General features: G+C 73.5%; 56 protein-coding genes (2 of these 56 only partly in view). 37 read left to right on the top strand and 19 right to left on the bottom strand.

All coding sequences use genetic code 11. From position 1 onward, the window contains the following. The 6 genes from K329_RS0106195 to K329_RS0106170 all read left to right on the top strand — a co-directional run. Positions 1–24, top strand: the final stretch of a protein-coding gene (locus K329_RS0106195; protein ID WP_043642063.1) for an LLM class F420-dependent oxidoreductase. Its footprint begins 1,020 nt before the window's first position; 24 of the gene's 1,044 nt are visible here — the last part of the coding sequence; its start codon lies off the left edge, out of view; it ends in the stop codon at positions 22–24. 61 nt (positions 25–85) lie between these two features. Further along, positions 86–1,330, top strand: a complete 1,245-nt coding sequence (locus K329_RS25015) for a CaiB/BaiF CoA transferase family protein (protein ID WP_157571586.1) — start codon at positions 86–88, stop codon at positions 1,328–1,330. Next, positions 1,327–2,481: an acyl-CoA dehydrogenase family protein gene (locus K329_RS0106185; RefSeq protein WP_052336417.1), complete on the top strand. Its 1,155-nt coding sequence runs from the start codon at positions 1,327–1,329 to the stop codon at positions 2,479–2,481. The genes K329_RS25015 and K329_RS0106185 overlap by 4 nt, the downstream gene beginning before the upstream one ends. Before the next feature lie 133 nt (positions 2,482–2,614). After that, positions 2,615–3,262 carry a TetR/AcrR family transcriptional regulator gene (locus K329_RS0106180; protein ID WP_028472361.1) on the top strand — a complete coding sequence of 216 codons (648 nt, stop codon included), beginning with the start codon at positions 2,615–2,617 and terminating at the stop codon, positions 3,260–3,262. A 446-nt stretch (positions 3,263–3,708) separates the two neighbouring features. Then, complete coding sequence (locus K329_RS0106175) at positions 3,709–4,524, top strand: enoyl-CoA hydratase/isomerase family protein (protein WP_052336416.1); 816 nt, start codon at positions 3,709–3,711, stop codon at positions 4,522–4,524. A gap of 17 nt (positions 4,525–4,541) precedes the next feature. Continuing rightward, positions 4,542–5,750: a thiolase family protein gene (locus K329_RS0106170; RefSeq protein WP_028472359.1), complete on the top strand. Its 1,209-nt coding sequence runs from the start codon at positions 4,542–4,544 to the stop codon at positions 5,748–5,750. Positions 5,751–6,054: 304 nt separating this feature from the next. Here the strand turns inward: K329_RS0106170 and K329_RS0106165 are convergent, their stop codons facing one another. Genes K329_RS0106165 through K329_RS0106155 form a run of 3 tightly spaced genes read right to left on the bottom strand, consistent with a single transcriptional unit; the run spans position 6,055 to position 8,256 of the window. Beyond that, complete coding sequence (locus K329_RS0106165) at positions 6,055–6,468, bottom strand: nuclear transport factor 2 family protein (protein ID WP_028472358.1); 414 nt, start codon at positions 6,466–6,468, stop codon at positions 6,055–6,057. Beyond that, positions 6,465–7,364, bottom strand: coding sequence for an acyl-CoA thioesterase (locus K329_RS25010; protein WP_052336415.1), 900 nt, complete (start codon positions 7,362–7,364; stop codon positions 6,465–6,467). Before K329_RS25010 ends, K329_RS0106165 begins: the two co-directional genes overlap by 4 nt. Positions 7,365–7,374: 10 nt before the next feature. After that, complete coding sequence (locus K329_RS0106155; protein ID WP_211225729.1) at positions 7,375–8,256, bottom strand: 3-hydroxyacyl-CoA dehydrogenase family protein; 882 nt, start codon at positions 8,254–8,256, stop codon at positions 7,375–7,377. Positions 8,257–8,382: 126 nt separating this feature from the next. Between K329_RS0106155 and K329_RS25005 the strand changes: the two genes are divergently transcribed. From K329_RS25005 to K329_RS29385, 3 genes are read left to right on the top strand one after another with little or no spacing between them, the layout of a single operon-like run. Then, positions 8,383–9,933, top strand: coding sequence for a class I adenylate-forming enzyme family protein (locus K329_RS25005; RefSeq protein ID WP_052336413.1), 1,551 nt, complete (start codon positions 8,383–8,385; stop codon positions 9,931–9,933). Beyond that, entirely contained in the window at positions 9,930–10,748 is an 819-nt protein-coding gene (locus tag K329_RS0106145) for an enoyl-CoA hydratase/isomerase family protein (protein ID WP_028472356.1), read from the top strand. The genes K329_RS25005 and K329_RS0106145 overlap by 4 nt, the downstream gene beginning before the upstream one ends. Further along, entirely contained in the window at positions 10,748–11,191 is a 444-nt protein-coding gene (locus K329_RS29385) for a PaaI family thioesterase (protein WP_052336412.1), read from the top strand. Before K329_RS0106145 ends, K329_RS29385 begins: the two co-directional genes overlap by 1 nt. Before the next feature lie 19 nt (positions 11,192–11,210). Here K329_RS29385 and K329_RS0106135 read toward each other — a convergent pair whose 3' ends face one another. Together K329_RS0106135 and K329_RS0106130 are read right to left on the bottom strand one after the other, a co-directional pair. After that, complete coding sequence (locus K329_RS0106135; protein WP_052336411.1) at positions 11,211–12,827, bottom strand: class I adenylate-forming enzyme family protein; 1,617 nt, start codon at positions 12,825–12,827, stop codon at positions 11,211–11,213. Further along, positions 12,824–13,843 (bottom strand): LLM class F420-dependent oxidoreductase, encoded by a 1,020-nt coding sequence (locus K329_RS0106130; RefSeq protein WP_028472354.1) that lies wholly within the window; start codon positions 13,841–13,843, stop codon positions 12,824–12,826. Before K329_RS0106130 ends, K329_RS0106135 begins: the two co-directional genes overlap by 4 nt. 152 nt (positions 13,844–13,995) lie before the next feature. On the opposite strand from K329_RS0106130, the gene K329_RS24995 reads away from it, so the two are divergent. Further along, a complete protein-coding gene (locus K329_RS24995; protein WP_052336410.1) occupies positions 13,996–15,888 on the top strand; it encodes an AMP-binding protein in 1,893 nt (630 codons plus the stop codon). After that, the gene (locus tag K329_RS0106120; RefSeq protein ID WP_245596446.1) at positions 15,885–16,574 is read left to right on the top strand and encodes a nitroreductase; all 690 of its coding nucleotides are present in this window, start codon (positions 15,885–15,887) and stop codon (positions 16,572–16,574) included. The genes K329_RS24995 and K329_RS0106120 overlap by 4 nt, the downstream gene beginning before the upstream one ends. A 379-nt stretch (positions 16,575–16,953) precedes the next feature. Here K329_RS0106120 and K329_RS0106115 read toward each other — a convergent pair whose 3' ends face one another. After that, positions 16,954–17,400: a MarR family winged helix-turn-helix transcriptional regulator gene (locus K329_RS0106115; RefSeq protein ID WP_028472352.1), complete on the bottom strand. Its 447-nt coding sequence runs from the start codon at positions 17,398–17,400 to the stop codon at positions 16,954–16,956. A 56-nt stretch (positions 17,401–17,456) separates the two neighbouring features. On the opposite strand from K329_RS0106115, the gene K329_RS0106110 reads away from it, so the two are divergent. Next, on the top strand, positions 17,457–17,819 hold the full coding sequence (locus K329_RS0106110; RefSeq protein WP_028472351.1) for a VOC family protein: 363 nt from the start codon (positions 17,457–17,459) through the stop codon (positions 17,817–17,819). An 88-nt stretch (positions 17,820–17,907) separates the two neighbouring features. On the opposite strand, the gene K329_RS0106105 is transcribed toward K329_RS0106110, so the two are convergent. The 5 genes from K329_RS0106105 to K329_RS24985 all read right to left on the bottom strand — a co-directional run bounded on the left by K329_RS0106105 (position 17,908) and on the right by K329_RS24985 (position 22,949). Beyond that, positions 17,908–18,642, bottom strand: a complete 735-nt coding sequence (locus K329_RS0106105) for an ABC transporter ATP-binding protein (protein WP_028472350.1) — start codon at positions 18,640–18,642, stop codon at positions 17,908–17,910. A gap of 70 nt (positions 18,643–18,712) precedes the next feature. Further along, entirely contained in the window at positions 18,713–19,933 is a 1,221-nt protein-coding gene (locus tag K329_RS0106100; RefSeq protein WP_028472349.1) for an ABC transporter substrate-binding protein, read from the bottom strand. A gap of 68 nt (positions 19,934–20,001) precedes the next feature. After that, a complete protein-coding gene (locus K329_RS24990; RefSeq protein ID WP_052336409.1) occupies positions 20,002–21,150 on the bottom strand; it encodes a branched-chain amino acid ABC transporter permease in 1,149 nt (382 codons plus the stop codon). Further along, positions 21,143–22,042, bottom strand: coding sequence for a branched-chain amino acid ABC transporter permease (locus K329_RS0106090; RefSeq protein WP_028472348.1), 900 nt, complete (start codon positions 22,040–22,042; stop codon positions 21,143–21,145). The genes K329_RS24990 and K329_RS0106090 overlap by 8 nt, the downstream gene beginning before the upstream one ends. Before the next feature lies 1 nt (position 22,043). Continuing rightward, complete coding sequence (locus tag K329_RS24985) at positions 22,044–22,949, bottom strand: ABC transporter ATP-binding protein (RefSeq protein WP_084541008.1); 906 nt, start codon at positions 22,947–22,949, stop codon at positions 22,044–22,046. Between the two features lie 248 nt (positions 22,950–23,197). Here K329_RS24985 and K329_RS0106080 point away from each other — a divergent pair, with 248 nt between their 5' ends. Beyond that, positions 23,198–23,950, top strand: coding sequence for a hypothetical protein (locus K329_RS0106080; protein ID WP_028472347.1), 753 nt, complete (start codon positions 23,198–23,200; stop codon positions 23,948–23,950). Positions 23,951–24,015: 65 nt separating this feature from the next. On the opposite strand, the gene K329_RS24980 is transcribed toward K329_RS0106080, so the two are convergent. From K329_RS24980 to K329_RS0106065, 3 genes are read right to left on the bottom strand one after another with little or no spacing between them, the layout of a single operon-like run. Next, positions 24,016–24,531, bottom strand: a complete 516-nt coding sequence (locus K329_RS24980; protein ID WP_052336408.1) for a carboxymuconolactone decarboxylase family protein — start codon at positions 24,529–24,531, stop codon at positions 24,016–24,018. Next, positions 24,528–24,962, bottom strand: a complete 435-nt coding sequence (locus K329_RS0106070; protein WP_028472346.1) for a carboxymuconolactone decarboxylase family protein — start codon at positions 24,960–24,962, stop codon at positions 24,528–24,530. The genes K329_RS24980 and K329_RS0106070 overlap by 4 nt, the downstream gene beginning before the upstream one ends. Before the next feature lie 60 nt (positions 24,963–25,022). Then, positions 25,023–25,787, bottom strand: coding sequence for an SDR family NAD(P)-dependent oxidoreductase (locus K329_RS0106065; RefSeq protein WP_028472345.1), 765 nt, complete (start codon positions 25,785–25,787; stop codon positions 25,023–25,025). 139 nt (positions 25,788–25,926) lie between these two features. Between K329_RS0106065 and K329_RS0106060 the strand changes: the two genes are divergently transcribed. The 14 genes from K329_RS0106060 to K329_RS0105995 all read left to right on the top strand — a co-directional run bounded on the left by K329_RS0106060 (position 25,927) and on the right by K329_RS0105995 (position 41,175). Next, a complete protein-coding gene (locus K329_RS0106060; RefSeq protein ID WP_052336407.1) occupies positions 25,927–27,093 on the top strand; it encodes an acyl-CoA dehydrogenase family protein in 1,167 nt (388 codons plus the stop codon). Continuing rightward, positions 27,090–28,250 (top strand): acyl-CoA dehydrogenase family protein, encoded by a 1,161-nt coding sequence (locus tag K329_RS0106055; protein ID WP_084541007.1) that lies wholly within the window; start codon positions 27,090–27,092, stop codon positions 28,248–28,250. Before K329_RS0106060 ends, K329_RS0106055 begins: the two co-directional genes overlap by 4 nt. A gap of 37 nt (positions 28,251–28,287) precedes the next feature. Beyond that, positions 28,288–29,076 (top strand): amidohydrolase family protein, encoded by a 789-nt coding sequence (locus tag K329_RS0106050; RefSeq protein ID WP_028472342.1) that lies wholly within the window; start codon positions 28,288–28,290, stop codon positions 29,074–29,076. Beyond that, the gene (locus tag K329_RS0106045) at positions 29,073–30,452 is read left to right on the top strand and encodes an acyclic terpene utilization AtuA family protein (RefSeq protein ID WP_028472341.1); all 1,380 of its coding nucleotides are present in this window, start codon (positions 29,073–29,075) and stop codon (positions 30,450–30,452) included. The genes K329_RS0106050 and K329_RS0106045 overlap by 4 nt, the downstream gene beginning before the upstream one ends. Before the next feature lie 3 nt (positions 30,453–30,455). After that, entirely contained in the window at positions 30,456–30,854 is a 399-nt protein-coding gene (locus tag K329_RS24975) for an AtuA-related protein (protein ID WP_052336406.1), read from the top strand. Next, the gene (locus tag K329_RS0106035) at positions 30,851–31,675 is read left to right on the top strand and encodes an enoyl-CoA hydratase-related protein (protein ID WP_052336405.1); all 825 of its coding nucleotides are present in this window, start codon (positions 30,851–30,853) and stop codon (positions 31,673–31,675) included. Before K329_RS24975 ends, K329_RS0106035 begins: the two co-directional genes overlap by 4 nt. An 8-nt stretch (positions 31,676–31,683) precedes the next feature. Further along, on the top strand, positions 31,684–32,835 hold the full coding sequence (locus K329_RS0106030) for an acetyl-CoA C-acyltransferase (protein ID WP_028472339.1): 1,152 nt from the start codon (positions 31,684–31,686) through the stop codon (positions 32,833–32,835). Further along, complete coding sequence (locus K329_RS24970) at positions 32,832–34,268, top strand: MFS transporter (RefSeq protein ID WP_169721569.1); 1,437 nt, start codon at positions 32,832–32,834, stop codon at positions 34,266–34,268. Before K329_RS0106030 ends, K329_RS24970 begins: the two co-directional genes overlap by 4 nt. A 312-nt stretch (positions 34,269–34,580) precedes the next feature. Beyond that, positions 34,581–35,894 carry a cytochrome P450 gene (locus K329_RS24965; protein WP_052336404.1) on the top strand — a complete coding sequence of 438 codons (1,314 nt, stop codon included), beginning with the start codon at positions 34,581–34,583 and terminating at the stop codon, positions 35,892–35,894. After that, positions 35,891–37,435, top strand: coding sequence for a class I adenylate-forming enzyme family protein (locus K329_RS24960; RefSeq protein ID WP_052336403.1), 1,545 nt, complete (start codon positions 35,891–35,893; stop codon positions 37,433–37,435). The genes K329_RS24965 and K329_RS24960 overlap by 4 nt, the downstream gene beginning before the upstream one ends. Positions 37,436–37,511: 76 nt before the next feature. Further along, positions 37,512–39,053: an acyclic terpene utilization AtuA family protein gene (locus K329_RS0106010; RefSeq protein WP_028472338.1), complete on the top strand. Its 1,542-nt coding sequence runs from the start codon at positions 37,512–37,514 to the stop codon at positions 39,051–39,053. After that, positions 39,040–39,348, top strand: a complete 309-nt coding sequence (locus K329_RS0106005) for a DUF4387 family protein (RefSeq protein ID WP_028472337.1) — start codon at positions 39,040–39,042, stop codon at positions 39,346–39,348. Before K329_RS0106010 ends, K329_RS0106005 begins: the two co-directional genes overlap by 14 nt. A gap of 10 nt (positions 39,349–39,358) precedes the next feature. After that, positions 39,359–40,363 (top strand): LLM class flavin-dependent oxidoreductase, encoded by a 1,005-nt coding sequence (locus tag K329_RS0106000; protein ID WP_028472336.1) that lies wholly within the window; start codon positions 39,359–39,361, stop codon positions 40,361–40,363. Continuing rightward, positions 40,360–41,175, top strand: a complete 816-nt coding sequence (locus K329_RS0105995; RefSeq protein WP_028472335.1) for an SDR family NAD(P)-dependent oxidoreductase — start codon at positions 40,360–40,362, stop codon at positions 41,173–41,175. Before K329_RS0106000 ends, K329_RS0105995 begins: the two co-directional genes overlap by 4 nt. Before the next feature lie 72 nt (positions 41,176–41,247). Here the strand turns inward: K329_RS0105995 and K329_RS0105990 are convergent, their stop codons facing one another. The 3 genes from K329_RS0105990 to typA form a co-directional block, all read right to left on the bottom strand. Continuing rightward, positions 41,248–42,012, bottom strand: a complete 765-nt coding sequence (locus tag K329_RS0105990; RefSeq protein ID WP_028472334.1) for an SDR family NAD(P)-dependent oxidoreductase — start codon at positions 42,010–42,012, stop codon at positions 41,248–41,250. A gap of 84 nt (positions 42,013–42,096) precedes the next feature. Continuing rightward, positions 42,097–44,088, bottom strand: coding sequence for an oxidoreductase (locus K329_RS0105985; RefSeq protein ID WP_028472333.1), 1,992 nt, complete (start codon positions 44,086–44,088; stop codon positions 42,097–42,099). 185 nt (positions 44,089–44,273) lie between these two features. After that, positions 44,274–46,163 (bottom strand): translational GTPase TypA, encoded by a 1,890-nt coding sequence (typA, locus tag K329_RS0105980; RefSeq protein ID WP_028472332.1) that lies wholly within the window; start codon positions 46,161–46,163, stop codon positions 44,274–44,276. A 133-nt stretch (positions 46,164–46,296) separates the two neighbouring features. Here typA and K329_RS0105975 point away from each other — a divergent pair, with 133 nt between their 5' ends. Together K329_RS0105975 and K329_RS24955 are read left to right on the top strand one after the other, a co-directional pair. Continuing rightward, positions 46,297–46,767, top strand: a complete 471-nt coding sequence (locus K329_RS0105975; RefSeq protein ID WP_028472331.1) for a PPOX class F420-dependent oxidoreductase — start codon at positions 46,297–46,299, stop codon at positions 46,765–46,767. Beyond that, positions 46,764–47,648, top strand: coding sequence for a thioesterase family protein (locus K329_RS24955; RefSeq protein WP_043642060.1), 885 nt, complete (start codon positions 46,764–46,766; stop codon positions 47,646–47,648). The genes K329_RS0105975 and K329_RS24955 overlap by 4 nt, the downstream gene beginning before the upstream one ends. Here K329_RS24955 and K329_RS0105965 read toward each other — a convergent pair. Next, positions 47,645–48,760, bottom strand: a complete 1,116-nt coding sequence (locus K329_RS0105965; protein WP_028472330.1) for a hypothetical protein — start codon at positions 48,758–48,760, stop codon at positions 47,645–47,647. The two genes, K329_RS24955 and K329_RS0105965, sit on opposite strands and share 4 nt — an antisense overlap. Positions 48,761–48,813: 53 nt before the next feature. Between K329_RS0105965 and K329_RS0105960 the strand changes: the two genes are divergently transcribed. The 6 genes from K329_RS0105960 (at position 48,814) to K329_RS0105935 (ending at position 54,365) form a co-directional block, all read left to right on the top strand. Continuing rightward, positions 48,814–49,206 carry an NUDIX domain-containing protein gene (locus tag K329_RS0105960; RefSeq protein ID WP_028472329.1) on the top strand — a complete coding sequence of 131 codons (393 nt, stop codon included), beginning with the start codon at positions 48,814–48,816 and terminating at the stop codon, positions 49,204–49,206. A 418-nt stretch (positions 49,207–49,624) separates the two neighbouring features. After that, positions 49,625–50,500 (top strand): hypothetical protein, encoded by an 876-nt coding sequence (locus tag K329_RS0105955; protein ID WP_052336402.1) that lies wholly within the window; start codon positions 49,625–49,627, stop codon positions 50,498–50,500. Positions 50,501–50,738: 238 nt separating this feature from the next. Further along, positions 50,739–51,029, top strand: a complete 291-nt coding sequence (locus K329_RS24950; protein ID WP_157571584.1) for a hypothetical protein — start codon at positions 50,739–50,741, stop codon at positions 51,027–51,029. 101 nt (positions 51,030–51,130) lie between these two features. Further along, on the top strand, positions 51,131–52,042 hold the full coding sequence (gene mshB / locus K329_RS0105945) for an N-acetyl-1-D-myo-inositol-2-amino-2-deoxy-alpha-D-glucopyranoside deacetylase (RefSeq protein WP_028472327.1): 912 nt from the start codon (positions 51,131–51,133) through the stop codon (positions 52,040–52,042). Continuing rightward, the gene (locus tag K329_RS29380) at positions 52,039–52,476 is read left to right on the top strand and encodes a DUF6113 family protein (protein ID WP_052336401.1); all 438 of its coding nucleotides are present in this window, start codon (positions 52,039–52,041) and stop codon (positions 52,474–52,476) included. Before mshB ends, K329_RS29380 begins: the two co-directional genes overlap by 4 nt. 59 nt (positions 52,477–52,535) lie before the next feature. Further along, a complete protein-coding gene (locus K329_RS0105935; RefSeq protein WP_052336400.1) occupies positions 52,536–54,365 on the top strand; it encodes a VanW family protein in 1,830 nt (609 codons plus the stop codon). 39 nt (positions 54,366–54,404) lie between these two features. Here K329_RS0105935 and K329_RS0105930 read toward each other — a convergent pair whose 3' ends face one another. Next, a complete protein-coding gene (locus K329_RS0105930; RefSeq protein ID WP_157571583.1) occupies positions 54,405–55,367 on the bottom strand; it encodes a GNAT family N-acetyltransferase in 963 nt (320 codons plus the stop codon). A 166-nt stretch (positions 55,368–55,533) separates the two neighbouring features. Here K329_RS0105930 and fdxA point away from each other — a divergent pair, with 166 nt between their 5' ends. Both fdxA and dapC read left to right on the top strand, forming a co-directional pair. Continuing rightward, complete coding sequence (gene fdxA / locus K329_RS31215) at positions 55,534–55,857, top strand: ferredoxin (RefSeq protein WP_028472324.1); 324 nt, start codon at positions 55,534–55,536, stop codon at positions 55,855–55,857. Continuing rightward, positions 55,854–56,231 carry the start of a succinyldiaminopimelate transaminase gene (gene dapC, locus K329_RS0105915; RefSeq protein ID WP_028472323.1) on the top strand. Its footprint extends 750 nt past the window's final position, so 378 of the gene's 1,128 nt are visible here — the first part of the coding sequence; its start codon is at positions 55,854–55,856; the stop codon falls past the right edge of the window. The genes fdxA and dapC overlap by 4 nt, the downstream gene beginning before the upstream one ends.

Raw genomic sequence — 56,231 nt, 5'->3', positions numbered from 1 at the left:
GTCGCGGAGGTGGTGCCGAGCTGAGGCCCCCGCTGCCGTTCCTCCCTCGACGATCCGTCCCGTCCCGAAAGGCAGGTGCGTGTCCGTGCCGGACACCCAGCCCGACCGCCAGCCCGACCGCCCGTCCGACCCGACCGCGCCGCTGGCCGGCGTCCGGGTGCTCGACCTCAGCCGGATGCTGCCCGTGGGGGCGATGTCGCAGCTGCTCGCCGACCTCGGCGCCGACGTCGTGAAGGTCGAGCGCCCCGGGGCGGGGGAGGAGTCGCGCTCGTTCGGGGCGGCGGTCGCCGGCACGACCTCGGGCCACGCGTTCCTCGACCGCGGCAAGCGGTCGGTCGCGCTCGACCTCAAGGACCCGCAGGGGGTGCGGGCCGTGCTCGCGCTCGCGCGGGACGCCGACGTGGTGCTCGAGTCGTTCCGGCCGGGCGTCGCGGACCGCCTCGGGGTCGGGTACGACGACCTGCGCGCGGTCAATCCGCGGCTCGTCTACTGCTCCGTCAACGGCTACGGCACCGGGGGTCCGCGCGACGCCGAGCCGGGGCACGACCTCAACTACCTCGCCTACTCCGGCGCTGCGGGCTTCGGCGGCAGCCGCACCCACGGACCCGCGCTCGCGGGCATCCAGGTCGCCGACCTCGTCGGCGGCCTCACCGGCGGGCTCGGCCTGCTCGCCGCGCTCGTCGCGGTCCGCTCCGGCGGCCCGGGCCGGCACGTCGAGGTCGGCCTGGCGGACGCCGCGCTCTGGTCGCTCGGCATCCACGTCTCGGGCTGGCTCGCCGGCGGCGGCGACCAGGGCCCCGAGTCGACGCCCGTGACGGGGGCGACCCCGTCGTACCGGGTCTACGCGTGCGCCGACGGCCGCCACCTCGCCGTCGGTGCCGTCGAGCCGCAGTTCTGGGCCGAGCTCGTCGACGTGCTCGGCCGGCCCGACCTGCTCGCGCGCCAGCACGACGCCACGGCGATCGACGAGGTCGCCGCCGTCGTGGCGACCCGGCCGCTCGCCGCGTGGCTCGAGCTGCTGGAGGGTCGCTCGACCTGCGCGACCGCCGTCCAGACGTTCGACGAGGTCGCCCGCGACCCGCAGTTCGCCGCCCGTCGGATGATCGTGCCCGTGCCCGACGCGCCCGACGTGCGCCAGGTCGGCACGCCGCTGCGCTTCGACGGCCGCGCGCCGACGCTCGACCGGGCCGCCGCCCCCGTGGTCGGCCAGCACAACGAGGAGGTGCTGTCGGCCCGCGGGCTCGACGACGCCACGCTCGCCGCCGTCCGCACCTGGGGACCGCCCCCCACCACCGTCCCCGCCCCGACCTCGCAGGAGGAGTACGCATGACCGCCACGATCGACACCCCCGACACCAGCGCCCTGATCGGCGACGAGGAGCGCACGGCCCTGGCCGAGCTCGCGTTCGGCATCGGCCGCCGCTACGAGGACAAGCGGTTCTCCGACCTCGACGCCGCACGCGCCCACTGGAAGGAGGTCTGCGACGCGGGCCTCCCCGCGATCTCGCTGTCGCCCGAGCACGGCGGGGCCGGCACGATGACCGACCTGCTCCTCGTCGCGGAGCGGCTGGCGGCCGGTGGCTACCCCGCCGGCAAGCTGACGATCTCGACCGCCATCGGCGGCGCCGTCCTGCTGCGGCACGGCAGCCCGGAGCAGCGCGACCGCTGGCTGCCCGCCATCGGCGACGGCTCGCTGCGCTTCTGCTTCGCGCTCACCGAGCCGGGCGCCGGCTCGAACGCCGCCCGCATGACGACGAAGGCGACGCGCACCCCGACGGGCTGGCGGATCACGGGGCAGAAGACCTACATCTCGGCCGCCGACGACTCCGACGTGATGCTCGTGGTGGCCAAGGACTCCGAGTCCGGCGGCTTCTCCCTCTTCTCCGTGCCCCTGCCCTGCGAGCAGCTGCAGATGCAGCCGGTCGACGTGATGGTCGGCGTGCCCGAGAGCCAGTTCACCGTCTTCTTCGACGACGTCGACCTGCCGCCGGAGGCCCTGGTCGGCGAGGCCGGCGCCGGTGCGCGGGCCCTCTTCGACGGGCTCAACCCCGAGCGCCTCATCGTGGCCGCGCAGGCCGTCGGCATCGGCCGCTGGTGCCTCGAGAAGGCCGCCGAGTACGCCGGGCAGCGCGTCGTGTTCGACGTGCCGATCGGGGCGCACCAGGCGGTGCAGCACCCCATGGCCGAGGCGCTCATCGACCTCGAGGCGGCGTGGGCGCTGATCGAGCGCGGGGCCGCGGCGTACGAGGCCGGGGGCAACGCCGGGCTCGCCTGCAACATGGCGAAGGTGAAGGCCTGCGACGCCGGCCTGAAGGCGGCGGACGCGGCGCTGCAGGCGTTCGGCGGCTCGGGCTTCACCTCCGAGACGCTGATGTTCGACCGGTTCGGCTACATGCGGCTGCTGCGCTCGACGCCCGTCTCGCGGGAGATGGCGCTCAACCAGATCGCCGTCGCCGGGCTCGGTCTGCCGCGCTCCTACTGAGTCCCCGCGGCGGCGCCGCCCGCCCCCGCGAGGCGGCGCACCCAGGCGCGGAGCAGGATGGGCGGGCAGGAGCGTGGCAGCGTTGCTGCGAGAATGACCGTCGGAACCAGCACGGGAGCGAGGACTGCGCACGGTGAAGAAGCGTCAAGCCGACAACGGCGACCAGGCGGCACCCGCCGCGGTCAAGCGACCCCAGCGCAGGTTCGACCGCACCGAGCTCATCATCGACGCGGCCGCGGAGATCTTCCGACGCAAGGGCTACGACGCCACCAGCCTCCAGGAGATCGCCGACGAGGTCGGCATCCTCAAGGGCTCGATGTACCACTACATCGAGACCAAGGAGGACCTGCTCTTCGCGATCATCCAGCGCAACCACGAGCGGATCATCACGGAGAACCAGGCGTGGCGCGAGGTCGAGAACGACCCGGTGGGGGCCATCCGGGCGTTCATCGTCGGCCACATGCGCAACTCGCTCGAGCACCGCACCGACTCGGTCGTCTTCGTGCGCGACTTCCGGGCGCTCAGCGAGGAGCGGGCGGCCGAGATCGTGCACACGCAGCACGACTACGACCAGGACTTCCGGCGCCTCGTCCAGGAGGCCGTCGACGCCGGCGCCCTGCGCGAGGGCGTGACGCCCACCTTCGCCGCCCGGTCGGTCTTCGGCATGGCCAACTGGATCCACTACTGGTACGACCCCGAGGGCGCCATGCCCGCCGAGGAGATCGTCCGCGAGCTCTCCGGCTACGCCCTCGCGAGCCTGCTCGCGCCGCTGCCCGACTGAGGCCTCCCCGAGCTGTCGCGTCTGCACGGTCAGGCCTCCCCGAGCTGTCGCGTCTGCACGGTCAGGTCGCCCCGAGCTGTCGCGTCTGCACGCTCAAATCGCGCCGAGTTGTCGCGTCTGCACGGTCAGGTCGCCCCGAGCTGTCGCGTCTGCACGGTCAGGTCGCGCCGAGCTGTCGCGTCTGCACGCTCAGATCGCGCCGAGCTGTCGCGTCTGCAACGCCTCACAGCGCTGGCCCGCGTCGTACGACGGTGCAGACGTGACAAGTCGGCGTCGTACGACGTGGGAGACGTGCCGGTTCGGCATGCCTCCACATCACAATCAAACGGTTGGTTGACAAGCGGGCGCGACGGTCGTTGAATGAAGTCCCCGGGGGTGTCCCTCCCGCGACCCCGGCACCACGCCGCCGGCCGCCCTCCCGGGAACCGTGACCCGTGAAGGAAGCCATGAGTGCAGAAGTCCTGGCCCCGGCCGTCGCCGAGGTCCACTCCCAGCACGGCCCGGTGTCGCTCGACGTCGTCGACGGCGTCGCGACCGTGGTCGTCGACAGCCCGCCCGTGAACGCGATGGGCCGCGCCGTCCTCCAGGGCCTCGAGGAGGTGGCCCACGCCGTCGCCGGTGACGAGGGCGTCCGCGTCGTCGTCCTGACGGGCGGCGGCACGAAGGCGTTCATGGCCGGCGCCGACATCGCCGAGTTCGACGAGCTGCGCGCCGCTCCGGGCGGCATGGACGCCCACAGCGCCTGGGCCGGCGGCGTGCTCGCCGCCTGGGCCGCCCTGCCCCAGCCCATCATCGCCGCCGTGCAGGCGAGCGCCGTCGGTGGCGGCCTCGAGATCGCGCTCACCACCGACCTCATCCTCACCGAGCCCACGGCCAAGTTCGGTCTCCCCGAGGTCAAGCTCGGCCTCATCCCCGGCGGCGGCGGCACGCAGCGCCTCCCGCGCCGCACCGGTACGGCGGCCGCCCTCAAGCTGATGCTCCTGGGGTCCGTCGTCAAGGCGGACCGGGCGCTCGAGCTCGGCATCGTCGACGAGGTCGTCGAGCCCGGTCAGGTGCTGGCCGAGGCCCAGGCGCTGGCCGTCCGCATCGCCGCCATGCCCCGTGTCGCCGTGCAGGCCCTCAAGCGCTGCGTCGACCCCGCCCTCGGTGCCGCGCTCGACGAGGAGCGCCGCATCTTTCTGCAGGTCGCCGCGGCCGACGACTTCCGCGAGGGCGTCGCCGCCTTCACCGAGAAGCGCGCCCCGCGCTTCACCCACAGCTGACGAGCCCGGAGGTTCCCATGACCGACCATCCCGATGACGTCCTGCTGGTGGGCGGTGTCCGTACGCCGTTCAGCCGCTTCGGCGGCGCGCTCCGCGAGGTGCCGAGCGTCGACATCGCCGCGAGCACCATGCGGGCCGCGCTCGACGCGACGGGCGTGCGCCCCGAGGACGTCGACGAGGTCTACAGCGGGGTCACGATCCCGTCCGAGGAGTCCCTCGAGGGCTCGATCCCGGCCCGCGTCGCGATGCTGCGCGCCGGTATCCCGGAGGACCGTCTCTCCCTCACCATCGACCGGGCCTGCTGCTCGTCGATGACCGCCGTCCACCTCGGCACCCGGGCGATCCGCGCAGGCGAGGCCGACGTCGTGCTCGTGGGCGGCGCCGACAACATGGGCCGCGCGGCGTTCCTGATGAACCCGACGATCCGCTGGGGCATCAAGCGCGGCGGCCCGAAGCTGAAGGACCCGATGGCCGAGCCCGGGGCCGACATCGGCGGCAAGCCCGTCGCGGTGGACGCCGGCGAGGTCGCCGTCGAGCACGGCATCACCCGGGAGGAGTCCGACGAGTTCGCGCTCCGCAGCCACCAGGCGTACTTCGAGGCCAAGGCGCGCGGGTTCTTCGACGGCGAGGTCGTGCCGTTCTCGCACGCCCTCGGTGAGCTCACCGACGACGAGGGCCCGCGTGCCGACTCGTCGCTGGAGCGGCTCGCGCGGCTCCGTACGATCTTCGACGGTCCGATCGTGACGCCGGGCAACGCGCCCGGCCAGGACACGGGCGGCTGCTACGTCGTGCTCGCCCGTCGCCGCTGGGTGGAGGAGCGCGGCCTGCAGCCCCTGGCCCGCATCACCGGTCTGGGCAGCGCGGCCCGCGCGCCCCGCGAGATCCCCGTGGCCCCGGCGGACGCGATCAACCGCGCCCTGGCGAAGGCCGAGTGGGACCTCGAGGCGATCGACCGCTTCGAGATCAACGAGGCTTTCGCCTGCGTGCCGCTCGTGAGCGCCCGCGTGCTCGCCGACGGTCGCACCGACCGCGAGAAGCGCATCCTCGACCGCACCAACCTCAACGGCGGCGCCGTCGCGCTCGGCCACCCGCCGGGCGCCTCGGGGGCCCGGATCCTGCTGACGCTCGCCCGGGGGCTGCAGCAGGAGGGTGGCGGTCGCGGCGTGGCGTCCATCTGCGGCGGTCTCGGCCAAGGCGACGCCGCGGGGATCGAGGCCTACGCCTGACGGTCCGCACGTCGTACGACGCACCAGCGCCGCTCGCTCCTCACGGGGCGGGCGGCGTTGCTGCGTGCAGACGCGACAGCTCGGCGCGTTCGGGGCATGCAGACGCGACAGCTCGGCGCCGTACGAGCATGCAGACGCGACAGCTCGACGCCGTACGAGCATGCAGACGCGACAGCTCGACGCGCTCGGGGCGTGCAGACGCGACAGCTCGGCTCGCGACACAGCTCCGCCCCCAACCGCTGAGCCGGTCGGGGGCGGAGTGTCGCGGCGGAGCAGTGCCGCAGATCGGGGAGGACGGCGCCGGTCAGGCCGGCTGCTCGCCCTTGACGAGCGGCAGCACGGCGGCGGTGTCGTACCAGGACGCCACCTTCGTGATGTGGGTGCCGTCGGTGTCGATGACGTCGGCGGCCTCGAAGGTCACCTCGACGCCGTCGGGGCGCGTGCCCACGAACGTGATCTCCACGGCCGCCACGTTCCCATCGACGATGAAGCGGGTCGGACGGTCCTCGTGCTCGGCGAACTGGGCGACGACGGCGGTCAGCAGCCGGATCGCCTTGTCGCGGCCGGTGGTCGAGATGCTCATGCCGTGCTGCACGACCACGTCGGGGTGGAACACCTGGGCGAGCCGCTCCCAGTCGTGGGTGTTGACGGCGGTCAGGTAGCTCTCGACCAGCGACCGGGTCGTGGCGGCGGTCGACGAGGGGGTGCTCTCGGTCATCGGGTCTCCTCCGGGGTGGGCGTGGGGCGGCTGCTGCGGGGCGGGCGGATGCTGCCCAGCTGGGTGACGGTGGCGAGCAGCTCGCCGCCGCGGGAGTACAGGTCGGCCGTCCCGAGGGCGCGGCCGTCGCGCATGCCGGGGGAGCGCTGGTCCATCAGGATCCAGTCGTCGACCCGGGCGGGCGCGTGGAACCACATGCTGTGGTCGAGCGAGAACCCCGACGCGGAGCCCTCACCGAACCACAGCCCGTGGGGCTGCAGGCTCGAGTCCAGCATGCAGTGGTCGCTGGCGTAGGCGAGCAGCGCGCCGGCGAGGGCCCGGTCCTCCGGGGGCGGTGCCGTGGCGCCGAGCCAGGCGGTCGTGCGGGCCTCGCCCGAGGTGTGCAGGCGCGGGGGCGGCGTGACGTAGCGCAGGTCGAAGGGCGAGCGCTCGTCCCACGGCCGGAAGGTGTCGTCGTACGACGCCAGCGTCGCGCCGACGTTCTCGAGGGTCTCCGGGTCGGGTACGACGGGGGCCGCCGCCTGGTGGGAGGGCCCCTCGGCGTCGGTCGCGAAGAGGGCGTCCATGCGCAGCAGCAGCCGCTCGTGCTGGATGACCTCGATCGAGCGCCAGGCGCTGGAGCGGCCGTCGTGCACGCGGTGGACGTCGATGTCGACGGGCTCGCTGCCGACGCCGACCTGCACCATGTAGGCGTGCAGGCTGCGGATCCACTGGCCCTCGCGTACCGAGGTCGACGCCGCGGCGAGGGCCTGGGCGACGAGGAGCCCGCCGTACGGGACCCCCCACTGCACCCGGGGCGCCTCGCCGCGGAACGAGCCCGCGCCCTGGCGCCGGGGGCGCAGCAGGGACACGAGCTCGTCGAGGGCGTCGGCCGCCGGGTGCGGCGTGCCCGGCACGAGGGTGGGACTACTGAGCCGTGCCGTAGTCACTGAAACCGCGTCCGGTCTTGTAGCCGTAGTGGCCGGCGTTGACGAGCGCACGCACCTGCTGCGTCGGCTTGAACCGGTCGCCGTAGTGGTGCGCCATGGCCTCGGACGCCTTGATGTAGGTGTCGAGGCCGCCGAGGTCGACGGTCTGCAGGGGACCCATGGCGTGGTTGAACGCGAGCTGGCAGGCGCGGTTGACGTCCTCGGGGGAGGCGATGCCCTCCTCGACGATCCGCATCGACTCGGCGATGAGGGCCATGATCAGCCGGGACGTCAGGAAGCCCTGGGTGTCCTTCTGGCAGACGATGGTCTCCTTGCCGTAGCGCTGCGCCAGCGCCTGCATCTTCTCCACCGTGTCGTCGCTGGTCTCGACGCCGCGCACGATCTCGATGAGGCGCATGACCGGCGGCGGGTTGAACCAGTGGGTGCCGACGACCCGGTCGGGCCGGCCCGTCGCGGCGGCGATCGCGGAGATCGCGAACTGCGACGTGTTCGACGCCAGGATCACGTCGGGGCGGGCCACGGCGTCGAGGCGGCGGAACACGTCGCGCTTGACGTCGACGTCCTCCACGATCGACTCGATCGCGTGGTCGGTGTCGCGGGCGGTGCCCTCGAGGTCGGTGCTCGTGGTGATGCGCTCGCGCGCCTCCTTGGCCTCCGTGTCGCTCAGCTGCTCCTTGCGGACCAGCCGCTCCAGGCTGCGCTCGATGCGGCCGATGCCGCGGTCGAGGTCGCCCTGGTCGAGGTCCACCAGCGTGACCTCCAGGCCGGCGACCGCCGCCACCTGGGCGATGCCGTTGCCCATCTGGCCGCCGCCGCCGACCACCATCACCTTGTCAATGCTCGTCGCGGAATCACTCATCGAGAAGTGCCTCTCTGGCTGTGGTTGTCGACCCTGCGAGGGGCGGCGGTGAGCGCCGCGGGTGGAGCGACGCGGGGCCGTCGCGTCGTTGACGAACGTACCAACCGATTGGTAGTTTACGCAACCATGACCGGGATCAGCGCATGGGCACGTCACTGGGCACGCTTCGGGGCCGACCGCCCCGCTCTCCTCGCCGACGGGGGTGGACGCACCTGGGGCGAGCTCGAGCGCGGGTGTGCCGAGATCGCTGCCGGCCTGGTGGCGGAGGGCGTCGTCAAGGGCGACCGCGTGGGCGGGCTGATGCGCAACGCGCCCGAGCACTTCGAGGTCGTGCTGGCGTGCGCCCGCATCGGCGCGATCTTCGTGCCGCTCAACCCGCTGCTGACCGGCCCCGAGCTGCGTGACGTCGCGGACGACGCCGAGCTCGCCGCCGTCGTCACCGACCCCGACTTCGTGCCCGTGCTGCCGGTGCTGGAGGAGCTCGTGGGGGGCGCGCGCATCTTCTTCGTCGGCGAGCCGCCCGAGGGCGGGCGCGGGCTCGACGAGCTGCGCCGGCACGGGCTGCTCACCGAGGACCTCGACGTGCACCCCGAGGACCCGCTGATGATCTGCTACACGAGCGGCACGACCGGCAAGGCGAAGGGTGCCGTGCTCACGCACGCCAACATGGAGGGCGTCGCGGCCAGCGCGATCACCGTCGACGCGCTCGGCTTCCACGACCGCGCGATCGTCACGGTGCCCCTGGCCTTCACCGGCGCCGGCGTCTCCTTCGCCATCCCGTTCCTGCGCTGCGGCGGCTCGATCGTCATCCGCAACGAGTTCGACCCCGCGCGACTGCTCGACGACATCGAGACCCTCGGCGTCAGCTTCATCGGCGTCGTGCCCGTGATCCTCGAGCGGCTGGCCGCCGAGCCCCGCTTCGCGGAGGCGGACCTGACGGGCCTGCGCGTCGCGAAGGTGGGCGGCGCCGCCGTGCCCGAGCACCTGCTGCGGCTCTACCACTCGCGCGGCGTCGGCCTCGTCAACGCGTACGGCCTCACCGAGGGCTCCGGCCTCAACCTCGAGCTGCAGGCCCACGAGGCCCTGCGCCGTCCCGGCTCGGTCGGCCTCCCGCTCTGGGGCCAGGAGGCCAAGGTCGTCGACGGGCTCGGCCGGCCGTGCGCCCCCGGCGAGGCCGGCGAGCTGCTGCTCGGGGGCACCTGCGTGCTCAAGGAGTACTGGCGCAACCCCTCGGCGACCGCGGCCACCATCCGCGACGGGTGGCTGCACACCGGCGACCTCGCGACCGTCGACGAGGACGGCTACTTCCGGATCGTCGACCGCTCGAAGGACCTCATCATCTCCGGCGGCCTCAACGTCTACCCGGCCGAGATCGAGTCGGTGCTCGCCCAGCACCCCGACGTGCTCGAGGTCGCGGTGGTCGGCGTGCCCGACGAGCGCTGGGGCGAGACCCCCGTCGCCTGCGTCGTCAGCAGCAACCCGGGCCTCGACATCGAGGCGCTGACGGCGTACGCCGCGGGCTCGCTCGCGACGTACAAGCGGCCGCGTCGGCTCGAGCTGCGCGACCAGCCCCTGCCGCGCGGCATGAGCGGCAAGATCCTCAAGCGCGAGCTGCGGGCCGACCTGCTGGCGGCCGACGCCGTCACCGCCGCGGCGACCACCGGGGCGGGAGCGTGAAGCCCGCCGACCCGACGTCGATCGACGTCGAGCGCCTCGGTCCGGTCACCGTCCTGACGCTCGACCGGCCCGAGCGCCTCAACGCCCTCTCGCACGGTCTGCTGCGCCGGTTCGACGAGCTGCTCGACGAGCTCATGTACGACTACGACCAGCGCGTCGTGGTGCTGGCCGGTCGGGGCCGGGCCTTCTGCGCCGGCATGGACCTCAAGGGCCAGCTCGCCGGTGACCGCTGGGTCGACGGCACGGGCCAGGTGCAGGCGACGTACGCGATCCAGGAGGTGGTGGCGCGCGTCATCACGAAGCTGCGCGACATCCCGCAGCCCGTCGTCGCCGCGGTGCACGGCGTCGCCGCCGGCGGCGGGCTCTCGCTCGCCTGCGCGTCCGACGTGCGGGTGGCCGAGGAGGACGTGCGGTTCAGCGCGGCCTTCGTGCGGCTCGGCGTCTCCGGCGGCGACATGGGCTCGTCGTGGTTCCTGCCACGCATCATCGGCTTCGAGCGGGCCTCGGAGATGCTGCTCACGGGCCGCGACCTCGGGGGCGAGGAGGCGCTCGCCGCCGGGCTCGTCTCGCGCCTGGTCGGGGCGGGCGAGGCCAGGGGCACGGCGATCGCGGTCGCCGAGGAGATGTGCCGGGTCGCCCCGTTCACCACCCGCATGACCAAGTCGCTGCTCAACCTCTCGCGCGACGGTCTCGCCCTGCGCCAGCACCTGGAGGTCGAGAACCGCACCCAGGTGATGATGACCGCCACCGACGACTTCGCCGAGGGCGGTCGGGCGTTCGCCGAGCGCCGCCCCGCCGTCTTCCGGGACCACTGATGGACGTCGTGCGACAGGACGCCCCGCGCCCCGACGTCGCCGACCTCGAGGGCTTCCGCACCTGGTTCAACGAGCTCGCCACGATCCGCTGGATCGGGGTCGAGTGCGTCGACCTCGAGCCCGGCCGGGTGCGGAGCGTGCTCGCGGTGCGCGACGAGCAGCGCAACCCGGGCGGCGCCGTCAACGGAGGCGTGCTGCTGGCTGCCGCCGACGTCACCGCCGGTGTGGCCGTCACGTCGACGAGCGCCCCCGGCGCGGCGGTGGCCACCACCGACCTGACGATGCACTTCATGGCCCCGGCGGTCGAGAGCCCGCTCGAGCTGCGGGTCGAGGTCCTGCGCCGGGGTGGGCGGGCCGTCGTGCCGCACGTGCGCATCACCGACGCGACCGGGCGCCTCTGCGCCGTCGCCACCGGCACGTGGGCCGTGCGCGACCCCGCCTGACGGCCCCGCCCGCTGCCCCTCAGGCCAGCGAGCCCTCGGCGTACGCCGTCCGCAGGCGTGCCTTGACGATCTTGCCCGTCGGGTTCACCGGCAGCGGGGTGGTCACGACGAGCACCTCCTTGGGCCGCTTGTAGTCGGCGAGGTGGCGGGCGCAGAGCGCGCCGACGGTCGCGGCGGTGACCGCGTCGGGTGCGGCGTCGGGCCGGGCGCGGACGACGGCGACGACGCGCTCGCCCCACCGCTCGTCGGGCACCCCGATGACGGCGGCCTCGGCGACCCCCGGCAGCTGGTAGACGACGTTCTCGACCTCGGCGGGATAGACGTTGTAGCCGCCCGTGATCACCATGTCCTTGAGCCGGCCGGTGACGTAGAGGTAGCCCTCGGCGTCGGCGTGCCCCAGGTCGCCGGTGCGCAGCCAGCCGTCGACGATCGGCCGCTCGTCGGGACGCTCCCAGTAGCCCGCCATGATCGACGGGCCCGAGACGCACAGCTCCCCGATCTCGCCGGGCTCGGCCTCGCGGTCGCCGACGAGCACCCGCACGTCGCTGTACATCAGGGGTCGGCCGATGGAGCCGACCTTGCGCAGGGCGTCCTCGGGCATGAGGCACGTGGAGAAGCCGCACGACTCCGTGAGGCCGTAGCCCTGCACGAAGACCTCGAGGCCGCGCTCGCGGAACCGCTCGATGAGGCTCACCGGCATCGACGCCGCCGCCGACAGCACCCGCTGGAAGCAGCTGAGGTCGAGGTCGTCGAACGAGGGGTGGTCGAGCAGCGCCTTGAAGACGGTCGGCACGCTTGCCATGTACGACGGCCGGTAGTCGCGGATCGCCGCGGCGATGAGCTCGGGCGTCGCCACCTCGAGCAGCCGGATGCTGCAGCCCAGGTGGAGGAACGGCAGCACTCCGGCGAGCATCGCGCCCGACACGCTGATCGGCAGCGAGACCAGGGGACGGTCGTCGCGGTCGAACCCCAGGTCGACCGCGAGCGACGTCGCCACCGAGGCGATGTTGCGGTGGGTGATGATCGCGCCCTTCGGCAGGCCCGTGGTGCCGGAGGTGTAGAAGAGCCCGGCGGGGGAGTCCTCGTCGAAGGCGCCCACGTCGAACGGGTCGGCGGGTGCGTCGACGCCGGGCCAGTCCGGGCCGTCGGTGGTGCGGACGACGAGGTCCGCCCGGCCGTCGGCCAGTGCGGTCGCCCGCGGGAGCCTCGCCTCCTGCGTGACGAGGACCGACGGGCGGCTGTCGGCGACGAGCGCGGCGATCTCGTCGTCGGCGAGGCGGGCGTTGAGCGGCACGTAGATGGCGCCCAGCCGGAGGATCGCCAGCGTGACCGGCAGGAACTCGGCGTGGTTGTCGTGCAGCAGGCCGACCCGGTCGCCGACCCGGACGCCGAGGGCGCGCAGGGTGCGCGCCACCTGCCAGGTGCGGGTCTCGAGGTCGCGGTAGGTGAGGGTGACCCCGTCGAGCACGAGCGCCGGCTTCGTCGGCAACCGGTCGGCGTGCCGGGTGATCCAGGTGGCGACCCCGGGGCGGTACGCCAGGTCGCGAGCGGTCGGACGGTCCCGCACGGCACCGGCCGCGGTGCCCGTGCCGGCGTCGGTGCCCGTGGGGTCGGTGCCCGTGCGGTCGGGGCTCACAGCCCGACCTCCGCCGCCAGGGCCCGCAGCGCGTCCTCGTCGCGCAGCTCCATGAGGATCACCGAGCTGACGGGGGAGTCGCGCCACAGCTGGAGACGCTCCCGGATCCGGCCGGGCGGACCGATCAGCGAGGTGCCGTCGACGAGCTCGTCGGGGATGGCGTCGACGGCCTCCTCGCGGCGGCCGGCGAGGAAGAGGTCCTGCACGTCCTGGGCCACGTCGCCGTACCCGGCCCGCGTGATCGCGTCGAAGTGGAAGTTGGCGCCCTTGGCGCCCATGCCGCCGACGTACCAGGCCAGCGGCCTCTTCGCCCGGCGGAAGGCGGCCGGGAGGTCGTCGTCGACGAAGGTGTTGACGGTGGCGGTGATGTCGAAGCCCGGACGCGCACGGGCGGCCACGTCGCCGTACATCTTCTCGAAGCTGTCGATGTGCACGAAGGCCGGCAGCCAGCCGTCGCCCACCTCGAGGGCGAGGTCGACGTTCTTCGGGCCCTGGGCGCCGAGGTAGATCGGGATGTCGGGACGCAGCGGCTCCGTGATGAGGCGCAGGGGCTTGCCGAGGCCGGTGCCGCCGGGGTGGGGCAGCGGGTAGAACTCGCCCTCGTGGCGCAGCGGCTCCTCGCGGGCCCAGACGGCGCGCAGCACCTCGACGTACTCGCGGGTGCGGGCCAGCGGCTTGGGGAAGGGGCGGCCGTACCAGCCCTCGACGATCTGCGGACCCGAGACGCCGAGCCCCAGGCGCAGGCGGCCGCCGCTGAGCGCGTCGAGGGTCATGGCGGTCATCGCGGCGTTGGCCGGCGTGCGGGCGTCGATCTGGATGATCGACGTGCCGAGGCCGATGCGGGAGGTGCGCGCGGCGTACCAGGTCAGCGGGGTGAACGCGTCGGACCCGTAGGCCTCGCCGATCCAGACCGCGTCGTACCCCAGCGCCTCGGCGGTCTGCACGGTCGCGGTGTCGTCGGCGGGCGAGGCCTGCCAGTAGCCGAGGCCGATTCCGAGCCTGAGGTCGCTGCTCACGGGGTGCACCACTCTCTGTCGACGCGGGGTTCCGGCTCATTATGATCAGGGATTCTCGACATAGGCAACCATCCGTTTGGTTGTGTACAGTCGACGCGTCAGGACGGCAGCGACGTGAGACGGCGGTGGGCGGGATGGACATCCTCAGGGCAGTGACGCACTGGGCGCGGGTCGGGCCGGAGCGGCCCGCGGTGCGCGACGACCACGGCGACCTGACGTGGGCGCAGCTGCTGGAGGCGACCGAGCTGGAGGCCGCCCGCCTCGTCGGCCTCGGTGTCGCACCCGGCGACCGGGTCGGCGTCGTGATGGCCAACTCTCGGCAGTTCTGCGTGGCCGTGCTGGCGGCGTTCGGCGCCGGCGGCGTCGTGGTGCCCCTCAACCACCGCCTCCACCCGCTCGAGATGGCCGACCAGCTGGCCGACGCCGGGGCGCGCGTGCTGCTGCACGACGACGCGTACGCCGACGCGGCCGCCGTCGTGGCCGAGCGCCTGCCCGTCGTGCTGCGCCACCCGGTCCCGGCCGACTGGTCGGGGGAGGGGCCGCGGCTGCGCGTCACCCGCGAGCTCGACGACGTGGCGGCGATCCTCTACTCCTCGGGCACGACGGGGCGCCCCCGCGGCGCGGCCATCAGCCACCGCAGCATCTTCGCCATGGCGCACGACCGGGTCGTCAACGACGGCTGGTCGCGCGGCACCGTCACCTACGTGCCCTACCCGCTGGCGTTCTCCGCGGGACTGCTCGCCTCGTGGCTGGCGACGACCGTCGCCGGCGGCCTCACCGTCACCGACGCCGCCTTCGACCCGGGCCGCGCGCTGCGCCGCTTCGCGGAGGACCGGATCACCGTGTTCATGGCGGTGCCGGCGGTGTGGCAGGCGATCGCCCTGCACCCCGACATCGAGCGCACCGACGTCTCGTCGCTCGACACGGTCTCCGCGGGCGGGGCGATGGTGACGCCCGAGCTGATGGCGGTGCTGCGCTCGCGCGGCATCCGGCTCTCGCAGGGCTACGGGCTCACCGAGTCCTCCGGCGTCGCGACGGCCCTGCGACCGGAGGACATCGAGCGCAAGCCCGGGTCGGTCGGGCGGCCGATGATGATGACCGAGGCGCGCGTGGTCGCGCCGGACGGCACCGAGTGCCCGACCGGCGAGCCGGGCGAGCTGTGGCTGCGCGGGCCGGCGGTGATGTCGGGCTACTGGCGCGACGGCGCGCCCGACCCCGCGTCGCTGACGGACGGGTGGCTGCGCACGGGGGACGTGGCCACCATGGACGACGAGGGCTACCTCGCGATCGTCGACCGGCTCAAGGACATGATCATCACGGGCGGCATCAACGTCGTGCCGGCCGAGATCGAGCGGGCGCTCGAGATGGTGAGCGGCGTGGTCGAGTGCGCCGTCGTCGGCGCCCCCCACGAGCGGTGGGGCGAGACGCCGTACGCGTTCGTCGTCACCGACGACCCCGGGCTGACGCCCGAGGCGGTCGCGACCGCGCTGCGGCTGCGCCTCGCCGGCTACAAGATCCCGTCGGTCATCGAGGTGCGCACGCAGGCGCTGCCGCGCAGCGCGAACGGCAAGGTCCTGCGCCGCAGCCTGCGCACGGAGGTCGCGTCGGCGTCCGTCACCGTGACCGACGAGGGCGGGGCCGACGGGGCCGCCGCTGTCGTACGACGCTACTTCGCCGCCGTGAACGCCCGGGACTGGGACGCCTTCCGCGCGGTGCTGCACCCCGAGGTCTCGATCCGGCAGGGCGAGCTGCTCGAGGCCCACGGGGTCGAGCGCGTCACCCGGCTCTACCAGGCGATCGTCGCCCAGTGGGCCGAGCACGAGGACGCCCCGACCCGCATCCTCGTGGACGGCGACGAGGCGGCCGTCGAGATCACCTTCACCGGCCGCCGCCACGACGGGACGCCCGTCACCTTCCCCGCCATGGACGTCATCGGGCTGCGCGACGGCCTCGTCCACCGGGTCTCGACCTGGTACGACACCGAGGTCGTCCTGCCGCTCATCGCCGGCCCGCTCGCAGGCCGGGCCGAGGAGCTCGTGCGATGAGCGCCGCCATGACCACCGACGTCACCGCGGGCCTCGCCCGGCTGCTCGACGAGCGGTACAGCTGCCGCGCCTTCCTGCCCGGCGAGGTGCCGGAGGTGACGCTGCGCCACGTGCTGGCCCTCGCCCAGCGGACCGCGTCCTGGTGCAACACCCAGCCGTGGGGCGTCCACCTGCTCAGCGGGGAGGCGACCACCGCGCTCGCGGACCGGCTCACCGCCCACGTGCCGACCCGTCCTCCCGTCGCGGACCTGCCGCTCCCGGCCGGCTACAGCGGTGTGTACGACGCCCGCCGCAAGGAGAGCGGGTTCGCGCTCTACGCGAGCCTCGGCATCGAGCGCGGCGACCGGGAGGCCCGTGGTGCCCAGGCGATGCTGAACTACCGCTTCTTCGGCGCCCCGCACGTCGCGATCGTGACCACCGACCGCGAGCAGGGCACGTACGGCGCGATCGACTGCGGCGGGTACGTCGCGACGCTGCTGCTCGCCGCCCAGGCCGCCGGCGTGGCCGCGGTGCCGCAGGCGGCGATCGCCATGGCCTCCGACGCCGTGCGGGAGCACCTGGCGCTGCCGGAGGACCGCCTCGTGGTCTGCGCGGTCGCGCTCGGCCTCGCCGACCCCGACCACCCCGCGAACGCGTTCCGCACGACCCGCGCCGACGTCGACGAGGTCGTCACGTTCGTGCGCTGAGGGTCGGGCCGGCAGCTCTGCGACGTGCGGGGGTGCCGAGTCGGCAGTCCTGCGACGTGGGGGAGGGCCCAGTCGGCAGCTCCGGCGCGTGTGGGAGTGGAGCGCGTCGCGCGCCGAGGAACGCGGACCGCCCGCGCCGTACGAGCAGGAACGCGGATCGACAGCGGTCCAGTGGGCAGGCGTGTCGCGACCGGGGGCCGCACCCTCCCGGCGAGGTGAGGACGTCATCGCACGGGCTCAACCCGTGCGACGGGTCGCGGTGTCAGCGCCCCGTCCGCCCTGTCGCTGAGACCGCAACCGCGTACGGCGTCCAGGTTGCGGTCTCAGCGCCCCGTCCGCCCTGTCGCTGAGACCGCAACCGCGTACGGCGCGCGGGCCGTCACTCCTGACGCAGCGCGACCACGCACCGTTCCAGCAATCCGGTGAGCCGTCGGCGGTCGGCGGCGTCCATGTCGGCGAGCATCCGGTCCTCCACGCCGCGTACGGCGGCGCTGGCGCCCGCGAGCTGACGTCGCCCGGCGGCGGTCAGCTCGGTGGGGAGCGCCCGGCCGCTGGCGGGCTGCTCCGGTCGGGTCACGAGGCCGTCGCGCTGCAGGGACTGGAGCAGCACGTTCATCGACTGCCGCGTGACGAACGTGCCACGCGCGAGCTCCGAGTTGGAGAGCCCCGGCCGCTGGGCCAGCAGCTCGAGGCAGGAGTAGTGCGTGATGGTCATGCCCAGGGGGCGCAGGACCTCCTCCATCGCAGTCCTCAGTGCGGTCGACGCCACCTTGAGGAGGTAGCCCGGGGACGTGGCCAGCTCGATCGTCGGACGCTCTTGACTCATGTCAGCATCCTGACATACCGTCAATGTCAGATAACTGACATCAACAGGAGGACGACATGACTGTCTCCGGACCCGGCTTCATCTCCCTGCAGGTGCGCGACCTGGACCGTTCGGCGGAGTTCTACGAGACCCACCTCGGGCTCCGTCGGCAGGCGGGCCCGCCGCACGCCGTCGTCTTCGACACCGCTCCCGCCGCGTTCGCCGTGCGTTCGGCGATGCCGGGCGTCGACCTCGACGCGGGGCCGCTCGGTCGCGGGGTCGGGATCTGGATGCACGCTCCCGAGGCGGAGTCGGTCCACGACGCCCTGGTCGCCGCCGGCGTCACGATCGCGGTCGACCCCGTCGAGGGACCGTTCGGCTGGACCTTCACGTTCGTCGACCCCGACGGCTACCTCGTCACCCTCCACGACCGCGCGTGACGTCGCAGACACACCGGTTCGGCACTGCTGGGCATTGCAGACGCGCCGGCTCGGCGCTGCCGGGCGGTGCAGTGCTGCCGGCCGGCGCTCACCCCGTGGCGATGCCCCCGCCGAGGTAGGCCGCGGACAGCGTGTCGTCGTCGAGCAGGTCGGCGGCCGGGCAGCTCATCACGACGTTGCCGTTCGCGATGACGACCGCCTGCTCGCTGATGCTCAGCGCCAACCGGGCGTTCTGCTCGACGAGCAGCACGGTGACGCCCCGGGCGGCGATGTCGGCGACGGCCACGGCGATCCGCTCCATCATGAGCGGCGAGAGCCCGAGGCTGGGCTCGTCCAGCAGCAGCAGGCGGGGCAGCTTCAGCGTGGCCCGGCCGATGGCGAGCATCTGCTGCTCCCCGCCGGAGAGGTAGCCGGCGCTGGTCGACGCCTTCTCCCGCAGGACGGGGAACTGCTCGTACGTCCGCTCGACCGCCTCGGCGAGCTCGGTGCGGGGCATGCCCTGCCCGCCGACGACGAGGTTGTCGTGGACGGTGAGGTCGGTGAAGATGTGCCGGCCCTCGAGTACCTGGGCGAGCCCGCGCCGTACGAGCCTCCACGGCGGCAACGAGGTGATCGCCTCGCCGTCGAGGGTGATGGAGCCGGAGCGCACCGAGGCGCGGTACGCCGGGAGCAGGCCCCCGACGGCACGGAGCAGGCTGGTCTTGCCCGCCCCGTTGCCGCCGAGGACCGTGGTGATCCTGCCCTCCGGCACCGAGAGGCTGACCCCGTGCAACGCCTCGGCGCCACCGGGGTAGGTGACCGTGAGGTCGGTGATCTCGAGCATGGCGTTCCTCTCGGGCCGAGGGGTCGAACCGGGTGGCGGACGGCGGGGTGGGTGGCGGTGCGGCGGTCGGCTACTGGAGCTCGACCGCGCCCGCCGCCTCGCTCTCGAACCAGTCGACGAGCTGCGTGACGCCGTCGTCCTCGTCGCGGTTCACGCTGCAGAGCTGGCTCTCGCGGAACGGGGTGCGCTCGTTGATGCCCTCGCCGTAGGTGATGTCGGGCGTGAGGCCGTCGGTGCTGACGGTGGTGTGCTGTGCGGCCGCGACGATGCCGGCCGGGGTGACGTCGCCGTCCTCGATGGCCTGGCGGATGACGCCCTCGAGGATCATGCCCGCCATCCAGCCCAGCACGATCGTGCCCTGCGGCTCGACGTCGTCGCCGAGCGCCTCGTGGAAGGTGGTGTTGCCCTCGCTCTCCGCGTCCCACAGCGGGTAGGAGCAGCTGACGATCATGTTCTCCTCCATGGCCGGGCCGACCGGGAGGTCGAGGAGGGCCCGGTTGTAGGCCGTGCCCGGCGAGAGCAGCTGCGCGTCGTACCCCAGCGACGACGCCGCGCCCACGGCCGCGATGGTCCCGCCCGGCCCGATGCCGAGGAGCACGGTGTCGGCGCCGGCCCGACGCATGGCGGTGACCTGCGCGGTGAGGTCGCCGGCGGTCGCGTCGGCGCTGGCCTCGGCGACGACCTCCATGCCCGTCACCTCGCTGACCGCCTCGACGCCGCGGAGGATCGCGTCGCCCATCGCGTCGGCCTGGTAGATGACGCCGACCTTGGCCTCCGGGTCCTCCTCGAGCACGTGGGTGAGCAGGTTCGCGGTGTCGACCTCGAACGCGGTGCCCTGCGAGAAGGTGTTGTCCTCCTGGTAGGGGCCCTTGAAGCCCAGCGACAGCACCTGGTCGTCGGCGGTGAAGGGCCGGATCGCGTCGGTGGTCGGCGTGCCGTAGGTGACGAGGGCGGCGATGTCGTTCTTCGCCGCGCGGTACTGCTGCACCGCCATCTGCGGGTTGTACTGGTGGTCGGAGGTGATGAGCTCGATCTCGCGCCCGTCGATGCCGCCGTTGCTGTTGAGGTACTCGACGTACGCCTCCAGCCCGGCCTGCGCGGGCTTGCCGCCCGAGGCGGCCGGACCCGAGAGGTCGGTCAGGGACAGCACCGTGATGGTGTCGTCGGTGACTCCGTTGCCGGTCGCGAGACCGCCGTCGGAGCCGTCACCGGGAGCGGCGGCGCAGGCCGCCGACGTGGCGAGGCCGAGGGCGATGAGCCCGGCGATGAGGGGGCGGCGTGTGTGTCGCATACCCGTGTTCCCTTCGGTGTGCGTTGCTGAGCGGCTGGTGCGGACGGACGTGCGGGAGGAGCGGGGGCTCACGACGGGGTCGTGGCGGGGGGTGTGCGGCGGGTGCGGAGCCGCCGCCCGATCTGGCGGAAGCCGCCGGCGATGCCGCGCGGCGCGGTGACCATCACGACGACGATGACGAGCCCGTAGGCGATGAGCGCGAGCGTGCCGGTGTTGAAGTTGCTGCTCGTGCCGCTGGCCTCCTCGACGAGGCCCAGGGCCGTGCTCACCTCGCCCAGGAGCGTCGGCAGTGCGGTGATGAGGAGGGCGCCGATCACGGCGCCGCTCACCGAGCCGAGGCCGCCGATGATGATCATCGCGAGGTACTGGATCGACTGCTCGAGCCCGAACGACTCGGGGTTGAGGAAGCGCAGGTAGCCGGCCAGCAGGGCGCCGGAGAGGCCGCCGAGCGCGGCCGAGAGGGAGAAGGCGGCGACGCGGGCGCGGGTGACGGCGATGCCCGCGGCGGCGGCGGAGGTCTCGTTGTCGCGGATCGCGCCGAGCGCCCGGCCCCACCGGAGCCGCTGCAGCGACGCCACCATCACGCCGACGAGCGTCGTGACGAGCAGGAGCAGCACGAACCACTTCATGTCGCTCGTGACGAGCCGGCCGGCCACCGCCGAGGACTGCGACATGTCGACGCCCAGCACGGTGGGCGACTCCACGATCCGACCGGCGCCGCCCCCGGTGAGGCTGCGCAGGTTCACGAAGAGGTGCTCCCCGACGTACGCGATGCCGATGGTGCCGACGGCGAGGTAGAGGCCCGACAGCCGCAGGGCGAGCGGCCCGATCGTCAGGCTGGCCAGCGACGCGACGACCATCGCCGCCAGGGCGCCGAGGAAGAACGGCACGCCGTGGTCGGCCAGCACCGCGGCGGTGAAGGCGCCGAAGCCGACGAAGACGGCGTGGCCGAGCGACATGATGCCGGCCGACCCCATCGCCAGGTTGAGGCCGATGGCGGCGACCGCGGCGATGAGGCCGAAGTTCGCGATCGAGAGGATCCGGTCGTTCGCCGAGGCGAGCGCGCCGACGGCGACGACCACCACGACGAGGGCGGCGAGCCGCGTCTCGCGGGTGCCGAGCAGGCGGACGTCGCGCCGGGTCTCGCGGGGGTCGAGCAGCGGGGGCCGCTCGTCGCCGGCGGCCGGGGGGCGGGGGAGCGTGGCGGTCTCAGGCACGGATCACTCTCTTCGTTCCGAACAGCCCCTGGGGGCGCACGAGCAGGACGGCGACCAGGACGAGCCAGGGCACGATCACGTGAAAGTTGTGGCCGACGACCCCGGCCCAGGGCGCCTCGTAGCCGGCGACGAGGGTCTGGACGACGCCGATCGTCACGGCGCCGACGACGGCGCCGTTGACGGAGTCGAAGCCGCCGAGCACGGCGCCGGGGAAGGCGGCGAGCGCGATCAGGCCCATGTGGGGGTCGATCGAGCGGGGGTAGCCGGCGAGGAAGACGCCCGCCACCACGGCGAGGGCCCCGGCGAGGGCCCAGACCAGCATGGTCATCCGGCGGGTGTTCACGCCGAGCGCGGAGGCCGCGACCGGGTCCTGCGACATCGCGGTCACCGAGATGCCGGCCCGGCTGCTGCGGAACCAGACGGTGAGCGAGCCGATGATGATGCCGGTGACGGCGATCGCCCAGATGCTCGACGTCGGGATCGCGACGCCCGCGACGGTGGTCGTCGAGTTGCCCCACGGGTCGCCGATGCCGAGCTTGTCGGTGCCGAACGCCGCCGTCAGCGCCGCGCGGATGAGGATGCCGAGGCCCAGGGTGCCGATGAGCACCGCCTCGTGGGAGTGCACGGCCAGGCGACGCACGAGCGCGAACTCGACGAGCACCATGAAGAGGCAGGTGCCGACGAGGGCGAGGAGGACCGCGACCACGAACGTGAGCCCGAACCGGCCGGGGCCGAACCAGTAGACGAGGAAGGCCCCCATCGCCATCACGTCGCCCTGGGCGAAGTTGAGCTGCCCGGTGGCCTTGTAGATGAGCACGAACCCGACCGCGATCAGGGCGTACGTCGACCCGAGGGCGACCCCGCTGACGGTCAGCTGGATGACGTCCTGCACGTCAGGCCTCCTCGGTACGGCGGGCCGCGGCGTCGGCCGTGGGTGCGGGTCCGGTGTCGGGCGGGGTGTCGGTCTCGTCCCGCGCCAGCGAGTTGCCGAGGTAGGCCTCGCGCACGCGCTCGTCGTTGCGGATGACCGAGGGCGTGCCCTGGGCGATGACCTGCCCGAAGTCGAGCACCGTGATCTGGTCGGCCACCTCCATCACCATCGCCATGTCGTGCTCGACGACGAGCACCGCGAGGTCGCGCTGGTCGCGGACGGTCCGGATGATCTCGGTGAGCTCGGCGGTCTCGCTCGGGTTCATGCCGGCGACGGGCTCGTCGAGCAGGAGCAGCGTCGGCTCCAGCGCGAGGGCGCGGGCGAGCTCGACGCGCTTGCGGGTGCCGTACGGCAGGCCGCCCACCTCGGTGTCGCGCAGGTCGAGGAGCCCGAGCAGGTCGAGGACCTCCGCGACCGCCTCGCGGTGCGCCACGTCCTCGCGCCGGGAGCGGCGCCACAGCCCGAGGTTGGCGGGCAGGCTCGCCCGCATGCGGGAGTGGCGGCCGACCAGCACGTTCTCCATCACCGTGGAGCCCGGGAAGAGGGAGAGGTTCTGGAAGGTGCGGCCGATGCCGGCCCGCGCCACCGCGTGCTTCGTGGCCCGCGTGAGGTCGAGGTCGCCGAACGTCAGCGTGCCGGCGCCGGGGCGCGAGAACGCGCTGACGCAGTTGAACAGCGACGTCTTGCCGGCGCCGTTGGGCCCGACGAGCGCGACCACCTCCCCGGCGCGCACGGTGAAGCTCACGTCGTCGAGGGCCGTCACGCTGCCGTAGCGCAGCGTCACGCCGACCGCGGCCAGCACGATCTCGGCGGGTCGGCCGTCGGCGGGCGCACCGGTGCTGGGCGCGGCGACGGTGGAGGTCGGCATGGGTCGTTCCTTCGCGGTCGCGGGGCGTGCTTGGGCCGGTGCGGTGACGGGTGCTCGGGCGGTGGTGGAGTCGGTGCTCGGGGGCGGGCCCGGTGGGGCCGGCCGTGCGGGCTGCGGATGGCGGCGGGTGGCGCTCGCCGTCCAGCTAGAGGCGAATGATGAGCATCAATTCGTGTGTATCAGATCACACGCACCGAGCCGCGACAAGACCCTATCCAAACAAATGTTTGGCAGATTACGGTGCCGACATGAGCGCCCCCGACACGACCACCACGAAGCGGATCCTCGAGTTCCAGGCGAGCGCGCTGCGACCGCGCGAGGAGTGCGAGCGGCACTACCTGGAGGTCCACAGCCCCTGGGCGGTCCGCGCGCTCGCGGAGGCCCCGGCCCTCGTCGGCTACCACACGAACCTCCTCGTGGGGCAGTGGGACATCGCCGGGGGCTTCCGTCGTGCGCCCGACCTCTGGCGCTACGCGTCGATGCGGTTCCGGGCCCCGGGCGCCGAGTTCCCGCCTGCCGTCGCGCGCATGCTGGCGCACGACCACCAGAACTTCCTGCGGGACCTGCGCCGCTTCGACGTCGAGGAGACCGTCCTGCACGACGGCACGACCGGGCAGCTCTCGAGCGACAAGTACGTCCTGGTGGTCGACCGGCCGGCCCGGCTGAGCGTCGACGAGGGGTGGGCCGCGCTCGACGAGCTGCTGGCGCTCCTCGGACGGGTGGTGCCCACGCAGTACGGCGCGCGCCGGCTCGTGCTCAACCGCGTGCTCGTCGAGCGGGAGAACGCTCCGCTGCGCGAGCCGGGGCAGCGGCCGACCGGCGGGGTCGTCGAGGACTCGACCCGGCTGGCGTACGTCGAGGTCTACCTCGACCACGAGGTGTGGGGCGACGAGCTGTTCGCCCGGCCCGAGCTGGTGGCGCTGCTCTCGGACTCACCCTTCGCGCCGGACTCGCTCACGGCGTACCACGTCGTCGAGCGAGCGGGCCACGACCGCAGCTGACGGTCGGGCGTCTCGGGACCGCCGGGTCGGCGTCGGACGACCTCGCGGAACCGCCGGGGCGGCGCTCAGGCCAGCGCGGCGCCCACCCTCGCGCGTCCCTGGTCGTCGAAGCGCAGCTCGCTGAGGCCGTCGCGCGGAGCCGGCTCGATGCGTAGGGCGACCGACGCCTTCTGCTGGCTCCACTTCACGACGTCGAGCAGCAGCTCGGCGATCTCGGCCTCGGAGAACAGGCGCCGGGCGTCGGCGCGCAGACGGGCGTCGGCCGTCGACGGGTCGAGGATCATCGCGTCGGTGAGGCGCAGGGCCACCTTGGCCCGCTCGTCGAGGTCGCTCGTCTCGTAGCGGTCGATCTTCGCGGCGGTGGCCTCGTCGACGTCGGTCGCCTCCACGTTGCGCACCGAGCGGCACAGGCGGCAGTCGTGCACCCGGGCGCAGCGCAGCCGCACGAGCTCCGTGGTGGCGGGGTCGAGCGCGCGCTGGCGCACCACGCTCGCCGCGAACGCGGCCACCGCGTGGTCGATCGGGGTGCCGTACTTCGGGACCGAGGAGTCCGTCGGCAGCGGGATCCGCGGCCCGCTCACGCCAGCACCGCCGCGGCGACGAGGTCGAGCCGGGTGGTGAGGTCGACGGCCCAGGTCACGTTCGCGAGCTCGTGCACCTGCTCGGCCGTGGCGTGCTCGAGGAGGGCCGCCACCTCCTCGTCGCCCATGCTCGAGACCGAGAAGACGAACTGCTCGACGAACGTCAGCAGCGCCTGCTCGCGGTCGTCGAGGAGCGGCGAGCCGCGCCAGTCGTCGAGGGCGGCGGCCCGCTCGGGGGAGAGGGGAGCGGCCGCGTCCCCCGTCGCCGGGACGGTCGTGCCGAGCAGGGCGGCGACGCGGCGCCGTACGAGCTCCAGCGTCGTGGCGTCGACGCTCGCGGCGGCGACGGACTCCACCTCGGCGAGAGCGGCGACGGGCTCAGGAGCCCATCGGGCGAGGGCCTGGCGGCCGGGAGGAGCGACGGAGTCCATGCGCATGATCGTCACGATCGAGGGCCCCGCTGTCAACGGGGTGGGGAGCGGACGGGCCCCTCAGGGCTGTCCGCCGTCGACGGTGAGGATCGAGCCGGTCGTGTACGACGAGAGGTCGCTCGCGAGGTAGAGGGCCGCGCCGACGATCTCCTCCGGCTCGCCTCCGCGCTTCGCGGCGAAGGCCTGGGCGCGCTGCGCGAAGGCGTCGGCGTCCCACGACTTGCTGACGTCGGTGAGGAAGGTACCGGCCATGATCGCGTTGACGCGCACCGAGGGGCCGAAGGTGTGGGCGAACCCGACGGTGAGGGCGTTGAGCCCGGCCTTCGCGGCGGCGTAGGGGAGGATGTGCGGCTTCGGGTGCACCGCGCCCGCGCTCGTGATGTTGATGATCGAGCCGCCCGTGCCCTCCGCCATGCGCGAGCCGATGAGTGCGGTGAGGCGGAACGGGCCCTTCAGGTTGACGCCGAGGACCTTGTCGAACAGCTCCTCCGAGACGTCGGTGACCGAGTCGTACAGCGGCGACATCCCGGCGTTGTTGACGAGCACGTCGACGCGACCGAACTCGTCGTACGCGGTCTCGACCAGCGCGTCGAGGGCGCCCCACCTGCCGACGTGCGCGCCGACGCCCAGCGTGCGGCGGCCGGTGAGGTCGGCCAGCTCGGCGGCGAACTCGACGCACGCCTCGCCGTTGCGGCTGGCGATGATCACGTCGGCGCCGGCCTGCGCGAGGCCGATCGCCATGGAGCGCCCGAGGCCGCGGCTGCCGCCGGTCACGAGGGCCACCCGGCCGGTCAGGTCGAAGCGGGGAGCGGTTGTCTCAGACACGAAAACTCCTGATCATCAATTAGGTCGTTCTGGGTTGACGGGCCGGAATCTATCAGTATGGTGATCATAGTTATCATCCACTTGCGGGTGTCGTTCTGACACCCCGACGGGCCGGGAGGCCGATGTGCTGGGCTTTCAGATGTCCCCCGAGCAGCTGCAGCTGCGCGACCTCGCCGCCGAGGTGGCGCGCGAGGTCTACGCACCCCTCGCCGAGCAGTGGGACCGTGAACGGACCCCCCTGCCGCACGACGAGGTGAAGCGGCTCGCCGACCTGGGGTTCCTGGGCATCGCGATCCCCGAGGAGTACGGCGGCCACGGCGGCACCCTCCTCGACGCGCTGATCGTGCAGGAGGAGCTGGCCAAGCAGTGCCGGCCCGCCGCCTTCCAGGTCTTCGAGGCCAACGTCGGCCCCGTGCGCGTGATCGAGTTCTTCGGCACCGAGGAGCAGAAGCAGCACGTGCTGCCGAAGGTCGCGACCGGCGAGATCACCATGGCGATCGGCATCTCCGAGCCGGACGCCGGCTCCGCCGCCACCGACATGAAGACGCGCGGACGCCGCGACGGCGACGAGATCGTCATCACCGGCAACAAGCGCTGGATCTCCAATGGCGGCCACGCCGACCACTACCTCGTCTACTGCCGGCTCAACGACGACCAGGGCGCCAAGGGCATCGGCGCCGTCATCGTGCCGGCCGACACCCCGGGCGTCTCCTTCGGCGCCCCGGAGCGCCTCATGGGCTTCCGCGGCATCCCGAGCGCCGACATCTACTTCGACGAGGTCCGCGTGCCGGCCTCGAACGTGGTCGTGGAGGCCGGTGGCTTCCACAAGCTGTTCGGCGTCTTCTCGATCGAGCGCCTCGGCAACGCGACCATGTCGCTCGCCATCGGTCAGGCGTCGCTCGACCGCAGCAAGGCCTACGTGCAGGAGCGTCAGCAGTTCGGTCGCCCCCTCGTCGAGTTCCAGAACGTCCAGATGATGATCGCGTCGATGGCGACCCAGGTCGAGGCCGCACGCCTCCTCATCTACCGCGCCGCGGTCAACGGCGGCCACGGCCTGCCCGTGCCGTTCGAGGTCTCGGTCGCGAAGTGCTTCGCCAACGAGATGGGCAAGCAGGTCTCCGACATGGCGATGCAGCTGCACGGCGGCAACGGCTACAGCGAGGAGTACGGCATCGAGCGGCTCCACCGCGACTCGCACGGCTGGGCGATCGCGGGCGGCACGCCGGCGATCCAGCGTGTGAGGATCGCCTCCGAGCTGTTCGGCCGGAACTTCAACCAGCGACCCCCGGAGGCGATTGCGCCGTGAGCGACGAGGCCCAGGGCGCGGGAGCGCTCTTCGAGCTGCCGCAGAAGTACGTCGACCTGCAGGAGGAGGCGCGCAAGCTCGCGCTCTCCTGCGAGGACGTCGCCGACCGCGCCGACGAGGCCGACCGGTTCGACCCCGACGTGCGGGAGCGGCTCGCCGCGTCCGGCCTCGCGAAGGTCGTCGTGGCGGCCGAGTGCGGCGGCCGGTTCGAGCAGGTGGACTCGCTCGCCGTCACGGTCGTGCGTGAGGCGCTGGCGAAGGTCAGCGCCCACCTCGACTCGATGTTCGCCATGCAGGGCATCGGCTCGTTCGCGGTCTCGACCGCGGGCTCCGAGGCCGTGCGCAAGGAGTGGCTGCCCAAGGTCGCGACCCTCGAGGCCGTGGCGGCCATCGGCCTCACCGAGCCCGACGTCGGCTCCGACCTGCGCGCCATCACGACCACGGTCGTGGAGCGCGACGGCCAGCTCGTGCTCAACGGCCACAAGTCGTTCATCACGAACGCGCCCGACGCCTCGTTCTTCGCGATCCTGGCGAAGGAGGACGACGGCTACTCGCTCGTCTTCGTGCCGGCCCACCTCCCGGGCGTCACCGTGACGATGCCGCACCAGATCGTGGCGCCGCACGTGCTCGGCGACGTGATCCTCGAGGACGTCTGCGTCCCCCTCGACCACCGCCTGGGCGACGCCGGCAACGGCTTCAAGATGATGCTCTCGACCCTCGCGACGTTCCGCGTCTCGGTCGCCGGCGCCTCCGTGGGCCTGGCCGAGGCCGCTCTCGAGGAGGCCGTCGCCCACGCCTCGAACCGGCAGCAGTTCGGCATGCCGCTGGCCCGCCTCGGCGGCGTCCCGGCCGCGCTCGCCACCTGCTGGGTGGAGATCGAGATGGCCCGGGCGATGACCTACCGCGCGGCCGCGGCGGCGGCGAAGGACCCGCTGGCCGGCCTGCACCTCTCGTCGATCGCGAAGGTCGGGGCCACCGAGGCCGCCGGCCGGGTCGTCGACCGCTGCGTGCAGGTCATGGGTCGCTTCGGTCTCGTGCGGGGGAGCAAGATCGAGCGCTTCTACCGCGAGGCCCGTCCGATGCGCATCTACGAGGGCTCCACCGAGGTCATCCTCGACTCCCTCGCCAAGAAGCTCGTCAGGGACGCCAAGCACTGAGTCGGCACGCCCCGGGCGGCCAGGAGAGGGAACCCTCGTGATCATCGACTGTCACCTGCACGTCTGGCCCGACCACATCGCCGACGCGATGCAGTCGCAGCGGCCCGCGGGCATGCCGCTGCGGTTCAACGGCAAGCTCTCCGGCCTGCTGGAGACGATGGACGCGTCGGGCATCGACATGGGCCTCGCGCTCGGCGTCGGCATCAAGGCCTCCGTCGTCGCCCGCACCAACGAGTTCATCGGGTCGGTCCCGCGGGACCGGCTCGTGCCGTTCGGCACGGTGCACCCGGAGCTCTCCGTCGAGGACAACATGAAATACCTGACGGAGAACGGCATCGTCGGCGTCAAGCTGCACCCGCTGTTCCAGACGCTCTCGCTGGCGGACCCGAAGGTGCACGACATCCTGGCCGCGCTCTCCGACGCCGGCATGCCCGTGGTCACCCACGTGGGAGCCGGTGCCGACGAGGAGTCGGCGGCGCGTGCCGCCCCGGCCCTGCTGCGCAAGCTCGCCGACTCCCTGCCCGACCTCAAGCTCATCGCGTGCCACTACGGCGGCTACCACCGCCTCGGCGAGGCCGAGAGCCACGTCGTCGGCTCCAGCGTCACGCTCGAGACGTCGTGGCCGCCCACCATGGCCGAGCTCGAGCCCCAGCGGGTCGTCGACCTCATCCGCCGCCACGGCGCCGACCGCGTCGTCTACGGCTCCGACTGGCCGATGGCCGACCCGGCCGCCGAGATCGCGGCCATCCGGGCGCTCGGGCTCACGCCCGAGGAGGAGGCCGGCATCCTCGGCGGCAACCTCGCGCGGATCCTGGGTCTCGCGTGAGCGCCGCCCCGGCGCCCCGTACCGTCCGCCTCGGCGCCGGGACGGCGTTCTGGGGCGACAGCGTGAAGCCCGCGATCGAGATGGTCGAGCGGGGGGAGATCGACTACCTCTGCTGCGACCACCTCGCCGAGCTGACGATGTCGATCCTCGCGAAGCAGCGGGCGAAGAGCGCGGACCGGGGCTACACCCGCGACATCCTCGACCTGCTGCGCGGCGCGCTGCCGACGATCGTCGAGAAGGGCATCAAGGTCGTCACGAACTCCGGCGGGGCGAACCCCCGCGCGGCCGGCGCGGCCATCGCCGCCCTCTGCAAGGAGCTGGGCCTCAGCGGCGTGCGCATCGCCGTCGTGACCGGTGACGACATCGAGGCCGACATCGACGGCCTCGCCGACGAGGGCGTCGACTTCTCCAACCTCGACACGGGCCAGCAGCTCTCCGAGGTGCGCGAGCGGCTCACACACGCGGCCGTCTACACCGGCTGCGAGGGCATCGTCGAGGCCCTCGGCCAGGGTGCCCAGATCGTCGTCTGCGGCCGGGTCACCGACATCGCGCTCTACCTCGGCCCGCTGATCCACGAGTTCGGCTGGGCCCCCGACGACTGGCAGCGCCTCGGCATGGCGACGGTCGTCGCCCACGCCATCGAGTGCGGCGGCCAGGCGACGGGCGGGCTGTACGCCGGCGACTGGGCCGGCGTCGACGGCCTCGAGACGCTCGGCTACCCGATCGCGGAGGTGGCCGACGACGGCACCGCCGTGCTGACCAAGACGCCGGGGACCGGTGGCCGCGTCGACATCGGCACGGTCAGCGAGCAGCTCGTCTACGAGATCCTCGACCCCGCCAACTACCTCACCGCCGACGTCACCGCCGACTTCACCCAGGTGCGGCTCGAGGAGATCGGGCCCGACCGCGTCCGCATCACGGGCGGCACCGGCAAGCCCGCGCCGGCCACGCTCAAGGTCAACATGGGCTACCGCGCCGGCTTCATCGGCGAGGCCCAGTTCACCTACACGTGGCCCGACGCGTACGCCAAGTCGCAGCGCGGGCTGACGTTCCTCCGCAGCCGCCTCGCGCGGGCCGGGTTCGAGTACTCGGACGACCTCGTCGAGTACGTCGGGCACAACTCGATGTGGGGCGGTCGCGTCCCGCCGCCCGACGACCCGGAGCTCACCGAGATCGTCGTGCGCTACGCGGCCCGCTGCGCCGACGCGGAGCAGGCCCGCAAGGTCTTCACCGAGAGCGTCCCGCTCTACAACAACGGGCCGGCCGGCGTCGCCGGCGTCGGCACGCGGCCGCCGCTCAAGGAGCTCTACGCGATCTGGCCCTGCCTCATCCCGCGCGAGCACGTCGTGCAGTCCGTCGAGATGCTGGAGGTCTGAGCGATGACGAGCACCCTCACCGGGTCCGGCGCGACCCCGGTCGCGGGACCGCGACCCGTCCGCGTCGTCGACCTCGCCCACGGCCGCTCCGGCGACAAGGGCGACACCTGCAACGTCGGCCTGGTCGCGTGGACCGACGCCGGGTACGACGTGCTGCTGCGCGAGGTCACCGAGGAGCGGGTCACCGCGCACTTCGGCGACCTCGTGAAGGGCACCGTCACCCGCTACGAGATGCCCGGCATCCGCTCGCTCAACTTCGTGCTCACCGGGGCGCTCGACGGCGGCGGCACGCTCTCGCTGCGCTCCGACCACCTCGGCAAGGTCATGTACGCCTGGCTGCTGCGCATGGAGATCGACGGCACCGGTGCCACGCCCCACGTGAACGCCGCGGTCGAGCGGTGACCGAGCCCGCGGTCCTGGTCACGCGCCGGGCCTCGATGGCGGTCCTGACGCTCAACCGACCCGCGGAGCGCAACCCGCTCAACGCCGAGCTCTCCGAGGCGCTGCTGGCCGAGCTGCGCGCGGTGCTGGCCGACGACACCGTGCGGTCGGTGGCCATCGCGGCGAACGGGCCGGCGTACTCGGCCGGGGGAGACCTCCGCCAGATGAAGGACCTCGCGCAGCTGCCCGCGGAGGAGGCCTACGCCTGGCCGCAGGCGATCGTCGAGCTGCACCAGCTGGCCACCCGCTCGCCGAAGCCCTTGGTCGCGCTGGTCGACGGGCCGGCGTACGCCGGGGGCATGGGGCTGGCGGGGATGTGCGACATCGTGCTCGCCACCCGTCGGGCCACGTTCGCGGTGCCCGAGGTGCGCATCGGTCTGTTCCCGATGATCATCGTCGCGCCGCTCGTGCGCGCGCTGCCCCGCAAGCTGCTGCTCGACATGATGCTGACCGGTCGCCCCATCGACGTGGCCGAGGCCGACAAGGCCGGCTTCCTCGCCCGGGTCTGCGACGACACCGACGCCCTGTGGGCCGCGGCCGACGACTACGCGGGCATGTTCGCCGGCACGAGCCCGCAGGCGGTGCGGCTCGGTCGCCGCGCCTACGCGCTGCTCGCCGACATGCCCCACCAGCAGGCGCTCGACGCCGCCCAGTTCCTCAACCTGGCCTTCTTCCTCGGCAGCGACCTCCCCGAGGGCGCTGCCGCCTTCCTCGAGAAGCGCCGGCCGGCCTGGGTGCCGGAGTCGGCCCCCGAGCACACCCCCGACCCGCCTCGCACCTAGGAGCAGCCATGTCCACGGACGCCTTCGTCGTCGGTGCCGTCCGCACCCCGGTCGGTCGCCGCAACGGGTCCCTCGCCGGGATCCACCCCGCCGACCTCGGCGCCCACGTGCTGCGTGCCCTCCTCGAGCGCACGGGCGTGCCGGGTGACGAGATCGACGACGTGCTGTGGGGCTGCGTGGGCCAGGTCGGTCCGCAGGCCTCCAACGTCGGCCGCACGACGGTCCTGTCCGCCGGTCTGCCCGAGTCGGTGCCCGCCACGACGATCGACCGGCAGTGCGGCTCGTCGCAGCAGGCCCTGCACTTCGCGGCGCAGGCGGTGCTCTCCGGCACCCAGGACCTCGTCGTCGCCGGCGGCGTCGAGGTGATGAGCCAGGTGCCGATCGGCTCGCCGACGCTGATCGGCGTCGAGGCCGGCATGGCGCACCCGCGGGGCGGGGCCGGCTGGGCGGAGCGGTACGGCGAGCAGGAGATCAGCCAGTTCCGTGGCGCCGAGCTCATCGCCGAGCACTGGGGCCTGGAGCGGGAGGCGATGGAGCGGTTCGCGCTCGAGAGCCACCGCCGGGCGATCGCCTCCGCGGCCGCGGGCGAGTTCGACGCCGAGATCGTGCCCGTCGACGGGCTCGCCACCGACGAGGGACCCCGACCCGGCACGACCGCCGAGAAGCTCGCCTCCCTGCAGCCGCTGCGCGAGGGCGGCCGCCTCACCGCGGCGCTCGCCAGCCAGATCTCCGACGGCGCGGCGGCGGTGCTGGTCGCCTCCGCCGAGGCCGTCGCCCGCCACGGGCTCACCCCGCTGGCCCGCGTGCACACCATGACCGTCGTCGGCTCGGACCCCGTGATGATGCTGACCGGGCCGATCCCCGCCACCGAGGCCCTGCTGAAGCGCTCGGGCGTGGCGCTCGGCGACATCGGCTCCTACGAGGTCAACGAGGCCTTCGCGAGCGTGCCGATGGCCTGGAACGCCGCGCTCGGCGCCGACCCGGCCCGCACCAACCCCCAGGGCGGCGCGATCGCCCTCGGCCACCCCCTCGGCGGCACCGGCGCCCGCCTGCTCACCACGCTGGTGCACCGGATGCGCCGCGAGGGCCACCGCTACGGGCTCCAGACCATGTGCGAGGGCGGTGGCATGGCCAACGCCACACTGCTCGAGCTGGTGTGACGCCGCCGGCGTCGGCCCCCGCCGACGGGGTCGTCGCCCCGGCCCGGGCCAGCGGTCGGCGCCCGGGCGACGCCGGCCTCATCGTCTGCCTCTCCTTCGCCGCCCTGACCGGCGCCATCGTCGCGGGGCTCGGCAGTCCGATCGTCTTCGAGGTCTCCCAGACCCGCGGGGTGGCCATCGCCGACGCGCAGTGGTCCCTCATCGTGACGCTGCTGGTCGGTGTGGTGGGCACGCCGATCCTCTCCCGGCTCGCGGACGGCCGTCTGCGGCGACGGCTGCTCGTCGGTGCGCTGCTCTTCGTGGCCGCCGGCAGCGCCCTCGCCCTCGTCCCGTCCTTCCCGGCGCTCCTCGCCGCCCGCGCGTTCCAGGGCGTCGGCTACGCGATGGTGCCGCTGACGGTCAGCATCGCCCGCGAGCAGCTGTCGGGCGTCGTGCTCGCCCGCACGCTCGGCGTGCTGTCGACGAGCGTCGCCGTGGGGGTCGGCCTCGGCAACCCGGCGATCGGGCTCTGCGTCCGGTACGGCGGCTACCCCGCCGCGTTCGTGCTCGCCCTCGTGGTGTCGGCGTCGGCGGCCGTGTGGGTGTGGCGCCGCGTCCCGCTCTCGGGGGACTCGATCGGGGACGTCGAGGTCGACGTACCGGGTGCGCTCCTGCTCGGCGGCGGGCTCGCCGCGACCCTGCTCGTCGTCGCGCGCGGCGACATCTGGGGCTGGACCACCCCGCTCGTCCTCGGTCTCGGCGCCGGCGGGGTCGCGCTGCTCGTCGCGTGGGTCGTGGTCGAGCTGCGCGTGCGGGCGCCCCTCGTCGACCTGCGGCTCACCTGCGCGAAGGGCGTGCTGGGCGTGAACATCGCCGCCTTCCTGCTCGGCATCGGTGTCTTCGGCGGCGTCACGGTGGTCATCCTCGTCATCCAGCGCCCGCCCGAGACCGGCCTCGGCCTCGGTCACTCCGTCTTCGTCACGGGCCTGCTGATGCTGCCGATGGCCCTCGCCAGCTTCTTCTCCCCGCCGGTGGCGCGCTGGCTCACCGGCCCGCTCGGGTCGCGGGCCGTGCTGGCGATCGGGGCGCTGCTGGTGGCCTCGTCGTTCGGCCTCTTCGCGCTCGTGCACGAGAACGAGCTGCACATCGTCGCGATGATGTTCCTGATGGGCGTGGGCATCGGCATGGCCTACTCCGTCATGCCCTCGCTCATCGTCGCCCGCACCCCGGAGGCCCGCACCGCGAGCGCCACCGGCATCAACCAGGTCCTGCGCCTCATGGGCGGCGCGGTGGGTGCGGCGGTCGTCGCCGCGGTCATGTCGACCTACACCGCCCCGGGCCTCGTGCACCCCCGCGAGATCGGCTACGAGGTCGCCGCGCTCTTCTCCTGCGCGGGCGCCGTCCTGGCGGCGCTGGCGGCCTGGGTGCTCCTGCCGGGGCGCAAGGCCGGCTGACGTACGGCGGCACTGTCGGTGCGGCGCGCGTCGTACGGGAGCGTGGTGCGGCGAGGCGGCACGCCGCGGATGCCGAGTGTGGCGGACGGATGCACCCGGACGGTCGCCGGACGTGCCGGCGTCCGCCACACTCCGCGCCCGCCGGTCCGACCGCCCCGGGCCCGAGGCGCGGCGACCAGTCACGGACCGGGCATCGAGTCCCGGTCGATGTGTTGACAGTCACATATAGCCGTCCTATGTTCTTCGTGTAACCATGATCAACATAAGCAGATTCAGCTCTCAGGCAGCCCCACCCCGAGGAGTCGGCACCCGATGACCCCCACGACCTCCGCGCCGACGCGCGACGAGGAGATCGGCGCGTTCTTCGCGGCCGACCCCGCGACCATCGCGTGGCCCTACCCGATGTACGAGCGCTGGCGCGCCGGGTCCGGCGTCCTGCGGTGGGAGGGTGGTCCGGCGACCGTCGTCACGCACTACGACGACGTCAAGGACGTGATGGCCGGGCGCTACCCGATCATCCAGAACGCCTACCGGTTCGGTGAGCTCGCCGAGGGCGCGATCGGCCGACTGCCGCTCGACCAGCACGACGTGTTCTTCAAGGTGCTCGACTTCGAGAGCCTCTTCATGAGCCGCAACGAGGGCTCCGAGCACGCCCGGCTGCGCCGCATCGCCGCGCGGGCCTTCACGGCCAAGGCGATCGGCACGCTGCGCGACTCGATCCAGCGCCACACCGACGACCTCGTCGACGACATGCTCGCCAAGGTGGCGGCCGGCGGCGTCGCCGACGTGAAGCAGGACCTCGCCAACAAGCTGCCGGTCCGGGTGATCGTCGACATGCTGGGGGTCCCGCAGAGCGACCGCGAGCTGATCTGGGAGTGGTCGGAGGCGGTCGGTCGGCTGTTCTCCCTCGACGAGCGGTCGCTGCGCGAGGCCGACGAGGCGATCGACGCGTTCCGTGCGTACGTCGGGAAGACCGTGCAGCGCTTCCGCGAGACCGGTGAGGCGCCCGACCTGGCGAGGGCCATGCTCGCCAAGCGCGACGAGGAGGGTCTCACCGAGGACGAGCTCGTCGCCATGTACCTGCTCATCCTCTTCGGCGGCAGCGAGACGACGACCAACCTGCTCGGCAACGGCTTCCTCGCGCTGCAGCGCCACCGCGACCAGTGGGACCTGCTCGTCGCCGACCCGAGCCTCGTGCGCGGGGCGGTCGACGAGCTGATCCGCTACGACTCGCCCCACCACTACCTGCCGCGGGTCGCCACCGAGGACTTCGAGATCGGGGGAGTGCCGGTGCGCGCGGGCCAGACGGTCGTCGTCGTCATGGGCGCCGCCAACCGCGACGCGTCGGTGTTCGACGAGCCCGACCGCCTCGACGTCGAGCGCGACAACAAGCACGAGCACCTCTCCTTCGCCTTCGGTCCGCACTTCTGCCTGGGGGCCGCACTGGCCCGGATCGAGGGCGACATCGTGTTCTCGACGCTGGTCCGCCGGTTCCCCGAGGCCCGTCTGCTCGACGACGACCCGACGTACGGCGGCAGCGCCATGCTGCGCGCGATCCAGTCGCTGCCGACCGACCTGGGCCCGGACCGCGGACCCCTCGCGCCCGACGAGGACGACGAGGCGTGAGCACCCACCCCTGCTACCGGCTGCGCGACCAGGGCCGGCACGTGCCCGTGGGGCTGCGCGACCGTCCCGCGTTCGTCCACCGCGGCCGCGCGCTCACCTTCGCCCAGCTCGACGACCGCGCCGACCGCGTGGCCGCCGGCCTGCTGGCCGCGGGTCTCGTGCCCGGCGACCGGGTCGCGCTGCTGCTGGCGAACGCTCCGGAGACGTTCGAGCTGCTGGTGGGCTGCGCCCGGGCGGGGCTGGTCGCCGTGCCGATGAACTGGCGGCTCGCCCCCGCCGAGCTCGCCGTCGTCGTGGCCGACGCGGTCCCGCGGGCGAGCGTGGTCGACGTGACGACGCGGCACTCGCGCGACGTGCTCGCGACGGCGTCGCCGCTGGCGGCGCTCGAGCTGGGGGAGACCTACGAGGCCTGGATGGCGGCCGCACCGGCCGCCGCCACCGTGCCGACGCTCGACGACGACCCCGACCGGGTGGTCCTGCAGGTCTACACGTCCGGCACCTCGGGGCGCCCCAAGGGCGTGCTGCTGACCGACGGCAACCTCGAGGCCAAGGTGCCCCGGGTCGCGCCCTGGTGGGGCCTCGGTCCGGCCGGCACGAGCCTGCTCGCCACGCCGCTCTTCCACGTCGGGGCGCTCAGCTGGGGGCTGGTCGGCCTGTACGCCGGCACCACCACCGTGCTGGCCGGCGACGCCGACCCCCGCACCCTGCTCGGCCACCTCGTCGACGACGGGGTCACCCACACCTTCCTCGTGCCCGCGATGATCGCGCGGCTCTGCGCCGCCGCCCCCGAGGGCGCGCGCTTCCCCGACCTCGAAGCGATCGTGTACGGCGCCTCGCCCATCAGCCCGCAGGTCCAGGCCGACGCCCTCGCGCTGTTCGGCCCCGTCCTCCACCAGGTCTACGGGATGTCCGAGACCACCGGTGCCTTCACCGAGATGCCCGCGAGCGCGGACCTCGCGCCCGGCTCCCCGCGCTGGCGCTCCGCCGGACGGCCCTACCCGTGGGTCGAGCTCGAGGTGCGGGACCCCGAGAGCGGCGGCCGCTGCGCGCCGTACGCGTTCGGGGAGGTGTGGACCCGCTCGGCCCAGAACTCGCCGGGGTACGCCGGGCTGCCCGCGGAGACCGCGGCGCTGCTCCCGGGCGACGGCTGGCTGCGCACGGGCGACGGCGGCCACCTCGACGACGACGGCTACCTGTTCCTCACCGACCGCATCAAGGACCTGGTGATCTCGGGCGGGGAGAACATCTCGCCGGCCGAGGTCGAGCAGGTGCTGCGCTCCCACCCCGACGTGGTCGACGCCTGCGTCGTGGGCGTGCCCGACGAGCGCTGGGGCGAGGCGGTGGCCGCCGCGGTCGTCGCCCGCGCCGGACGGGCGCCCGACGCGGGCGACCTCGTCGCGTACGTCGGGGAGCGCGTCGCCGGCTACAAGCGCCCCCGCTACCTGCGCGTCGTCGACGAGCTGCCCCGCAACGCCGCCGGGAAGGTGCTGCGCGGTCCCCTCCGCGACCTGCTCGCCGCCCCGGCCACCCCGATCCGCTGACCCGGCCGATCGACCCCGTCCCGAGGAAGAGGACCCCCTTGCAGACATCCCCTCGCCGTACCCGGCCGGGTACGGCATGAGCGCCACCACCGGCCCCGCGAGCGCCGCCACGAGCCCGGACGCCGTGCGCATCCTCGGCTTCGTCAACCACATCGCCCCGTCGCCCGACATCGAGGAGGCGATCGAGCGGGCGTTCTCCTGGGGCGTCGACGTGGTCGTCGCCCAGGGCACCGGCAGCGACTGGGGCCCCTACTGGCTGGGCTCGGGCGAGCAGGTCTCCGCCAACCAGGCCGCCAACGTGGAGCCCTACGTGCGGGCCGCGCTGCGCCACGGCGTGCCGTTCGTGTTCTCCTTCGGCATCGCCGGCGCGGACCCCCACCTCGAGACGTGCCTGCAGGGCTTCGACGCGATGTGCGCGCGCAACGGCTGGGAGCCCCGCGTCGGGGTGGTCCGGTCGGAGGTCGACCGCGACCTCCTCACCGCGGCGATCACCGACGGTCCGCCCGTGGTGCCCTGCAGCGCCGACGCCGGGCTGTCGCCCGAGCTGACCGTCGCGGACGTCGAGGAGGCCGACCGGATCGTCGCCCTCATCGGTCCCGAGCCGATCATGGCGGCGCTCGGCCACGACGACGCTCAGGGTCGGCTCGACGGCGTCCTCACCGGACGGGCCCTCGACATCGGTCTCTTCATGGCGCTCCCGATGCTCCGCGGGCTCCCGACCGCGGTCGCCGCCCACGCCGGCAAGATGCTCGAGTGCGGCGGGCTGGCCCTCGAGCCGGGCGACTCCGGCCGCTGCATCTGGGCGAGCCTCGACGCCGACGGCTTCACGGTCCGCTCGCCCCACGAGGGCGCGCGTCCCACGATCCGCTCGCTCGTCTCCCACACGTTCTACGAGCGCGCCCACCCCACGCTCGAGGAGAACCCCGGCGGCACGCTCGACCTGGGGGAGGCGACGTACGCCGACGTGGCCGAGCGGGTGGGCGACGGGGCGGACGCGACGGACGTGCCCGGTGTGCGCTGCGAGGGCGCGCGGTGGCACGAGGCGCCGTACACCCTGCTGATGGAGGGCGCGCGGCGCGAGGGCTTCCGCGCCGTCTCGCTGCTGGGCGTGCGGGAGCCGGAGCTGCTGGCCCAGGCCCGCACGTGGACGGACGCCGCCGAGCAGGCCGTGGCCGCCGCCCCCCGGTTCGCCGCCGCGATCGCCGAGGGCCGGCTGCGTCTCACGACGCGCATCTTCGGTCTCGACGCCGTGCTCGGGGCCCTCGAGCCCCACACGAGCGTGACCGGCCACGAGGCGGGCGTGCTCGTCGACGTCGTGGCCGACACCGCCGAGCTGGCCAAGGAGGTGGCCTACTACGCGTTCATCCGCCTCTTCATCGGGCCCTACCCCGGCCGCAAGACCACCGCCGGCAACGCGGCGGCGCCGATCATGCCGGTCGTGGTGCCGGTCTCCGACGTCTACACCTTCTCGATCTACCACCTGCTGCCGCTCGCCGACCCGTGCGGGCCGTTCCCGTACGTCGTGACCCACTTCCCGCGGCCCGCCGAGACCGACGGTGCGGCGGGCGCCGTACCGACCGACGCGACCCACCAGGAGCCCGCCCGTGCGTCTGTATGACTGCGCCGAGATCATCCGCAGCAAGAACGCGGGCCCGTTCGCGGTGACCATCGACCTGTTCTTCGGTGACGAGGAGCGCTACCGGCTCGCCCGCGACTCGGTGCTGCTGACGCCCGCGGGGGTGGCGTCGGCCTACGGCGTGGCCGAGGACCGGGTGAAGGGCGTCTACTGGGACGACCGGATCCGGGCCGCGAAGGTCTCCGTCGTGCGCTGGTCGTCCAGCACCGACCCGTTCTGCGCCGACCTCTTCGGCGCCCACCTCCACACGCCGCTCGCCGCGGCCGAGCTGGTCTGAGGAGACACCCATGAAGTTCGGCATCCTGCTCACGTCCGTGTACGACGCGTCCGTGCCCGCCGCGCGCCAGAAGGCCGAGCACGAGGAGCTGGTGCGCACGTCCGAGGAGCTCGGCTTCGACCTGATGGTCGCGGGGCAGCACTTCCTCGGCTCCGAGCTGCGCTACTTCCAGCCCGTGCCCTGGCTGACCCACATGGGCGGCGTCGCGCCGACCATGCGCACGGCCACCGGGATCGTCCTGCTGTCGATGGTGAACCCCGTCGAGGTGGCCGAGCAGATGGCGACCCTCGACGTGCTCACCGACGGGCGCGCGATCTTCGGGGTCGGGCTCGGCTACAGCCCGCACGAGTTCGCGGCGTTCGGCGTCGAGAAGGGCACGAAGGTCGCCCGCTTCGAGGAGTCGCTGCGGCTCGTCAAGGCGCTGTGGAGCGGCGAGCAGGTGGATATCGAGGGCGAGTACTTCTCGGTCTCGGGCGCGCAGCCGTCGGTCCGTCCGGTGCAGCCGGGGGGCATCCCGATCTGGATCGGCGGCCAGGCCGCGGGCGCCGTACGCCGGGCCGCCCGGATGGGGGACGCCTGGTACTCCCCGCCGTTCCCCACCCACGACGAGCTCGTCGACCTGCGCCGGCTGTTCCTCGACACCCGCGCGGAGGCCGGCCTCGCGCTCGACGGCGACTTCCCCGTCCGGCGCGAGCTGCTCATCGCGCCCACCCGCGAGGCCGGGATGGAGGCGGCGCTCGAGCGCTACCGCGCGCGGTACGAGACGTACAAGAAGTGGGGCCTGTCGGGGGAGAACACCCCGGTCGGCGACGGCTCCGAGCTGCGGGCCGACATCGAGAACCGGTTCGTCCTCGGCACGCCCGCGGAGTGCGTCGACCAGCTCGGTGCGCTCGGCGAGAAGATCGGGATGAGCCACTTCGTCTACAAGCCGCACTGGCCGGGTCTCGCCCACCGCGACGCGATGGCGCAGCTCGAGGAGTTCGGCACGAAGGTCCTCCCGGAGCTGGCGGCATGAGGGTCGAGGCGGGCCAGGTCGCGGTCGTCACCGGCGGCGCCAGCGGCATCGGCCGGGGCATGGTCGACGCGTTCGCGTCCCGCGGCCTGACCGTCGTGCTGGCGGACGTCGAGCAGGGCCAGCTCGAGGAGGCGGTCCGCGAGGTCACCGCCACCGGCGCCCGGGCGGTCGGCGTGCAGGTCGACGTGCGCGACGCCGAGGCCATGGAGGCCCTCGCGGAACGCGTGCTCGGCGAGCTCGGCCGCGTCGACGTGCTCTGCAACAACGCGGGCGTCGTCACCACCCGGCTGCCGGTCTGGCAGCAGACCGCGGAGGACTGGCGCTGGATCGTCGAGGTCAACCTCATCGGTACGGCGAACGGCCTGCGCGCGTTCGTGCCCGCGATGGTCGAGGCGCGGCGCGGGCACGTGGTCAACACGTCGTCGATCGCGGGTCTCGCGCCCATCCCGGGCGGCGGCAACGGTGCGTACTCCGCGACCAAGCACGCCGTGGTCGGCCTCTCGGAGACGTTGCGCCTCGAGCTCGACGCCGTCGCGCCGGAGGTGGGGGTCACCGTGCTCTGCCCCGGGCCCGTGCCCAGCCGGATCCACGACGCCGCCCGCAACCGTCCGGCGGACCTGCCGCCCGCGCGGACCGACGGCGACCTCCCGAAGCCGGCGTTCGAGCTGGGCCTCGAGCGGGTCTCCGCCGAGCGGGTCGGCGAGCTGGTCGTGGCGGCGATCGAGGAGCGTCGGACCTACCTGCTGCCGGCGCCCGACACCCACCCGCTGGCCCGCGCCCGGATCGACGGGGTGCTCGCCGACCTGCGGTGAGCGGGCGTCGTACGACGCAGGGGCGGCCCCCGGAGACCGGGTGCCGCCCCTGCGCGTCGGGTCAGCCGTCGCTCACTTGGCGGTGATGCCGCCGTCCACCGGGATGGTCACGCCGGTGACGTAGCTCGACATGTCGCTGGCGAGGAAGAGCGCGACCTGGGCGATCTCCTCGGGCTGCGAGGCGCGGCCCATCGGGATGGTCGCGAAGAACGCGGCCTTGCGGCGCTCGATCTCCTCGAGGTCGTTGCTGCGGAAGAAGCCGGGCAGGCCCGGGGTCTCGACCGAGCCGGGCGCGATCGCGTTGACGCGCACCTTGTCGGGGGCGAAGGCCAGCGCCATCGAGCGGACGAGGGCGATCACGCCGCCCTTCGTGAACGAGTACATCGGGCTCAGCGGCGAGCCGACCAGGCCCGACGTCGAGCTGGTGAAGATGACCGAGGCGCCGTCGGCGGCCTTGAGGGCGTCGGTGAGGTAGCCGGAGAGGAAGAAGCTGGCGCGGCCGTTGATCTCCAGGCCGAAGTCCCACTCCTCCTCGGTGAGGTCGAGGCCGGCGGCCCCCGGGATGCCGACGTTGTTGTAGAGCACGTCGAGCTTCTTGTGCTCGCGGGTCACGTCGGCGGCGAGGTCCTTGAGCGCCGAGAGGTCGCGCACGTCGACGACGGCGGAGGAGGCGCTGCCGCCCTCGGCCTCGATGCCGGCGACGGTCTCCTTCGCGGCCTCGTCGTTGACGTCCACGACGACGACGTGGGCGCCCTCGCGGGCGAACGCCTCGGCGCCGGCGCGGCCCATGCCGGACGCACCGGCGGTGATGAGGGCGACCTTGTCCTTGAGCAGCATGGTGGTTCTCTCCTGTTCGGGCCTGTTGAGCGGCTGGTGTCGTGCGGGTCGGTGCGTGCGGGTCGGTGCGTGCGTCGGGGGCGATCAGGGTGCGGTGACGAGCTGCTGGGCGAGCGCCCAGGCCTGCCGGGTCGCGAAGACGAGCCGGCGGGGGGCGTAGGCGTCACCGAGCAGGTGGAGGTCGGGCAGCTCGCCGCGCAGCGCGTCGTACAGGGCCGGCTCGGCCACGCTCCCGCACGCGAGGACGACGGAGTCGAACCCCTCGAGCGTGCGGACCTTCTGGGAGTAGACGTTGCGCGTCTCGACGCTGGTGGCGTCGATGCGCACGACCTCCTCCATGAGGACCATGCGCACGTCCTGCTCGTCGAGCCGGCCGAGAATGCCGCCGATGATGTAGCGCCCGAGCAGCGGGGCGGGCTGGTTCGTCGCGTAGACGACGGTGACGTCGTGGCCGCGGCCGGCGAGGTGGTCGGCCACCGAGAGCGGGGCGACGTGGTCGTCCTGCGCGACCACCAGCACCCGCTTCCCGACCGTGGCGCGGCCGGCGAGCACGTCGCGGACGTCGAGCACGTGGTCGGCGTCGACGCCGGGCACGTCGGGCCGGCGCGGCCCCGCACCGGTGGCGATCGCGACGGTGTCGGCGCCCGCGGCGCGCACGTCGTCGGCGGTGACGCGCTCTCCGAGGCGCACGGTCACGCCGAGCGTCTCGAGGCGGCGCACCTGCCAGTCGAGGTACGCGCCGTAGCTCTCGTGACGGGGGGCCTGCACGACGTACCGGAGCTGCCCGCCGAGCGCTGGGTCGGCCTCGCGCAGCTCCACCGACATGCCGCCCTCGGCGGCGAGGGCGGCGAGCTCCATGCCCGCGGGGCCGCCCCCGACGACCAGCAGGCGACGGCCGGGACGCGGGTTGGCCCAGGGGGCCTCGTCCTCGTGGCTCGTGGCGGGGTTGACGGCGCAGCCGAAGGGGAGGCCCTCGACGTAGCGGCGGCTGATGCACTCGTTGCCGCCGACGCACGGGCGGATCTCGTGGGCCCGGCCCTCCCGGGCCTTGCGCAGCAGGTCGCCGTCGGCGATGTGGGCGCGGGCCATGCCGACGACGTCCGCGTGGCCGCTGGCCAGCACGAGCTCGGCGACGTCGGGGTGGTTGATGCGCCCGGTGTGCACGACGGGCAGGGAGATGCCCTGCTTGAGCCGACCCGCCAGCGACGCGTACTGCGCGGGGTCGAAGTAGGTCGGCTGGATGTAGCTGGGGTTGCCCCACGGGCTGCCGACGACGCCGTGGACGTAGTCGATCATCCCGGTCGACTCGAGGTACTGCGCCAGCTCGACGCCGCCGTCCACGTCGTACCCGCCGGGCAGCTCCTCGCGGATGTTGAGCCGGACGCCCACGGTCATCGAGGTGCCGACCACGTCGCGGATCGCGCGGAGGCACTCGGTCGCGAAGCGCGCCCGGTTCTCGAGCGACCCGCCGTACGCGTCCTCGCGGTGGTTGGTGAGCGGCGAGAGGAACCACTCGTGCAGGTCGTCGTGGTTGAGGTGCAGCTCGACCCCGTCGGCGCGGCCCTCCATCGACAGCCGCGCGGACGCGGCGTACTCGGCCACGAAGGCGTCGATGTCGGCCTGGTCCATCACGTGCGGCATCAGGTTGATGGTGGGCGCGCTCATCACGTTGGAGGGGCCGTGCGGCATGCCGCCCTGGTGCACCATCTGCACCGTGACGCTGCTGTCGAGGGCGTGGAGCGCGTCGCAGTAGGCCTGCACGCGCTCGACGAAGAAGGGGAGCCGGAAGAAGCCGGTGGTCGCGGCGCCGACGCCGGTCGGCTCGAAGCCGGGGATGAGCGTGTTGCGCACGTGGGTGGAGAGGCTGCCGACCCAGGCGGGGCCGTCGTCGCGGCAGCGCTCCACGAAGTAGGCGATGTTGCGACGCGCCTCGTCGTCGGTGCCGTAGATGTTGCCGATGGCCGAGGCGTGCGGCGGCATCATGACCCGGTTGCGCAGCTGCATCGTGCCCACCGTGATCGGCGAGAACAGGTGCTGGTAGCTCTTCTGCTCGAGCGTGAGCGCCGTGCTGGTCATCGTGCTCCGTCCCTCGTCCCGAGACCCCGACCGGATTCCATCCGCATCATTATTATGGTCGGGATCACACTAGGGCGGGTGGCGCTCGCGGGCAAGCGAGGCGTCCGGGTACGACGACGGCCCCCGCCCCGGCGTACCGGGGACGAGGGCCGTGCGCAGCCCGTGCGGGCGGGGGCGTGCGGGTGCTACTTCGACTTGCGGGCGCGCGACGCGATCTTGGCGCGCTCGTTCTGGTCGAGGATGACCTTGCGGATGCGGACCATCTCGGGCGTGACCTCGACGCACTCGTCGTCGCGGCAGAACTCGAGGCTCTGCTCGAGCGACAGCTTCTTCGCCGGGATGAGCTTCTCGAAGTTGTCGGAGGTGGCGGACCGGATGTTGGTCTGCTGCTTCTCCTTCGTGATGTTCACGTCCATGTCGTCGGCGCGGGAGTTCTCGCCGACGATCATGCCCTCGTAGACCTCGGTGGTCGGCTCGAGGAACATGACGCCGCGCTCCTGGAGCGAGGTCATCGCGTACGCCGTGGCCGCGCCCTTGCGGTCGGCGACCAGCGAGCCGTTGTTGCGCGAGCGGATCTCGCCGGCCCACGGCTCGTAGCCCTCGGAGATGTGGTGGGCGATGCCCGTGCCGCGGGTGTCGGTGAGGAACTCGGTGCGGAAGCCGATGAGCCCGCGCGCCGGCACGAGGAACTCCATGCGGACCCAGCCGGTGCCGTGGTTCGTCATGGACTCCATGCGGCCCTTGCGGGAGGCGAGCAGCTCGGTGATCGTGCCGAGGTACTCCTCCGGGGCGTCGATCGTGAGGCGCTCGACGGGCTCGTGGACCTTGCCGTCGATCTCCTTCGTCACCACCTGCGGCTTGCCGACGGTGAGCTCGAAGCCCTCGCGACGCATCTGCTCGACCAGGATGGCCAGCGCCAGCTCGCCGCGGCCCTGCACCTCCCAGGCGTCGGGACGCTCGGTCGGGAGCACGCGGAGGCTCACGTTGCCGATGAGCTCGGAGTCGAGGCGGTCCTTGACGAGGCGGGCCGTGACCTTGGCGCCCTTGACCCGACCGACGAGCGGCGAGGTGTTGGTGCCGATGGTCATCGAGATGGCGGGCTCGTCGACGTGGATGAGCGGCAGCGCGACCGGGTTCTCCGGGTCGGCCAGCGTCTCGCCGATGGTGATGTCGGGGATGCCCGCGATGGCGACGATGTCGCCCGGACCGGCGGACTCGCCCGGCTTGCGCTCGAGGCCCTCGGTGACGAGCAGCTCGGTGATGCGCACGTTCTTGACCTCGCCGTCGCGCTTCATCCACGCGACGGTCTGGCCCTTCTTCAGGTTGCCCTCGTGGATGCGCACGAGCGCGAGGCGGCCGAGGAACGGCGACGAGTCGAGGTTGGTGACGTGCGCCTGCAGCGGCGCGCCCTCGGTGTAGGTCGGGGCGGGGATCGTCTCGAGGATCGTCTTGAAGAGCGGCTCGAGGTCGGGGGAGTCGGGCAGCTCGCCGTTGGCGGGCTGCTCGAGACCGGCGACACCGGCGCGGCCCGACGCGTAGACGACCGGGAAGTCGAGGGCGTCCTGGCTGTGGCTCTCGTCGAGGAGGTCCATGAAGAGCTCGTAGGTCTCGTCGACGACCTCGGCGATGCGGGCGTCGCCACGGTCGGTCTTGTTGACCACGAGGATCACCGGCATGTCGGCGTTGAGCGCCTTGCGCAGCACGAAGCGGGTCTGGGGCAGCGGACCCTCGGAGGCGTCGACGAGGAGCACGATGCCGTCGACCATCGAGAGGCCGCGCTCGACCTCGCCGCCGAAGTCGGCGTGGCCGGGGGTGTCGATGATGTTGATGACCATCGGCTGGCCGCCGCCGGCGGGACCGGCGTAGTGCACCGCGGTGTTCTTCGCGAGGATCGTGATGCCCTTCTCGCGCTCGAGGTCACCGGAGTCCATGACGCGCTCGGCGACGCTCTCGGCCTGGTGGGCGGTGAAGGCGCCGGCCTGCCGGAGCATCGCGTCGACGAGGGTGGTCTTGCCGTGGTCGACGTGGGCGACGATGGCGACGTTGCGCAGGTCGGAGCGAAGAGTGCTGGGCATGGTGCGACGACGTCACTTCCGTTGAGGGGCTTGAGGCCTCTGCGAGGCCCCGGCGAGTCTAGTGGGCGGGTGGTCCGGATGCCGATTCGTGCACGAGAGATCGGTCTCGTCCACCGCACGTAGGGTCGGGTCCATGCCCAACATCGCCACCGCCGACCGGGTCGGGCGCGACGAGCTCCTCGAGTTCGTGCGCCCGCGCCACCGCTTCACGCTCCTCACCACGCGGGCCGACGGACGCCCGCAGCTCTCGCCGGTGACCGGCGGGGTCAGCGCCGACGGCCAGGTCGTCGTGTCGACGTACCCCGACCGCGCCAAGGCCGTGAACCTGCGCCGCAACCCGGCCGTGTCGGTCATGGTGCAGTCCGACGAGTGGGACGGCCCGTGGGTGCAGCTCGACGGCACCGCCGAGGTGCTCGACATGCCGAGCCAGGAGGCCGAGGACGGCCTGGTGGAGTACTTCCGCTGCATCGCCGGCGAGCACTCCGACTGGGAGGAGTACCGCGCCGCGATGCGCGCCCAGGGCAAGTCGCTGATCCGCATCACGGTCACCGGCTGGGGCCCCATCGCCACGGGCGGGTTCCCGCCCGACCGCGCTCCGCAGTGACCGCGGAGCACGTCGAGGTCCCGAGCGAGCTCGACCGCGACCTCGCGCTCACGGCCCTCGACGGTCTCGACCATCCCGGCGCCGAGCTCGACGCGACGGCCGCGGCCGTGGTCGACGTACGCCGGTTCGGCGCGGAGCTGCCCGGCGGCTGGTCGGTCGGCGGCGGCATCAACGGCGGCTTCCTGCTGGCCCTGGTGGGCCGGGCGGTGCGCCGTGCCGTGCCCGACCGCCCGGACCCGGTGACCGTCGCGGCCACCTACGTCGGGGCGTCGGTCGCCGGCGCCGCCGAGGTCACCACGCGCGTGCTGCGTCGCGGCGGCCTCGCCACCGTCGCGGCCGAGGTCAGCCAGGGCGGCAGCCTCAAGCTGACCGCGCTCGCCACGTTCGCCGACCTCGCGACCAACCTCACCGACGAGGTCGCGACGACGGCCGAGCCGCCCGTGCTGCCCCCGGTCGAGGAGTGCGTGGGCCTCGCCCAGGCGCCCGACGAGGTACGGCGCCGCGCGCCCCTGATGGACCGGTTCGACCTGCGGCTCGACCCGGCCTGCGCGGGCTGGGCGGCAGGTCGCCCCTCGGGCGTCGGCGAGCTGCGCGGCTGGCTGCGCCTGCCCGACCGCGAGCCCGACACGCTCTCGCTGCTGCTGGCCTGCGATGCGATGCCGCCCGTCACGTTCGACCTCGGCCGGCCCGGGTGGGCGCCGACGGTGCAGCTCACCGCCCACGTGCGAGCCCTTCCGGCGCCCGGGTGGCTGCGGCTGCGGCAGCTCACGCGCAACGTCGCCGGCGGGTTCTTCGAGGAGGACTGCGAGGTCTGGGACTCCGCGGGTCGCCTGGTGGCCCAGGCCCGCCAGCTGGCGCGGGTGCCGCGGCCGCAGGCCTAGGACGGTCGCAGCGCGACCACCCAGCGGCGGCGCGGGTGCTCGGTGACGGTCCAGAGCCGGCCCGACTCCGGCCACCAGGTGAGGTCCTCCGGGCCCATCGGCATCGCGCGGCGCGTGGGCGCGAGCGTGCCCGCCGCCCCGTCGGCGCCGGGCGCGGCGTCGTACAGGCTGCCGGGGCCCCAGGGTCCGTGCGACGTCGTCGCGTGCAGGGCTCCGTCGACGGAGGCGATGCCCTGCATCCCGCGGACCCCGGTGTCGACGACCGTGGTGGGGCGGGTCAGCCGGGGCGTGTCCGGGGTGCCGGCCGGCAGTCCGTCGGGGCCGAGCGCGAACCGGGCGAGGCGGGTGGTGGCCGTGCCGCGTCCGTACTCGCCGACGAGCAGCGCGGGCGGGGTGCTCGTGCGGTCGAGGCCGAGGAACGAGTAGCGCAGCCGGGGGACGGCGTCGGTGCCGGCGGCGTCCTTGTCGACCCCCGCACGGTGGTCGACCCGGGTCGGCAGCACCCAGCGGTGGCCGAAGCTGTCGCCGTGCCCGGGCTGCGGTGCCTCCGGCAGCCGGACCAGGTCGTCGAGGTGGGCCGACACGAAGCCCTTGCCGGTGGCCGCGACGTGCAGCCACGACCCCGACCACACGATGCCGCCGGCGTGGGCGTGCACCGGGTCGAACCCGACCTCGCCGTCGTCGCGGGTCACGGGCTTCACGAGCAGCACGTGGCGGTAGCGGCGGGCGTCGAGGTCGAGGAAGCTGAGGCGCACGCCGTGCTTCGCCGGGCCGTCCGGACCGGGGACCTCCTTGGCGTACCAGGTCGCGACCACGATCCGGCGGTCCCCGAGCCCGGCGGGACGCTCCCCGAGGGCGACGGCGTCGGAGACGGTCGTGATGCCCTGCGGCCACCACTGCGTCGTACGCCGGTCCGCGGCGTCCCAGCCCCACGCGGCGGCGACGCGGCTGCCGACCAGGCGCGGCACCAGCGTGCGGTGGGCGTGGCGGGGCAGGTCGGCGAGCAGCGCCCCGAGGCCGGGGCTGCCGCCGTACCGCTGCGCCAGCACCCCGATCTCGGCGGCGCGCGAGGCGGAGCGGAGGAGGAACAGGGGCTGCTCGGGACTGCTCATCCTCGCCACGGTACGTCCCGGGCCCCGCCGGACACGGGTGCGAGCATGGGCGCATGGGCTCACCGCGCGTCGTCGTCGCCGCCGCGGTCGTGAGGGACGGCACCGTGCTGGCGGCCCGCCGTACGGCGCCCCCCGCCGCCGCCGGACGCTGGGAGCTGCCCGGCGGCAAGGTCGAGCCGGGGGAGCCGCCCGCCGCCGCCCTGGTGCGCGAGGTCGCGGAGGAGCTGGGCTGCGAGGTCGTCGTGGAGTCGTGGCTCGCGGGGGAGGTGGAGGTCCGACCCGGGCTCGTGCTGCGCGCCGCGGTGGTGCGGCTCGTCGCGGGGGAGCCCGTGGCGACCGAGCACGACCTCCTGCGGTGGGTGGGCGCGGACGAGCTCGACGACCTCGACTGGCTCGACCCCGACCGCCCCTTCCTCGCCGAGCTGCGCGGGGTGCTGGGTGGGTGAGGGGGCTGGGGTTCGCGGTAGGTGCCACCCGGCGTCCGCGCGGGTTGCGGTGTGGGCGCCCCGTCCGGCCTGTCGCTGACACCGCGGCTCTCGGGGTTGCTCCGGTTGCGGTGTGGGCGCCCCGTCCGGCCTGTCGCTGACACCGCGGCTCTCGGGGTTGCTCCGGTTGCGGTGTGGGCGCCCCGTCCGGCCTGTCGCTGACACCGCGACCGGCGTGGTGGCGGGCCTGTGGACAACGGTCCGGCCCACCTGGGGATCTGGGTAGTCAGACGCCATGGAACAGAACCCCTCGCACGCCCCGACCCCCGCAGCCCATCCGCCCCGCCGGATCCCGGACGACGTCCTCGCTGCTCGTCGCCGGGCACGTTCCGAGCGCGATCGTGACGTCGCTGCCCTGGCCGACCGTCAGCACGGAGCCGTGTCGAGGCGTCAGCTGGCGCACCTCGGCGTCCATCGTGACGTCGTACGACGCCGCCTCCTCGACGAGCGCTGGGTCGAGCGCTCCACCGAGGTCATCAGTACGACGACCGGGCCTCCGTCGGCGGCTCAGCTGCGCTGGATCGGGCTGCTGCACCCGCGGGGTCCGGCCGCCCTCGCCGGACGGTCCGCCCTCGCCGAGCACGGACTGCGCGGGTGGGAGGCGGAGACCGTGACGGTGATCGTGAGCGTCGAACGCCATCTCGACGTGCCCGACGTGAGCTACTTCCGGTCGCGCCGTCCCTTCGTCGACTGGTCGAGGAGGCGGGACGGTCACCTGGTGCTCGACGTCGAGCCCGCCGCGCTCCTGCTGGCGGCGTACAGCACCCACCCCCGCACAGCGGTCGGCGTCGTGGCCGCCTGCGTGCAGCAGCGGCTGACCACCGCCGACCGGTTGCAGGCCTTCCTCGGCCAGCTGCCCGCGTTGCCGCGGCGGCGGATGCTGGCCGACGCGCTCGAGGACATCGCCGGCGGCTCCCACTCGGTGACCGAGGTGGACGTCCTCCGGATGTGCCGCGCAGCGGGTCTCCAGCCACCTGTGCGGCAGCGCGCCCGGACGGACGCCCGCGGCGTCCGTCGCTGGACCGACGCCGAGTGGGACCTGCCCGACGGCACCGTGCTGGTGCTCGAGATCGACGGCGCGTTCCACATGGACGCGCGGGAGTGGACGGCCGACAAGCGCCGCCATCGCGGTCTCGTCGCACCTGGTCGCGTCGTCGTCGGCTGCACGTCGTACGAGGTCCGGGTCGAGCCGGAGGCCCTGGCCGCGGACCTGGTCGCGCTCGGCGTCCCGACGGTCGGTCTGTCGGCGGCCTGAGCCGGAGTCGGCTCTCGCCGCGGTGTGAGCGACAGGGTGAATGGGGCGCTGACACCGCGACCCGTGAGGTGTCTCCCGTTGCGGTGTCAGCGACAGGGTGAATGGGGCGCGCACACCGCAACCGGTCGGGCGCCTCGCGCCGCGGTGTCAGCGACAGGGCGGACGGGGCGCTGACACCGCGACCCGCGCCACGCGGTCGCGGTGTGCGCGCACACCCCCACACCCCAGAATGGACCCCGTGCGAGGCATCTTCTTCGAGGCGGACGACGCGCGGGCGGCGGCGGAGCGCCTGCGCCGCGACGGGTTCGACGCGCAGGTCGTGCGGGAGCGGCTCGCGGGCGAGGACGACGACGAGGACCACCCCTGGGCGGTCGTCACCGACGCCCCGGCGGCGGCGCTCGAGCTGCTGCTCGACGCGTACGACGGGTGGCTCGACGTCGAGGAGGGGTCGGCGGCGGCGCCGCTCGTCCTGCCGCCGCTCAACCTCCCGACGGCGCCGAAGCGCATCAAGCGCCCCGAGCGGCCCTGACCGGCACCCACCGCCCGGGCCGGCCCGACCGCCCCCGACCACCCCGACCATCCCGACCGGCCCCTGACCGGCGTACGGCGCGCCGGACTACGCTCCATCCCATGACCGACGCACCCGCGCAGCGGCTCCTGCTCGTCCACGCGCACCCCGACGACGAGACCATCGGTCAGGGCGCCACGATGGCCCGCTACGTGGCCGACGGCCGCGGCGTCACCCTCGTGACCTGCACGGGCGGCGAGATGGGCGAGGTGCTGGTGCCCGAGCTCGAGCACCTGGCCGCCGACAAGGACGACGCGCTCGGCGAGCACCGCCGGGGCGAGCTGGCCGAGGCGATGCGCCTCCTGGGCGTCACCGACCACCGCTACCTCGGCGGCTTCGGCACCTACCGCGACTCCGGCATGAAGTGGCACGCCGACGGCCACGCGATCGCGGCCGACGAGACCGACGAGCGGGCCTTCGCGAACGCCGACCTCACCGAGGCGGCCGACCACCTGGTGGCGGTCATCCGCGAGGTCCGGCCGCAGGTGCTCGTCACCTACGACCAGTTCGGCGGCTACGGCCACCCCGACCACATCCAGGCGCACCGCGTGGCGACGTACGCGATGGCCCTCGCGGCCGTGCCGTCCTACCGCCGCGACCTGGGCGAGGCGTGGGACGTCGCGAAGGTCTACTGGGGCGCCATGTCGGCCACCCAGCTGCGTGAAGGCCTGCGCAGGCTGCGCGCCGCCGGCGACACGACCACCTTCGAGGGCATGGACCCCGAGGGGCCCATGCCGATGGGGTCGCCCGACGAGGACCTCTCCTGCCGCATCGACGCCAGCGACTTCGCCGACGCGAAGATGGAGGCGATGAAGGCGCACGCCACCCAGATCACCGTGGACGGTCCGTTCTTCGCGCTCTCCAACAACCTCGGCAACAGCATCTGGGGCATCGAGTACTTCCGACTGGCCAAGGGTGTGCAGGGCCCGACCGACGCCGACGGTCTCGAGACGGACCTCTTCGCGGGGCTGTGAGCGCCGACCCCGACGGCCCCCGGGCCGCCACGGCCGTGCCGGCGGTCCTGACCGGCGCCTGGTGGAGCACCCCCGCCCGTCGTTCCCTGGCCGGCCTCGGCCTCGCGGTGGCCGGTGCGCTCACCGGCTTCTCGGCCGTCGTGGCCGGCGGTCACTGGTGGGGGGTCGTGCTGGCGGCCGCCGCCACGGTCGCGACGCTGACCGCGCTGCCGCCCCGGCGGTGGACGCGGTCGCCGTACGCACTGGGCTGGGTGGTGCCCGTGGTGCTCGCCGCGGTCGGCCGACCCGAGGGCGACTACGCGCTCGGGCAGAACCTGCGGGGGTACGCCGTGCTGGGCCTGGCGATGGTCGTCGCGGTGGCGGGCGTGGTCGCCCTCGCGGGCGACCAGCGGCCCTCCGGCGGCCGCCGACCGGCCGGTGACGACGCCACCTGATGGGGTGAGCCGTCGGCGCCGACTCTGCGCAGCAGGCGGCAGTCCCTAGGATGACCGGCGTGAACGAAGCCAACGCGTCGGTGCTCCCGGGCACCACCGACCCCGGTCCGGAGAGGAAGGGCGGTCGCATCGTCCTCCTCGCCGTCCTCGGTGTGGCCTTGTTCGTCGGGGGCCTGTACGTCGCGGCGTACCTCGTCGCCGGCGACAAGGTGCCCCGCGGCACCACCGTGGCGGGGGTGGACATCGGCGGCCAGAGCCAGTCCGAGGCCGCCTCGACCCTGGAGGACGGACTCGCCGACCGCCTCGGCCGCACCCTCTCGGTGCAGGTCGACGGCGAGGACGCGGGCGAGCTCGACCCGGCCACCGTCGGGCTGGCCGTCGACTACGAGGCGTCGGTCGCCGACGCCGGCGGTCGCCGCAGCTGGAGCCCCGAGCGGCTCTGGACCTACTTCACCGGCGGCGACGACCTCGCCCCGGTCGTGGAGTCCGACGACGCCGCCTACGACGAGTTCCTGACGGACCTCGAGACCTCGGCCGGCGCACCGCCCGTCGAGGGCGCGATCGCGTTCGCCGACGGCCAGGTCGTCGTCACGGAGCCGAGCGTCGGCCGTGGCTTCGACCGCGACGCCGCGCGTACGGCGCTCGAGGCCGCCCTCGTCGGTGACGACGCCACGCTCGAGCTCACGCTGGAGGACGTGGCCCCGGAGATCGACGCCGAGGCCGTCGCCGCCGCGCGTGCCGACTTCGCCGACCCCGCGGTCTCCGCGCCGGTCGTCCTCGACTTCGACGGCACGCCCGTGACGCTCGAGCCCGCCGTGTTCGGGGCCGCGCTGAGCATGGCCCCCGAGGGCGGTGCGCTCGTCGGCACGGTCGACGGTGCCGCGCTCAAGGCCATCGTCGACGACCTCGTCGGCGACCCGGGTCGCCCGGTCGACGCCACCGTCGTCATCCAGGACGGCGCGCCGGTCGTCGTGCCCGCGCAGCCCGGCGTCGACTACACGCCCGAGGCGATCACCGCCGTCTTCGACACCCTCGTCACCGCGCCCGACGGCAGCCGTCAGGGCGCCGTCGAGGCCGTCGTCGCCGAGCCCGACTTCACCACCGAGGAGGCCGAGGCGCTCGGCATCGTCGAGGAGGTCGGCGAGTTCACGACCAACTACCCGCACGCCGCCTACCGCAACACGAACATCGGCCGCGCCGCGGAGCTGATCAACGGCTCGCTGCTGCTCCCGGGCGAGACGTTCTCGTTCAACGACACCGTCGGCGAGCGCACCCGCGAGAACGGGTTCACCGAGGGCTACATCATCAGCGACGGCATCCTGCGCCAGGACCTCGGCGGCGGTGTCTCGCAGATGGCGACCACGCTCTTCAACGGCATGTTCTTCGCGGGCCTCAAGGACGTCGAGCACCGTCCGCACTCGTTCTACATCGACCGCTACCCGGTCGGCCGCGAGGCGACCGTGGTGTGGGGCGCTCTCGACCTGCGCTTCCAGAACGACACCGACCACGGCGTGCTCATCCAGACGATCCACGACCCCAGCAGCCCCGGCAGCCAGGGCTCGATCACGGTGCGCATGTGGTCGACCAAGATCTGGGACATCGAGTCGACGACGTCGGACCGCTACAACTTCACGTCGCCGCAGACGCGCACGCTGACGACGTCGGACTGCGAGGCCCACACGGGCTACGGCGGCTTCGACGTCGACGTCACGCGCATCTTCAACCGGGCCGACACCGGCGAGGAGGTGCGCCGCGAGGTCTTCAGCACGACCTACACGCCGTCCGACTCCGTCGTGTGCCGCTCGCCGGAGCCGGCCCCCGCGCCGACGCCCGACCCGCCGGCCGACCCGGCGCCCCCCGCCGACGCGGTGCCGCCGACCGAGGGCTGACGCTCCGGTCCGGAGCTCCGCGGCCTGCGCGCCGCGGCCTCAGCCCGGCGTCAGGTAGCCGTAGGTGTGGTGCGTGCCGAACCCCAGCCCCTCGTAGAGGGCCAGGGCGGGCCGGTTGACGCCGAGCACCTCCAGGTACGCCGTGGCGACGCCCTGCTCGGCGGCGACCTCGAGGGCCTCGTCGAGCACCAGCCGGGCCAGGCCCTGGCGCCGGTACGGCGCCGCGACGCGGACGTCGCGCAGACCCACCCAGCCGTCGCGCAGCGCGGCCCGGGCGCTCGCGACCTCGCCGTCGGGTCCCACGACCTCCGCGAGCACCAGCGTCGTCCCGTCGCGCTCGACGGCCTCGACCCGCGGGTCGCCCGCGCCCGCCGGCACCACCGGGGGCCGTGCGCGGCGCAGGCGGGTGAGCGTGCGTCGTACCTGCGCGAGCGACGCCAGCTGCAGGTGCACGTGCCCGTCGCCCTCCTCGGGGCGGTCGGTGGGCGCCTGCCAGCCCGCGTCGCGCAGCAGGGCCTCCTCGTCGGAGCCCACGACCACCTGGGCGAGCGGTCGACGGCCGCGGGCGGCGTACCAGTCGGCGACCGCCGCGGCCGGGTCCGGCACGCCGGCGTCGCCGATCGCCAGGGCCGAGTTCGTGCGCCGCCGCAGGCCGTCGCCCGTGGCCTGCAGGACCCAGTCGCCCAGGGCGCCGGTCTCGCTGCCGGTCTCGCCGGAGTGGTCGCCCGCCCACATCGCCCGCACGCGCGCCTGCACCTCCGCGGCCGAGACCCGGAAGCGCGGCGACGGGCGCGGCGGCACGGGCTTGCCCGAGACGATGAGGTCGTGGGGGATCTCGACGGCCGTCCCGTCCTCGCGTCGTACGACGAGCAGGGGCGCCCAGGCCTCGGCCACGCCGAGCACGTCGGTCATCGCGGGCCCGCCCGTCGGACCGGTGCGCCCCGGCACCAGGCGCCGGACGACGACCCGGGCACCCACCACGTGGGGGCCCAGTGCGTGCAAGCCCACATCCTGGGTTTCGTCCGGAGGCACCATCGTGCGGATACTAGGCTGGGTCGGTCGCGCCCAGCGCGGCGACCGCGTCTCCGGCCCCCGGGCGGGAGACGACCCAGAAGCTCGATCCCATGTTCGTGTGCAGCCCCGCTGTCAGTTCCAGGAGGACCACCAGATGACCTACGTCGTCGCCCAGCCGTGTGTGGACGTCAAGGACCGCGCGTGCGTCGACGAATGTCCGGTCGACTGCATCTACGAGGGCAAGCGGATGCTCTACATCCACCCCGACGAGTGCGTCGACTGCGGCGCGTGCGAGCCGGTCTGCCCCGTGGAGGCCATCTACTACGAGGACGACACGCCGGAGGAGTGGAAGGACTACTACGCCGCCAACGTGAACTTCTTCGACGACCTCGGCTCGCCCGGCGGCGCCGCGAAGATGGGCGTCATCGAGGCGGACCACCCGTTCGTGGCCGGCCTGCCGCCCCAGAACCAGGAGTGAGCCCCGCCACGTCGCGGCCGGCCGTCTCCGGGCGACTGCCCGACTTCCCGTGGGACCAGCTGACGTCGTACGCCGCGAGGGCCCGCGCCCACGCCGGCGGGGTGGTCGACCTCTCGATCGGCACGCCGGTCGACCCCACCCCCGTCGTCGTGCAGGAGGCGCTGGCCGCCGCGGCCGACGCCCCGGGCTACCCGACGACGATCGGCACGCCCCGGGTCCGCCAGGCCGCCGCCGACTGGCTCGAGCGCCGCTTCGGCGTCACGGGCCTGGGTCTCGACGGCGTGCTGCCCTCGGTCGGCTCGAAGGAGCTCATCGCCGCGCTGCCGCTGCACCTGGGCGTCGGTGCCGGTGACCTCGTGGTGCTGCCGGAGATC

Origin of the sequence: Nocardioides alkalitolerans DSM 16699 (assembly GCF_000426525.1) — a bacterium.
Lineage (GTDB): Bacteria > Actinomycetota > Actinomycetes > Propionibacteriales > Nocardioidaceae > Nocardioides > Nocardioides alkalitolerans.
Note: the sequence above shows the minus strand (reverse complement) of the source record. Positions and strands in the feature narration are given on the sequence as shown.

What these genes read in the sequence shown, in the direction of transcription:
- K329_RS0106170 (WP_028472359.1), top strand. Translation starts at nt 4,542, where the DNA reads ATGACCGACCATCCCGATGACGTCCTGCTGGTGGGCGGTGTCCGTACG.
- typA (WP_028472332.1), bottom strand. Translation starts at nt 46,163, where the DNA reads ATGCCCAGCACTCTTCGCTCCGACCTGCGCAACGTCGCCATCGTCGCC.
- K329_RS29385 (WP_052336412.1), top strand. Translation starts at nt 10,748, where the DNA reads ATGGACGTCGTGCGACAGGACGCCCCGCGCCCCGACGTCGCCGACCTC.
- K329_RS0106185 (WP_052336417.1), top strand. Translation starts at nt 1,327, where the DNA reads ATGACCGCCACGATCGACACCCCCGACACCAGCGCCCTGATCGGCGAC.
- K329_RS0105990 (WP_028472334.1), bottom strand. Translation starts at nt 42,012, where the DNA reads ATGCTGCTCAAGGACAAGGTCGCCCTCATCACCGCCGGTGCGTCCGGC.
- K329_RS0106060 (WP_052336407.1), top strand. Translation starts at nt 25,927, where the DNA reads ATGTCCCCCGAGCAGCTGCAGCTGCGCGACCTCGCCGCCGAGGTGGCG.
- K329_RS0106110 (WP_028472351.1), top strand. Translation starts at nt 17,457, where the DNA reads ATGACTGTCTCCGGACCCGGCTTCATCTCCCTGCAGGTGCGCGACCTG.
- K329_RS25005 (WP_052336413.1), top strand. Translation starts at nt 8,383, where the DNA reads ATGACCGGGATCAGCGCATGGGCACGTCACTGGGCACGCTTCGGGGCC.
- K329_RS0106010 (WP_028472338.1), top strand. Translation starts at nt 37,512, where the DNA reads ATGAGCGCCACCACCGGCCCCGCGAGCGCCGCCACGAGCCCGGACGCC.
- K329_RS0105960 (WP_028472329.1), top strand. Translation starts at nt 48,814, where the DNA reads ATGGGCTCACCGCGCGTCGTCGTCGCCGCCGCGGTCGTGAGGGACGGC.
- K329_RS0105965 (WP_028472330.1), bottom strand. Translation starts at nt 48,760, where the DNA reads ATGAGCAGTCCCGAGCAGCCCCTGTTCCTCCTCCGCTCCGCCTCGCGC.
- K329_RS24965 (WP_052336404.1), top strand. Translation starts at nt 34,581, where the DNA reads ATGACCCCCACGACCTCCGCGCCGACGCGCGACGAGGAGATCGGCGCG.
- K329_RS0106000 (WP_028472336.1), top strand. Translation starts at nt 39,359, where the DNA reads ATGAAGTTCGGCATCCTGCTCACGTCCGTGTACGACGCGTCCGTGCCC.
- fdxA (WP_028472324.1), top strand. Translation starts at nt 55,534, where the DNA reads ATGACCTACGTCGTCGCCCAGCCGTGTGTGGACGTCAAGGACCGCGCG.
- K329_RS0106175 (WP_052336416.1), top strand. Translation starts at nt 3,709, where the DNA reads ATGAGTGCAGAAGTCCTGGCCCCGGCCGTCGCCGAGGTCCACTCCCAG.
- K329_RS0105995 (WP_028472335.1), top strand. Translation starts at nt 40,360, where the DNA reads ATGAGGGTCGAGGCGGGCCAGGTCGCGGTCGTCACCGGCGGCGCCAGC.
- K329_RS0106165 (WP_028472358.1), bottom strand. Translation starts at nt 6,468, where the DNA reads ATGACCGAGAGCACCCCCTCGTCGACCGCCGCCACGACCCGGTCGCTG.
- K329_RS0106105 (WP_028472350.1), bottom strand. Translation starts at nt 18,642, where the DNA reads ATGCTCGAGATCACCGACCTCACGGTCACCTACCCCGGTGGCGCCGAG.
- K329_RS0105985 (WP_028472333.1), bottom strand. Translation starts at nt 44,088, where the DNA reads ATGACCAGCACGGCGCTCACGCTCGAGCAGAAGAGCTACCAGCACCTG.
- K329_RS0105975 (WP_028472331.1), top strand. Translation starts at nt 46,297, where the DNA reads ATGCCCAACATCGCCACCGCCGACCGGGTCGGGCGCGACGAGCTCCTC.
- K329_RS0106115 (WP_028472352.1), bottom strand. Translation starts at nt 17,400, where the DNA reads ATGAGTCAAGAGCGTCCGACGATCGAGCTGGCCACGTCCCCGGGCTAC.
- K329_RS0106155 (WP_211225729.1), bottom strand. Translation starts at nt 8,256, where the DNA reads ATGAGTGATTCCGCGACGAGCATTGACAAGGTGATGGTGGTCGGCGGC.
- K329_RS0106080 (WP_028472347.1), top strand. Translation starts at nt 23,198, where the DNA reads ATGAGCGCCCCCGACACGACCACCACGAAGCGGATCCTCGAGTTCCAG.
- K329_RS0106100 (WP_028472349.1), bottom strand. Translation starts at nt 19,933, where the DNA reads ATGCGACACACACGCCGCCCCCTCATCGCCGGGCTCATCGCCCTCGGC.
- K329_RS0106030 (WP_028472339.1), top strand. Translation starts at nt 31,684, where the DNA reads ATGTCCACGGACGCCTTCGTCGTCGGTGCCGTCCGCACCCCGGTCGGT.
- K329_RS0106070 (WP_028472346.1), bottom strand. Translation starts at nt 24,962, where the DNA reads ATGGACTCCGTCGCTCCTCCCGGCCGCCAGGCCCTCGCCCGATGGGCT.
- mshB (WP_028472327.1), top strand. Translation starts at nt 51,131, where the DNA reads ATGACCGACGCACCCGCGCAGCGGCTCCTGCTCGTCCACGCGCACCCC.
- K329_RS24975 (WP_052336406.1), top strand. Translation starts at nt 30,456, where the DNA reads ATGACGAGCACCCTCACCGGGTCCGGCGCGACCCCGGTCGCGGGACCG.
- K329_RS24985 (WP_084541008.1), bottom strand. Translation starts at nt 22,949, where the DNA reads ATGCCGACCTCCACCGTCGCCGCGCCCAGCACCGGTGCGCCCGCCGAC.
- K329_RS0106120 (WP_245596446.1), top strand. Translation starts at nt 15,885, where the DNA reads ATGAGCGCCGCCATGACCACCGACGTCACCGCGGGCCTCGCCCGGCTG.